We start from the raw sequence: 56,827 nt of genomic DNA, 5'->3' as shown, positions 1-56,827 counted from the left end.
GACGCAGCATGTTGAACATGCTGATGCGGGTATAGCGGGCGAAACGCTCGTTGATCATTTCCAGGGTCGGCATGCGTCCACGGACGATGCGATCCTGGCTGGTCAGGTCATAGCTTTTGACGGTGCCGGGTTCGGCAGCGTTTTCGGTCTCTACCAGACCGTCGTCGACGCCATGCAGCAGCGCGTCGATCTCATCCTGGGACAGCAGGTCCTGCACGGCCATGTCGTGTTCCTACTGCAGTACGAAATTAGTGAAAAGCAACTGTTCGATCACCACTTTGCCGAGCTCTTTCTGCGCCACTTCCTGCACGCTGGCGGTGGCTTTCTGCCGCAGCATTTCCTGACCGACCGGCGACGCGAGGGTCGCAAAGTCCTGCCCGGAGAACAGCATGACCAGGTTATTGCGGATCACCGGCATATGGACCTTGAGTGCATCCAGATCCGCCTGGTTACGGCCGAGCATGGTGATGCTCACTTGCATGTAGCGCTGGCGACCGTTCTGGTTGAAATTGGCCACGAAAGCCGGTGCCATCGACTCGAAAATCGCTGGCTGCTTGCCGACAGGACCGGTTTGCGCCACGTCGGCGGCAGGCTTGCTCTGAGCGCTATGCATGAAGTACCAGGTCGCCCCCACAGACACACCGATCGCCAGCAGCAGGGCCACCACGATCACGATAATCAGCTTGAGTTTGCCTTTGGTTGCGGGGTCTTTTACTGCTGCGTCGCTCTTCGCCATGCCAATAATCCGTCACTATTCGGGTTTTCACAGTCGCACGGCAAGGCAAGAGCAAGTGTTATGCCAGAAATGTCGGGGGAGATGGACGGACCGACTTCGGTCGCAAGATCACCACAAAGCCACTGTGGGAGCGAGCTTGCTCGCGATGGCGGCGTGACAGTCGATGAAAACTTGACTGCCAGGCCCTCATCGCGAGCAAGCTCGCTCCTACAGGGGTTTTGCGTTTGATCAGGCGTAGTAATCGACCGCGCTGGAGCCGATCACGCTGGTGGTATTGGCAGCCACCTCAGCGATGCCCGGGGCCATGTCGTCATCCATTGAATCGAGGCCACCGCCGCTGGCGCTGGTCCGTCCGCTTTGACTTTGCTGGGCTTGTTCCTGCCCCTGTTGCGAACCACGGGACTGGTCCGAAACGTTGACATCGACCTGCCCCATGCCCTGCTGCGCAAACATGTCGCGCAAGCGATGGACCTGCCCATCCAGCGCCTCACGGACACCCGGATGCGCACTCATGAACGTGACTTGGGTCTGTTGATCGGGAACCATGTTCACCCGAATGTCCAGGCGTCCCAGCTCGGCAGGCTGCAACTGGATGTCCGCGGCCTTGAGATTGGCACTGGACAGGTACATGACCCGGTTCACCACCTCTTCGGTCCAGCCGCTCTGGTGCATGGCGATCTGCTGGTTCACCGGCAAGGCATTGGCGGTCTTCGGTGTGGCCGCCTGGGTCAGCGCTGCCAGGCGGTTGGCGAAATCATCGACACGGGTGTCGCTGCTGGCGGACTTGAGATCCTTCAGACCGTCCTCGATCAAGCCGCTAAAAGCCTTGTCGTCGCCCTGGCTGGTGCTGTTCTTGTCGGCCTGAACATCCAGCATGGTCGCCATGCCAGCGGTAAAGTTTTGCGCCGATGTCAGCTCACCGTCTGCCTGGGCTTGCGCCTGTGTCGCAGCAGCCTTGGGCTGCGCCTGACTGGTAGCCGATACGTGACCGCTCTGCTCCATCGCCAGGCGTAACGCCGGCAGGGCGTCGAGTGGATCGGCCTCGGGATCGAAGTCGCCGTCAGCGCTGGTCGGCGCCGGAACGTTTGCAGCCGTGATCGCCGCAGTAACCGGCGCTTCAACCGTTGGCGGCATCGCATCGGCGATGGCAGGCGCTACTGGCGCCGGCACCACTGGCTGTATGGCTTGCTGCGATGCAGGATCAAGCGCCGGATCGACCGGCGCGGCATCGACGACCTGAGCCGGGCCGGCCTCTGACGCATCATCGCCGGCGGTCTTGTCGTCAGCCTGCAGCGATTTGTCGGCAGGCAAGGATTTGCCGCCATCGGCAACCACCGGCTCCCCGGCGGCAGACTTGTCGTCGCCAGCGTCGTTCTTTGCGCCGACACCGCAGGTTTTGTCACGATCAGGCTTGAACGAAGCATCCGCCAACGCATTGGGCTTGTTCTGGGCCTGATTGGCGTAGACATGAGCGAAGCTTGCAGCCTTGTCCCCGGGCTCAGCGGCCAGTGCCGGAGGATTGGCGGACGCCGCTTGAATCTTGGCCTGCCTTGAGGCCTGAAGCAGAATATTGGGGGTAACGGGCATGAAACGGTCTCCGCTGCACGGGGCTCGTAAGTACAGTTGAATGAATTAACTGCAAAGGTCGAGCCAGTTTCACTCGAAGGAGATAAAACGCAGCGAGTACTCAGATTTTCGCCGGGCAACGCTGTCGTTCAGCTTCGTACAGAGGTCGGATTCCGGCGAATTCGCGGTCGATTTCACGGACCAGTTCCTGAACGGCGGCCCATGGCAAATCTTTGGCCTGCTGTTCAAGTTGATGGCATAGCTCGGTCAGCCTGAGTGCGCCCATGTTGCTGCAGCTGCCTTTGAAGCTATGGGCGGTTTCAATGAGCAATGCGGCACTGTCAGCCGCTCTCAGGACTTTCAGGCGCTCTTCGGAATCCGCAAGAAAGACATCCAGCAGATCCGGATAGGCGTCTTCCATCACTTCCTGTAATGCACTCAGTACGTCGCGATCCACATGTGTGTCGTCCACTTGTTCACTCCTTGATCAAGAATGCGCGGATTATGCCTGAGCCTCCCAGACAAACTCCACGCGTGCACTTCGACCATCGTCGGTCCAGCGGGCATTACGCCCGAACTGGCGGATCAGACTGACCCCACGTCCCGACAGGCGGATGTCATCCACAGGCCTTGCCATCACCCGCTCGACATCAAAACCCTTGCCGCTGTCTTCGATGTGAATCGTCAGGCAACCGCCGTCGTCTGTTGGCGTCACCTGAAAATGCAACCGAACATAGCCTTCCTGCAGCTCGTCCAGCCGGGTATTGCGCTCTTGATAATACCGCGCAAACCCCGAGGCATCGCGCTTGAGGCTCGAATCCAGTCCCAGTACGCCATGCTCCAGCGCATTGGAATAGAGTTCCGCCAGCACACTGTAGAGCGCTCCGCTCTGCGCCCGAAGGCCATGGACCTCAAGCAGCAATTGCAACAGGTAGGGTAACGGATTGAATCGCTTGAGCGTGGCGGCGCGAAACTCGAAACTCACCGACCAGTCCAGCGGACAGGACTGGCCGCTGTCGGAGTAGACCAATGCCGGTGGAGTGATCTGCGCCGGCTCCAGCAAGCTGATTTCGACCATGCTGACATCGTCGCGTGCTTCTCCGCCGAAATGACGCAGCGCTTGTTCGATCTCTTCGAACAGCGCAGCCGGCTGGCGATTGGCGGCAAACACCTGCTGCAATCGCTGCACGCCAAACAACTGATCATTGGCGTCGCAGGTGTCGATCACGCCATCGGACAGGAGAAACACCCGATCCCCGAGCGCCATGGGAAACACCTCGGTACGCTCATCGAAGGATTCCGGGCTCAGCACCCCCAAAGGCAGGTGCCGCGCCGGCAGAGGCGTGCGCTCACCACTGGCTATGCGATGCAGGTAACCATCCGGCATTCCGCCGTTCCAGACTTCCACCGAACGACGCTGAAAACTCAGGCACAACAACGTGGCACAACAGAACATGTCCACCGGCAGGATGCGCTTGAGCTTGGCATTCATCTCGCGCAGGGTTTCTGCCAGGCCGTAACCCTTGGCGGTCATCCCGTAAAAGACTTCGGCCAAGGGCATGGCGCCCACCGCCGCCGGCAAGCCGTGGCCGGTGAAGTCGCCCAGTAGCACGTGCATGTCTCCGGCCGGCGTGAACGCGGCCAGCAGCAGGTCGCCGTTGAACAGCGCATAGGGCGATTGCAGATAACGGATATTCGGAGCGGCAGTCAGGCAGCCGGAGTGCGCCACCTTGTCGAAAACAGCCTTGGCCACGCGCTGCTCGTTGAGCAGGTAATCGTGATGCCTGGCGATCTGGTCACGCTGTTGCAGCACGGTATCCTGCAGCCGCCGCAAGCGATCCATGGCCTTGATCTTGGCAGCGAGGATCACCTGGTTATAGGGTTTCGCCAGAAAGTCGTCACCGCCGACCTCCAGACAACGAGCCAGGGCTTCGCTTTCGGACAACGATGTGAGGAAGATGATCGGCACCAGGGTTTCCCCGGCCAGGACCTTGATTTGCCGGGCCGCCTCGAAACCGTCCATGACCGGCATCATCGCATCCATCAACACCATGTGCGGTTGTTGCCGGCGAAACGCGTCGACCGCTTCGGCGCCGTTGGCCGCCGTCAGCACTTCGTGCCCCTGGCGGCGCAGGATGCTCGACAACAGCAGGCGATCGGCGGCGCTGTCCTCGGCAATCAGGATCGTCAGCGGCTCCAGTGGCTGCATGACAATCAACTGATGTCGAACAGTTTGTCGAAGTTGGAGATGGCGAGGATTTTGCGCACATCGGTACTGCTGTTGACGACGCGCACATCGGAGTCGTCGCCACCGGCATGATCGCGCAGCAAGAGCAGCATGCCCAGGGCCGAGCTGTCCAGATAGGTCGCGTCTTTCAAATCGACGACTATCGAACTCGGCAACTTGCCGTCGGGGCGCTCATAAGACTCACGAAACTCCTGATGCTTGGCGAAATCGAAACGCCCCTTGACCGAGATCGTCAGCTTTCGCCCATCGGGTGAGACTTCTGTAACAACTGGCATGTCATGGCTTCCTTGTCATTGGTAAACCTGCTTGTACAAGGTTTAGCAGTTGGTAGAGGTTGGGGCAAGGCTGGAAACATGTGGAGTCAGCGAGATCGCTTTCGCGGGCAAGCCACGCTCCCACAGGATTTGCGCCATTTCAAAGTTGGCGAAAAACCTGTGGGAGCGTGGCTTGCCCGCGATGAACGATAACGCGGTCCACCTGATTCAATTCAATACTGATCCTGCCGCGGCAAGCGCTGGGACAATTCATCCAGCAATTTCTGTTCGCGCCTGTCTTCAAGCGCCCGCGCCTCATCGGCATAGCGCTGAACCAGTTTGCGCAAGCCTTCGACCCGGGCAAACGCCTGTTGCCAGGTTTCCCGGGCCTTGTTCAGGTTGTTCTGATGCCAGGCCAGGCTTTGCCGCTGCTGGTCGATGGCCGTGCCAAGCTGCGCGAGAAAGCCCTGATAACCCAGCAGCCATTGGCCCGAGACGCCGCCACTGCCGCGCACGATCCATTGTTCCTGATAGTCGAGACGAAAGGCTTCGAGGTCAGCGAGCTTGCTTTCCGCCAGGCGAACCTGTCCTTGAAAATGCCCCAGGCGCTGGACTGCGGTTTTCTCTGCCTTTTCGGCCATTTCCACCACCGGCGCCAGCCTTCCTGCCCGACTCTGGGCCATGACCGCTTAACCGCCTGCCGCCGGCGCGAAGATCGAGGCGAGATACGCTTCGCTTTCGCCCAGGCTGATGCTGTCGTTGAGGCCCTGGCGCAGGTACTTGACCAATTGCGGTTGCAGGGAAATCGCCAGGTCGGTCTCACGGTCGCCGCCCGCGACATAGGCGCCAACACTGATCAGGTCGCGGCTTTGCTGATAACGCGACCACAGTTGCTTGAAGTACTGCGCACGGGTCATGTGTTCCGGCGATACCACTGCCGGCATCACCCGGCTGATGGACGCCTCGATATCAATGGCCGGGTAATGCCCTTCCTCGGCCAGGCGCCGGGACAACACGATATGTCCATCGAGTACGCCCCGCGCCGAGTCGGCAATCGGGTCCTGCTGGTCGTCGCCTTCGGACAACACGGTGTAGAACGCGGTGATCGAACCACCGCCCTTCTCCGCGTTGCCGGCCCGCTCCACCAGTTTCGGCAGCTTGGCGAATACCGACGGCGGATAGCCCTTGGTCGCCGGTGGCTCGCCGATGGCCAGGGCGATTTCCCGCTGGGCCTGGGCGAAACGGGTCAGGGAGTCCATGAGCAACAGGACATTCTTGCCCTTATCGCGGAAATATTCGGCGATTCGTGTGCAATACATGGCGGCGCGCAGACGCATCAGCGGCGCATCGTCCGCCGGGGACGCCACCACTACTGAACGCTTGAGGCCTTCTTCACCGAGAATATGCTCGATGAATTCCTTGACCTCACGACCCCGCTCACCGATCAGCCCGACGACGATGATGTCGGCCTCGGTGAAGCGCGTCATCATCCCCAGCAACACCGATTTACCCACGCCGGTACCGGCGAACAGACCAAGGCGCTGACCACGACCGACCGTCAACATGCCATTGATGCAACGAATACCGACGTCCAGCGGCTCGCTGATCGGCTCACGCTTGAGCGGGTTGATGGTCGGGCCGTCCATCGGCACCCAGTCCTCGGCCTTCATCCCGCCCTTGCCGTCCAGTGCACGACCGGCGCCATCGAGCACCCGCCCGAGCATGCTCATACCCATCGGCAAGCGACCGCTATCCGACAGGGGAACGACCCGAGCGCCAGGGGCGATACCGGCGACACTGCCGACCGGCATCAGAAAAACCTTGCTGCCGGAAAAGCCCATGACTTCGGCTTCGACCTGCACCGGGTGATAACTGTCGTCGTTGATGACCATGCAACGGCTGCCCATGGCAGCGCGCAGGCCCTCGGCTTCGAGGGTCAGGCCGACCATGCGTAGCAAGCGGCCCTCAAGGATCGGCGCACCGGCAAGCTCCGTGGCCTCGGCATAACTGCCCAGGCGCTTGGCGAAACTGGTGCGTTCAAGGCGCATCAGGCGCATCCGGTTCTGGCCCGGTAACCGGTTTGCTGTCGATCGGCAGTTCCAGGCTCAAGTCCGGCGTGGCCGGGTGCAATGCTTGTTCGTGCAACTGATCGAACAGCTTGTCCATCACCCGCGCGATGCGGGTTTCAACCGTGGCGTCGATGCGGCTGTGTTCCGTCTCGACCCGGCAACCGCCAGGCAGCAGCGACTCGTCCTCGACAATGCGCCAGGTTTCCTCATGGCGCTCACGCAGGGCTTTGACCTGTTCGAAATCCTGCGGATTGATGTACAGCCGTACATTGCCCACGCCCAGCGGCAGGAGCTTGAGGGCTTCACGCATGACATGCTGGATCTGCGTCGAATCGATTGCCAGTTCGCGCTCAATCACCTGTTTGGTGATGTGCTGCACGAGGTCGACCAATGACTTTTCAATCTGGGTGTCCTGTTCGGCGATGGGCTCGAACAGGTGCGCCATCAGTTGCTCCAGACCGGCGATCTTGGCAGCCAGCGCTACTTCCGCTTCCTGGCGAACCTTGAGCGTGGTGCTGTGGAAACCTTCTTTCTCGCCCACCGCGAAGCCTTCGTTGTAGGCTTCCTGGCGAATGCTTTCGAGTTCTTCGAGGGTCAGTGGCTGGACTTCCTCCAGCGGCACTTCCTCCATCTCCGGCGGCTCGGGCTCAGGCTCCGGTTCCGGCTCGGGTTCCGGCGGGTCGAAACTGGGCAGCGCCCAGGTATCGAAGCCACTGACATCCCTGGCCCGGATCAGGTCAGTGGGTGCGTCATCATTCTTGACCATGGTGTTAGATCATTTCCTCGCCGCCTTTGCCGCCGAGAACGATTTCTCCGGCTTCGGCCATACGGCGGGCGATGGTGAGGATTTCCTTCTGCGCGGTTTCCACGTCGCTGACGCGCACCGGGCCCTTGGCTTCCAGATCGTCGCGCAACAGTTCGGCCGCACGCTTGGACATGTTCTTGAAGATCTTCTCCTTGACGCCTTCGTCCGACCCCTTGAGGGCCAGTACCAGCACGTCGGAAGACACCTCGCGGAGCAGCGCCTGGATCCCGCGGTCGTCGACATCGGCCAGGTTGTTGAAGACGAACATGAGGTCTTCGATCTGACCGGACAGGTCTTCGTCGACTTCGCGGATCGAGTCCATCAACTGGCCTTCGATCGAGCTGTCAAGGAAGTTCATGATGTCCGCCGCACGCTTGATGCCACCCAGGGTGGTGCGCGAGGCATTCGAATTGCCGGAGAACTGTTTCTCGAGAATCTGGTTGAGCTCTTTCAGGGCCGCTGGCTGTACGGTGTTCAGCGAGGAGACCCGCAGGATGATGTCCAGTCGAACCTTGTGGTCGAAGTTGCCAAGCACTTCACCGGCCTGGTCCGGATCAAGATACGCCACCACGATCGCCTGGATCTGCGGGTGCTCATATCGGATCACATCGGCGACGGCGCGCGGTTCCATCCACTTCAGGCTGTCGAGGCCGCTGGTGTTGCCACCGAGCAGGATGCGGTCGATCAGGCCGTTGGCCTTGTCTTCGCCCAAAGCCTGGGTGAGCATTTTGCGCACATAGTCGTCTGAGCCGACACCCAGGCCGGTCTGGTCGCCGACGATATCGACGAACTCGCTCATCACCTGCTGGACCTGCTCGCGGTGCACATTCCCCATCTGGGCCATGGCCACACCCACGCGCTGAACCTCTTTCGGGCCCATGTGGCGCAGCACCTGGGCCGCGTCGGTGGAGCCCAGGGACAGCAACAGGATGGCGGCCTTGTCGACCTTGGACAGTTTGGCGGCAACGGCTCGGTTATCACTCATCTGCGTTAATCCACTCTTTCACGACCTGGGCCACACGACCCGGATCTTCTGCCACCAGACTCTTGATTGCGTTCAACTGAGCGTCATAGCCTTCGCTCGGGCTCGGCAGCAGAATGCTTTGCGGGCCGCCGAGGCTGACGCGGTCGTTGGCCAACTCGCCATCCAGACCGCCCATGCCGCCCAGCTCGACGTCACTACCGATACCAGCCAACTGCTTGCCTTTGCCGCCACCGGTGATGTTGTTGAGCACCGGACGCAGCACGCCGAACACCAGCACCAGGATGAACAGCACACCCAGCACTTGCTTGACGATGTCCCAGAACCACGGCTGGGAGTAGAACGGAATATCGGCAATCACTTCACCACGCTCGGCGGAGAACGGCATGTTGATCACGCTGACACTGTCTCCACGGCTGGCATCGAAGCCGACCGCATCCTGAACCAGACGAGTGAAGCGCGCCAATTCATCGGCGCTCCACGGCGCACGGGTGGTTTCGCCATTGGCCGGGTTGATCTTGACCTGGTCATCAACGACGACCGACACCGACAGGCGATTCAATCGCCCCTGTTGCTGTTTGGTATGGCTGATGGAACGATCGAGCTCGAAGTTCCTGGTCGATTGTTGGCGCTTGTCCGCCGGGTACGGTGCGAGCATTGGCTGACCGGTGGCCGGGTCCATGATTTGCTGGCCGTTCGCATCGATCAGCGGCTGGCCTGGCTGCACCATGCCGGCCGACGCGGTGGCGCCACCGGTGGTTTGTGGCGCGGAGGCCGGCGACGGTGGCTGGTTGCTCAACGCCCCTGGCACACCTTGCGGGCCGTTGCTGGCGGTACGCTGTTCGTTGACCGACTGTTCGCTGCGCAGGGCAGGCTGGTCCGGATTGAACTGCTCGGAAGTCGACTCGACGGCGCTGAAATCCACGTCGGCCGAGACTTCGGCCTTGTAACGATCGTTGCCCAGCACCGGCTGCAGGATGTTGTGCACACGCTGGGTGAGCATGCTTTCCATGCGACGGCTGTAGTCGAACTGCTTGCCGGCCATGGTCAGTTCGGAGTTTTCCGCCTGATCCGAGAGCAGGTTGCCCTTCTGGTCGACGACTGTGATCTGCGACTTGCTGAGTTCGGGAACGCTGGTCGCCACCAGGTTGATGATGGCCACGACCTGGCCTGGTTCGAGGGAGCGACCGGAATAGAGTTCAACCAGGACCGAAGCGCTGGGCTTGCGTTCGTCGCGCACGAATACCGAACTTTTCGGGATCGCCAGGTGCACGCGGGCACCCTTGACGTTGTTCAGGCTGGAAATGGTGCGGGCCAGTTCGCCTTCTAGGCCGCGACGATAACGCGTAGCCTCCATGAACTGACTAGTGCCCAGCCCCTGTTCCTTGTCGAGAATTTCAAAACCGATGTTGCCATCGCTGGGAGTGACACCAGCAGCCGCGAGCTTGAGCCGCGCACGGGACAGGTCATCGGCCTTGACCAGCAAGGCACCGGAATTGGGTTCGACGGTGTACGGAATATCGGCGGAGGCCAGGGTCTCCATGACCTGCTTGGCGTCCATGCCGGCAAGGCTGCCGTACAGAGGCCGGTAGTCCGGCTGTTGAGACCACAACACCACGGCAAAACCAATCGCCACGCTCGCAGCCAGGCCGACCAACAGGCCCACCTGACGCAACATGGTCATCTCGGAAAGGTTTTCCAGGAAGGACAACCCGAACAGCGGCGGCTTACCGTCTATCGGAGTGGCCTTGGCCGGAACGTTATCGGCGACTGCTTCTGCCATGACTCAATCTCGTCCTTTAAACCGGCATCTGCATGATGTCTTGGTAGGCCTGAACCAGCTTGTTGCGCACCTGGGTCAACGCCTGGAATGACACACTGGCCTTCTGCGAGGAAATCATTACGTCTGTCAGGTCGACGCCGCTTTTGCCGATTTCGAAAGCACTGGCCAATTGAGTGGAAGCCTGTTGGGTGTCGTTCACTTTATTGACGGCCTGACCGAGCATGTCGGAAAAGCTGCTGCCCGACACTTCAGGGACGGCAGCCGACTTCGGCGCAGACATGGCATCCATCTGCATGGTGCGCATATCCAGCATCAACCGATTGAATTCAATACCTTGGCTCATGGTTTCTCTCTTTGACGACCCGCAATTTTTTGACACTCACTCGGCGGGTAGTGAGTGTTAGCAACAAGGGTGCCAGCTCCGTGGCTGAGTCATACAAAAGCCCGTCTTGAGCTTCATTCCGATCTATGTAGGAGCGAGCCCTGCTCGCGATGGTCGTTAACGATAACGCGGGATTGCAGGAAAAACGCGGCGCTCTTGAGTCCATCGCGAGCAGAGCTCGCCCCTACAGGAATAGGAACAGGATCAGGTGGAGAACAAGTAAGCTTCCACATCCATTCCGGCATCGCGCATCTGCGCCAGCTTGTAGCGCAGGGTCCGCGGGCTGATACCCAGGCGCTCGGCCGCCTCCTTGCGGCGACCGCGCTCGGCGCGCAGGGTATCGATGATCATCTGGAACTCACGGCGACGCAGGTCATCCCCCAGCGCACCGACCGACTCGGACTCGACTTCCACAGGACGCACCGAAGCCTGCGCCAATGCCGGCAATGGCGCGCAAGTCACCGACCCGGCCAGGCAGAAATCCTGTGGCTGGATCAAGCCACCCTGCTGCAGAATCAGCGCACGCTGAATCGCGTTGTCCAGTTCGCGCACGTTACCCGGCCATGGATAACCGATCAGGCACGCCTGGGCCTCGGGCGACAATCTGGCAGCCGCATGCTTCATTTTATTGACGTGCTTGGCCAGCAGACGCTCGGCCAGCGGCAGGATGTCGGCGGTGCGCTCGCGCAACGGACGCCAGGCCAGGGGAAACACCGACAGGCGATAATAGAGATCTTCGCGGAAGCGCCCCGCCGCCACCTCACCCGCCAGGTCGCGATTGGTGGTTGCGACCACGCGAATATCCAGTGTGATCGGTTTGCGCGCCCCAACCCTTTCGACCTCGCGCTCTTGCAGCACGCGCAGCAATTTGGCCTGGAGCCCCAAGGGCATTTCGGAAATTTCGTCGAGCAGGAGGGTGCCGCCGTCGGCCTGCTCGAACTTGCCGGCTTGCGCGGCAATCGCACCGGTGAAGGAGCCCTTCTCGTGACCGAACAAGGTCGCTTCGAGCATGTTGTCCGGGATCGCCGCGCAGTTGATCGCAATGAACGGCTGGCTGGCGCGAGGAGAATGCTGATGGATGTAACGCGCCAGCACTTCCTTGCCCGTGCCCGACTCGCCCGAGATCAACACCGTGGAATCGCTGCGTGCGACCCGCGCCGCCAGTTCGAGCAACTGCGCGCTCGCCGGCTCGAAGGCTACCGGCCCCTCACCCTCGGCCAGGCCAGGATTGCCCAGGGCATGACGCGCCACCAGATCGAGCAACGCCCTGGGCTCGAATGGCTTGACCAGATAATCCGCGGCGCCCTGGCGCATCGCATCGACCGCACGCTCGACCGCACCGTGAGCCGTCATCAACAACACCGGCAATTGCGGCTGCCGCGCTCGCAGCATGCCCAGCAACTGGTGGCCGTCCATGCCCGGCATGTTGACGTCGCTGACCACCAGGCTGAAGGCTTCGGCGCCGACGGCAGCCAACGCCTCCTCCGCCGACCCCACCGCCTTGTAATCGTGCCCAGCGAGCAACAGCGTATCAGCCAGTGCCTCGCGCAACGCGCGGTCGTCCTCGACCAACAGAACCTTGATACCCATCAGTGTCATTCCGCTCCTTGAGCGTTGCTGAACAGCGGCAGGATCACCTGCGCGCAAGTGCCGCGACCGAGCCGCGAACGCAGCTGCAATTCTCCCTGATGAGCACGCGCCACCGCCTTGACCACGGTCAGGCCAAGACCTGTGCCGGTGGTCTTGGTGGTAAAAAAGGGTTCGCCCAATCGCGCCAGAACGGCCGCATCGATACCCGAGCCACTGTCACTGACGCACAGGCGCAGGTTGTTGCCGCGGGTGTAGAGATGAATCTTGAGGCGCAATTGGCCTGCACTGGCCTGAATGGCGTTTTCGATCAGGTTGAGGATCGCGCCGACCAGCGTATCGCGATTGCACAGCAACTCCCCCGAATGACTGTCGCACTGCCAGCGGATCGGCAGATCCTGCACGTGGGTCAGTGCTGCCGCTTGCAACGACTGCATCAATTGACCGGGTGTCACGCGGTCGGTCAGTGGCAACTCGCCCCGGGCGAACACCAGCATGTCGCGCACCTGGTGTTCCAACTCGTGCAGGCGCTCCTTGAGGCGCCCGGCAAAACGCTGCTGGGTAGCGACCGGCAGCGCTTGCTCGGTCAAATGACTGGCGTACAGCAACGCGGCGGACAATGGCGTACGTATCTGATGAGCCAACGAAGCGACCATGCGCCCCAGCGACGACAGACGCTCATGGCGGGCCAGTTGATCCTGCAGATGGCGGGTTTCAGTCAGGTCGTTGAGCAACACCAACTGGCCGGGCTCGGCGTCCAGCGAGCGCGTGGCGATCGACAGACGCCGACCATCCTTGAGGGAGACTTCATGACCATCGTCTTCGCGAGGCGCAAAACAGCGGGCAATGACGTGACGCCACAATTCACCTTCCAGCGGCAGCCCCAACAACTCGCACGCCGCCGGATTGGCTTCGCGCACGATGCCCTGGGCGTCTATGACGATGACACCACCAGGTAACAGATCGAGGAGGTTTTGCAGGCGGTTGGCCAGGCGTTCTTTTTCCGCCAGCTCCTGCATGCGCTGAGCGCTGACCACCGCCAATTCACCCTTGAGCTCGGTGACCCGGGCTTCAAGCATGCTGTAGGAGTCGGTCAACTGGCTCGACATCTGATTGAACAGCGCGAATGCCTGCTCAAGGCCAAGCCGGCTCGCCTGCTCTACGGACGACGATTGCCGCGAAGCATCCCCAAAAGCATCTGAGGCAGGCGATATCTGGGCGGATGGGGGCATCGTGTTCTCTCGCTTGGCTGACCGTCAGTGAAACGGAACGTTGCGAGGGACGTAGCAATACCCGTGCCTAAAAAAAACTTCTTATAAATGAATGGATTGGAAAACAGGCGTCAATCATCCGCCTGTTCATCTCCATCTCGACGGCTCATGCCGTACTTGCGCATCTTTTCCACCAGCGTGGTACGACGGATACGAAGCCGCTCGGCCGCGCGCGCCACAATGCCATTGGCGTCATCCAGTGCCTGCTGAATCAACCCCTGCTCCAGACCACCGAGGTAGTCCTTCAGGTCCAGGCCTTCCGGAGGCAACAGGGCATTGGCCGTGAAGTCTTGCGCATGACCGTTGATGGCCACGCGCTCTTCCAGATCGCTGCGCAGACTGTCGACCATTTGCTCGTCTTCATCGTCGACGTAGCGGAACTTCTTCGGCAATTCGACCACGCCGATCACGCCGTACGGATGCATGATCGCCATGCGCTCCACCAGGTTGGCCAGTTCGCGGACGTTGCCTGGCCAGCCATGACGGCACAGCGACATGATCGCCGCCGAGTTGAAGCGGATCGAACCGCGCTTCTCGTGCTCCATGCGCGAGATCAGCTCGTTCATCAGCAGCGGAATGTCTTCGACGCGCTCACGCAGCGGCGCCATCTCGATCGGGAACACATTCAGGCGGTAGTACAAGTCTTCGCGGAAGGTGCCGATCTCGATCATGCTTTCGAGATTCTTGTGGGTCGCCGCAATGATGCGCACGTCGACGCTCTGGGTCTTGTTGCTGCCCACGCGCTCGAAGGTGCGCTCCTGCAATACGCGCAGCAACTTGACCTGCATCGGCAGCGGCATGTCGCCGATTTCATCGAGGAACAGGGTGCCACCATTGGCCAGCTCGAATCGACCGGCGCGACTGGTGATCGCACCGGTGAAGGCGCCCTTCTCATGACCGAACAATTCGCTTTCCAGCAACTCCGCCGGGATCGCCCCGCAGTTGACCGGCACGAACGGCGCTTCGCGGCGCTTGGAATGGTAATGCAGGTTGCGCGCAACCACTTCCTTGCCGGTGCCGGACTCCCCGAGGATCAGCACGCTGGCATCGGTATCGGCGACTTGTTGCATCATCTGGCGGACGTGTTGAATCGCCCGGCTGGTGCCGACAAGACTGCGGAAAAGGTTGGGTTCGCGATGACGACCGCGCTCGCGGGCCTGGTCGTACATCTCGCGATAGACCTGGGCACGGTGCAGCGAGTCGAGCAACTTGCTGTAGCTGGGCGGCATTTCGAGGGTCGAAAGCACTCGACGGCGCTGGTCTTCCGGCAGGTCAATGGAAGAATTATCGCCCATCAGCAAAACCGGAAGGAACTCATCCCAGGTCGAGAGTGTCTTTAACAAGCCCAGAAGTGTACCAGGAGCATTGACCGTCCCGATCAGGACACAGATTACTTCACGACTTGACGACAAAGAACCGACAGCCTGCTGCCAGTCATGGCTACCGCAGGGTAAATTTTCTTCGCCGAGAAAATTCAAAATCACCGCCAGGTCGCGGCGGCGGACGCTATCGTCATCAATCAGCAGAATTTTGGTTTCACGCCACATGCAATAGCAACTTCCCTAGTCAACTCAATGCCCAAAATGTTGGGGCAAGCTAGACGCTTGCAGACACGTTATGCCTGAAGACGACTGAAATCTGGAACCAGCCACTAGTTAAGTCAAAAAACCGTGCACAGTCAAATTTATGGCGCACTATGTCTGGATTAACTTGGGGTTAATTAACCAAACAGATGGTAAACCTTTGATGCCTTTTGTGCTTGGTTGATCTGCGACATCTCTTCGACTATCGCCTGACGCTCGCCCATTGTCGCCGTCAGCAACTCTTTGTACACCACCAACAACCCTTCCAGATTGCTCCGCACCGCGTCTTCGTCGATCGGCGCTTCACTGAGCACCTCGTCGACGCACTCACGACAGGCCGCATCCAGTTCGCCGATGGCATCCCAGTTACGCTCCGCCAGGGCGTCGATCAGGGCTTCGCGGGTTTCCTCTATGCGCCGCAGTGCTTGACTCATGACGTCATCCTCAGGCCCTCGGGCCTATTGATTGGCAATTGCATCCCAACCGCTTTTCAGGGTTTCAAGCAAACCCGATACCTCGTCGATGATCGCCGCGTTGTTATCGCGATTGGCTTCCATCAGACGGGTCATCATGTAGGCGTACAAGTTGTCGAGCTGTTGCAGCGAAGCCGGATCTTCAGTCTTTTCCGGGTTCAAGCCATCACGCAGGCCGATGATGATGTCCACGGCCTTACCCACCATCAACCCCTTGAGTGCGATGTCGCCCCGCTCCATCGCGCCTTTGGCCTGGGCCATGCGGTCCAGCCCGCCCTCCATCAGCATCTGCACCAGGCGATGGGGGTTGGCTTCAGAGATCTGGGCATGGGAATTGACCTTCTGATATTGGCGAAGGGCTCTCATGGGGTTCATGTTTCTACCTCGTGACAGACAACAGCTTGAAATTGGGAAGGCTCTGATCTTTATGTCGACTGGTCGACACATAACTTTAACGCAGACCCGCTACCCAAGAAAAAACCCAGGTACTGTCATTACAGACTGCCTGGGTTTTTTATGCCTGATCCAGATCAGTCCGACTTCGGATTGTTCAGCGCATTGAGCGTGGTCATGATGCTGTCGCTCTGAGCGCGCAGCCTGGCTACCAGGGAGTCCATCGCAGTGTACTTGGCGGTCAGACTTGTTTGCAGGCTGGTCATCCGCTCATTGAGGGTGTCCTGCTGCTTCTTCAGGTCGTTCAGGCTATCGCTCAAACTCGCCGAACGCGCGGCAAAAACCCCGGTAGTTTTTTGCGCGAAGCTGTCAGTGGCGGACTTCATGCGCGCAAGCAAACCGGTATCGCCCGAAAAGATCCCGTTGATATCGGCGGCATTGGTCTTTGCCGCAGCACTGAACACTTTATCGTCGATCGACAGCAATCCGGTCTTCTGGTCGGTCTCGACACCAAACTGAGCGAGGGATTTCATCTGACCGGTGCCACCCATGGCGTTCAATTCGGTACGTACCGACGATAGCAACGAACGCAGCGACGCGTCGCCCGTGAGCGCACCTGTCGTCAACGAACCATCGGCATTGGTCGTGACCTGGGTCTCAGTGTTGGCAGCCTTGATCAGCGCGTTATAGGTGTCGACAAACCCCTTGACCGAAGACTTCAGCGTCGTAGTGTCGGCCGACACGGTGATAGTGGTTGGTGTTGCCGCACCGCCGCCAGACGGGACCGGAGAAACCCCTGTCAATTTCAGCGTAATACCGCTCACGGCATCGGCAATGGTGTTGCTCTTCGACTCCATCGCCACGCCGTCAAGCGTGTACTTGGCATTCTGCGGCGTGGCGAGGACCGAGGTGCCGGATTCCAGACCGGAGCTGCCCGACAGGGTCAGGTCCGAACCGACGCCGGTTTTACTGGACGTCAACACCATTCGAGAACCGTTGGCATCGGTCAGGATGTTGGCACTCAAACCCTGGTTCGCATACTGGGAGTTGATCGAGTCGCGCACCTGCTGCAACGTCGCGCCGGCAGGAATGCTGACGTCGAAGGTGTCAGTGCCCTGCTTGATGCTCAGCGTGGACGGCACCGCCCCGGCATTGACCACCGAGGAAGCGCCGTCGGCGTAGACCTTGGTGGAAAGTTTCGATGCCGTTGCCAACTGGGTGACCAACAGCGAAAAATTGCCCGCCGCCGCACCGTTACCGGTGGTCACCGTGGCCACTTTTTCATCGGAGGACGTACCGCTCAACCCGCTGAAGCTAGCGGTGGTTTTCATGTTATCCAACGCGCCACGGAAAGCATCCAGCGCCGCCTGGATTTTGCCGATCGACGACAGCGAGGTGGTCGCTTTCAGCGTCTGATTGTTGATTTGCGTCTGTTTTGGCGCTCTTTCGGAGTCCACCAAAGACTTCACAATCGCCTGGGTATCGATGTTCGAACCAATACCGCTGACCGATGTACCCGCCATCATCTCTCTCCTTATCCAGTGGCTGCCGTTTTCTTGACCGCAAACATCTTAAACAGCGACAGCAACAAAATTCATGCCAGTTCAGACTTTGCTGTCAAACAACAAACTACTGGCGTCCGACAGGCTTTGGGCCAGTTTTAGTGCAGCTTCCGACGGGATCTGACGAATCACCAGCCCCGTTTCGGTGGCGATGACCTTGACCACGACCCGGCCAGTGGAGTCATCAATGGAGAAATCCAGATTGCGCTGGGCAGCCTGGACGAACTCCTGAATATCGGTCACAGCCTTTTCCAGATCTTCGCGCTTGGGCTCGGTGCCCGATGACGCAACGGCTTCAGCCTTGGGCTGATCCTTTTTATCCGTAACAATTGGCGTTGCGCTTTGTGGGGCAACGGCGGGATAAGACAGGTTCAACTTGACGCTCATGTCCATGCCTGATCTCCTCATCATGAAAAAACAAAAGGGCGCGTAAACGCGCCCTTCCGTCAGTTACCAAGCGCCGGAATCAACCCAGCAGCTTCAGCACAGCCGATGGCAGCTGGTTAGCCTGAGACAGGATCGCGGTGGAAGCCTGTTGCAGGGTTTGTTGCTTGGTCAGCTGAGCAGTTTCTGCTGCGAAGTCAACGTCCTGGATCACGCCACGAGCAGAAGTGGAGTTGTCCGAGATGGAGCGCAGGTTGGCCACGGTGCTGTCGAAACGGTTTTGTACCGCACCGAGGTCAGCACGCTGGGAGTCGATGGCCGAGATAGCCTGGCTGATCACGTCGATCGCGTTCTGAGCGTTGGCTGCAGTGGTAACGTCAGTGGCGGCAACAGTGGTTTTAACCGAGCTGGCAGCAGTACCAGCATTGAACAGGCCGGTCACACCCGCACCGCTCATCGAGTAGCTGTTGGCGGAGTTCAGGGAAACCGCACCAGTGATCTGCAGAGGGCCAGCAAGGGCAGCAGCTGGAGTACCATAGACACCGGAACCGTCTTTGGCTGCAACCGAGATACCGGCGATTGCATCTGCGTCACCGTTGTCCAGAGTGATGTTCTCACCGGTATCGGATTTAACCGACAGGGTACCAGCCTTGGCATCGTAGTTAACGCTGATGCCCAGTTTGGCGGCGTTGGATTTCAGTTGGTCAGCCAGTTCACCGGTGTTGGTCACACCCACTATGCTCACCGCGGTACCGCTGCCTACTTTAACGGTGAAGTTGGCGCTAGTAGTGATTGCAGCACTGTTGACAGTGAATTGGGCTTCAGTGCTGGCAGTCGCGGTCACGCCACCCACAGCGGCTTTGTTGATTTGCGAAGCGGTAGTCTTGGCCGAATCACCTGCTGCAATGGTGAAGTTTGCGGTCTGGCCACCACCAACGAGAGTCACGGCGCCACCAGCTACACCGGTTGCGCTCGGCGCGATCGCCAGGCTTTTCAGCTGCTGGGAGCCGATGTTGTTGGCCGATACGTCGCCCAGAGTCATGTTGATGGTCTGGTTGGCGTTGGCGCCCACTTGGAATTGGGTAGTACCGAAGGAGCCGTCCAGCAGGTTACGACCACCGAAGGTAGTGGTGGTAGCAATACGGGTCAGTTCAGCGGTCAATGCAGAGTATTCGGCGTTGTTCGACTTACGGTCGTCATCGCTTGGCGAGCCGTTCGCGGAAGCCAGAGCCAGAGTACGCATTTTTTGCAGGATGTTGGTGGATTCCTGCATCGCGCCTTCAGCCGTTTGCGCGATGGAGATACCGTCACCGGCGTTCTTGATAGCCGCGCCCAGGCCGTTGATCTGGCTGGTCAGACGGTTGGAAATCTGCAGGCCGGCAGCGTCGTCTTTAGCGCTGTTGATACGCAGGCCGGAGGACAGGCGCTGCATCGAAGTTTGCAGATTGCCGGAAGCTTTGTTCAGGTTGTTCTGAACGGTCAAGGAAGCAAGGTTGGTGTTTACGGTTAAAGCCATGACGAAATCCTCGTTGGATGGATACTGCGGCTTCCGGCCCTGGCTACCGCCTGGTGTGGCCTAGAGAACCTACGTAATAGTTATCGTCGTGATGAGGCTTTGCTTGAGGGGTTTTTTTGAATTTTTTAGTGGCAGGGTGCCAGCCCTTTATTTTCAAGGCATTGGAGCCAGAAAGCTGGCGTCAGAAAAACGCAAAACGCCCGGAAATGTAAATTTCCGGGCGTTTTTTATTGCCACTGCGACCGAGCCGGTCAGCCGCGATAAAGAATCGCCGAGCCCCACGACAGGCCTACACCGAAGCCGCTGATGGCCACACGGGTCCACTTGGAATCGAACACGTGGTTCTGCAACAGCAGCGGAATACTCGACGAGACGGTATTACCGGTTTCGAGCATGTCCTTGACGAACTTCTCCGGATCACCTTCTTCAAAGCGGCGCGCCACGGCATCGACGATGGCCGCACTGCCCTGGTGAATGCAGAAGGCATCGATATCCTGCGCTTGCAGATTGGACTCATCCAGCAACTCATGCAGGTGCGCCGGGACTTTCAACAAGGCAAAGTTGAACACCTGACGACCATTCATGAAGAACACACCGTCAGAGACTTTCAGATGCGGCGCACCGGAACCGTCAGTGCCGAACTTCGACTTGCCGAGCTGCCAGACAGCGTTTTCGCCCATCCAGGTGGCGGTAGCGGCATCGCCGAACAGCATCGTGGTGTTGCGGTCTTCCGGGTCGACGATCTTCGAATAAGGATCGGCGGTGATCAGCAGGCCATTTTTCAGCCCTGCCGCTTCCATGAAGCCTTTGATCGCATAGATGCCGTACACGTAACCGGAACAACCGAGGGAAATATCGAAAGCGGCGACATGGGTCGGCAAGCCCAGCTTGTCCTGAACGATTGCGGCGGTGTGCGGCAACCCTTCTTCATCACCGTTCTGGGTGACGACGATCAAGCAGTCAATGGAATCACGCTTGAGTTCTGGACTGGCGGCGAACAGCGCATTGGCTGCTTCGACACACAAATCGGAAGTTTCCTGATCAGCATCCATGCGCGGCAAAAACGCAGAACCGATTTTGCCAAGGATAAAGGTTTCGTCCTTGTCGAACTTTGCACCCTGGGCGTAATTATCAATCCCGGCTGCAGGCACGTAACTCGCTATATTTTTTATGCCAATCATTATGGCTTCCCAATAATAAACAGCTAAACATCGCCGCTCGCTGAATCGAGGGCGTCTACAGTCAGGGCCTGGCCCCAGAGGAGGCAACATCGGGGCTCAAGAAAAACACCTTGAACAGCCCGCCACCTTCACCGCCCGCAGACAGGATACAGTGAAGATGCGCGTTTTGACTGACGGGTCACTCAGAGTTCACCGCTTTATTTGATTTTGTGGTCCAGATCCCGCCCCGCCCCGCCTCGCTCTACCCCCAAAAAAAGCAAAAAAAAAGCCAGCCCCCTGTGACAGGGGCTGGCCGCGAGCCGTCAAGACCGACTCAAAGCTTGTTGAACAGGCTCAACTGGGAAACCTTGGCGAAGGCCAGTTGCGCGGCCTGCAGCATGGTTTGCTGCAAGGTCAGACGCGTCAGCACTTCCGCCGGGTCGGCATTCTTGATCGAGTTACCCGTCGATTCGTTGATCAGGCTGGCGCTGGAGTTCTGGTCCGTCTGCATGTCCATCACATTGCCCCGGGCACCGATCGCGCCACGCGCCAGATCGACCTGATTCTTGCCGTTGTTCAGGTTGGCAATGGCCGAAGCCAGCGTGTCTTCCAGAAAACGCTGCGCGGTCGGGTTGCCCTGGGCCGGCGCGTCGAGCGCCGAACGCAGCTGGCTGATGGTGTCGAGTACGCTCTGAGTCTGGTGCGTATTGACCGCGATATCGAACTGATCACCCGAATTGAGCACGCCGGGAGGCGTGCCGCCACTCAGGGTAAAGTCGACACCGGCCGCTGTCGCCACGCCAGCCACCACGGTCCCTGAGGTTACCGGCGTGCTGCTGCCGGTCAACGGACGGGCGTACAGATCGAAGGTCCCGGGACCGGTGAACTTCAGGACCGCCCCGCCTTCAGGGAAAAAGCTGTTGTAATCAGCGGCGTTGCTCACCGTTGCATTGCTCACGACAACCGTCGATCCGTTGCTCGGGGCACGGTTGCTGACGAAGCTGTCCGGCTTGGCCGACAACTCGAAACTGTGAGTGGCGATGAAGCCATCGATGTTGGTGGCGTTATCGCCAGCCTGGGGAGTGATGTCCAGTTTGAACGTCACGCCACGGAAGTTGATGTCGGAGCCGCCCTTGGCATTCGGGTCGAACACCCCTCCGCCAGTCGCCTCGGCAGTCCTGTCGGCGCCGGTGGCATCGGTGATCACGAACTGGGTGCTGCTGGTGAACTGCAACTTGTAAGGCTCGCCGCCGCGGAAGTTCGCATCGAAGGCCGGACCGGAGCTCACCAGGCCTGGCGACAGACTGACGCGTCCATCATCGACGGGTGGCGTGAGCATGGTGGTCGAACTGCGAGCGGCGTTGATCGCCTGCTGGAAAACGTCCCAACCGGTATCGTTCAGGCCCAGCGACATCGAGTCACCGATCTTCAGCTCCAGCTGAGTCTGGTCACCCTGATAGCTGTAGGTGCCGTCACTGTTGCGCACAAACGGCTGAGTATTGTTGCTGGCGCCGGAGAAGATGTACTTGCCGTTGGCGTCCTTGCTGTTCATCAAGCTCAGCAACTGCTCTTCGGATTGTTTGAGTTCTGCGGCAATGGATTTACGGTCATCGTCATTCAACGAACCGCCACCGGCACGTACCGCCAACTCGCTGACTTTCTGCAGCACGTTGTTGATGCTGTCCAGCACGCTCTCTTCTTGCGCTTGAGCCGTGTTCAACGCGTTGATGTTGGTGGTGTACTGACCCAACATGGCTTTTTGCTGCTCAAGTTGCAGAAGGCGGGCTGCGCCGACCGGATCATCTGCCGCCGTCTCAAGCTTGATGCCGCTGCTGGCCTGCTCGGCCGTCTTCATCACGTTATTGAGGTTACGAGAGTAGTTGGCAGCCGTCGTCGCGTAATACTGTGCTGTAGAAATGCGCATGTTCTACGGCTCCTTAAAGGGCATTGATCAGAGTGCTGAAAATTTCCTGCGCAGTCTTGATGATCTGCGAAGACGCCGTGTAGTACTGCTGAAACTTGGTCAGGTTACCGGCCTCTTCATCGAGATCGACCCCCGACAGCGAGTCACGGGCGTTTCGCGCCCCGGTCAGGATGGTGTCAGTAGCCGTACCGTCCATCTGGGCCTGCTTGGTCTGGGAGCCAACGCTTGACACCAGGCCACCATAAGCTTCGGTAAAACTCACACCCGGGCTAGTGGCAGTGGCACCCACCGTTGCCTTGGTTTGCAGACCGAGCAAGGCAGAAGCGTTGCGGTTGTCGGTGCTGCCGGCCGCGGTCATGGAAATGTTGAAACTGTCGCCCGAAGCCGGGCTGCCGCTGACGGTCATCCCCACACTGAAGGTTTTGGCATTGCCGCCGGCATCGGTGTAAGGCACGGCAATGTTCAGGTCGTTGTTCTGGCCTGGCACGATGTTGCCGGTACCGATGCTGTTGCCCTTGGCGTCGAACACTTCATAGGCCGTGGCGCTGGTCATGAGCATGCGAACCGGCATCGATGCCTTGACCGCCGTCTGCACTTCCAGACGCTGGACCGGATCGTAGATATCCAGGGCAGTGTTCAGTTTCGGCTGACTGACAGCACCGGTGCCGTCATTGCCCGAGGCTTTGGAAGAGCTCAGCGGAGCGGCCGTGGCCAGGGTTTTGGCATCGGTCATGACCGTGGTCATGTCCGCGGCGGAGCTGCGCGTCGGGGTAATCTTGAAGCTGTCGCCGGCGGTTACCGAACCTGCGTTCAGGCTCAGGCTGAAGCCATCGATGACCGGATCAGCAGCAGGAGGTGTTGCGAAAGCGAAGTTGCCCATGTCGGTGTTATCCGACAAGCGACGCACGTTGTAGCCCGTGGCCGTGATGGACACCTGATAGTCACTGGCCTGCAGCTTGCTGGTGTCCGTGATCGTGACGTTCAGGTTGCCGGAGGCCGGGTTGTTGTTCGCACTGGCGATGCTGCGCTGACTGACGGCCGCCGCGCTGTTGATGTTGTTGAACAGCGCCGCGCCGAAGTTGCCATTCTGGTCCAGGCCCTGCCCTAACTGCTTGTTGACCTGATCCGCCACAACCATGGCGATGCGACCCAGGCTATTGACCGCCGGCGTCAGCACTTCAGAGCGATAGCGCAACAGCCCACCCATCTGGCCGCCGCTCATCACGCCCGTGATGTCGATCGACGAACTGCCACGATCCATGATGATCGAGGAACGGGTCGGGTCGGTCGGGTCTGCCGCCATGCGCAATTTATTGACCGTGTCGCCGACAACCAACGGCTGGCCGCTACCCAGGTAGATATCCAGCCGGCCTTCGGTTTCGGTGACCTGAGTGCCGACCAGCTCGTTGAGCTGGCGAATGGTTTCGTTGCGCTGGTCCAGCAGTTCGTTGGGCGTGCCACTCGAACTGCTGACTTCACTGATTCTCTTGTTGTACGCCGCGACAGTCGATGCCAGCTTGTTGACCTGTTCGGCCATCGAGCCCAACTGATCGTTGATGTAGGTGTTCTGTTGCGTCAACTGCTGGGACATGGCGTTGAAGCGGCTGCTCAAGCCCTGGGCATTGGTCAACAGCGCCTGGCGTGCAGCGTTGTCGTTGGAGCTGGCGGACAGCGTCTGCAACGACGAGAAGAACGACTGCAGTGTTTTGGTGATGCCGGTGCCACTGTCGGACAGCAGTTTGTCCACCTGAGTGGCCTGCCCCAGATAAGCCTGCGCATCCCCGTTGAGCGAAGTAGTGGTCTGCAACTGTGCATCGAGGTAGCTGTTGTACACCCGACGCACATCGGCCAGCGTCGTGCCGGTGCCGATGAACACATTGCCGTACTGAATAGAGCCTTTGGTGCCCTGTACAGTTTGTTGGCGCGAGTACCCGACGGTATCGACGTTGGAAATGTTATTACCGGTAGTCACCAACGAAGCGTGGCTGGCGGACAGCCCCGACATCCCGATATTGAGCAAACTCATGGTTCAGACCTTATACCTTGTGCCTATAAAGGCGTGGTGGAAACGCCCGCCGCAGCGTAGTTCTGGTAACTCGTCATCTGCCTGGCTATCTGCGAAATCTTGCTTGCGTAGTCCGGGTCGGTTGCGTAACCGGCCTTCTGCAACTCGCGTACAAACTGTTCTGGGTTATCGGCCGACTTCACGACATCTTGATAGCGATTATTGGTCTGCAGCAAAGTCACAAGGTCGTGGAAGCTGTCCTTGTAAGAGTCGTAGGAACGGAACTGCGCCGTCTCCTTGACCATCTGCCCGTTTCTGAATTCGCTGGTGATCGCCCGCGCCGAATTGCCCTGCCAACTGTTGCCGGCCTTGATGCCGAACAGGTTGTGGCTGCTGCTGCCGTCCTGCTGGCGCATGACCGATTTGCCCCAACCGGTTTCCAGGGCCGCCTGGGCCACCAGGTAACGTGGATCGACACCAATCCGGGCCGCCGCTTCCCTGGCCATCGGCAACATGGTGTTGACGAAATCGTCGGCGGAATTGAAGGCTTTCTTCGCCGGCGCCAGAGGAATCTGCGCCATGGCGCGACCGTAAATCTGCATGCCACCGCCGGCAGCCTGCTGCGCGTTCGCCAGCCAGTCGCCGTTGTACAGAGCCCCCGAGCCGGTGGTCGTCGTACGCTCTGGCAATTGCGTTTTGTTGACCGTCGTAGCCGTGGTCGTCGCCGAAGGCACCAGCCCTGCCAACAACCGATCAGCCAGCTTCGGCGGCAATGCCAGGCGTCGCTGATTGATCAGCGCCATGTCATTGCGATGACCACCCTCACCCGCCTCCTGCGGCGCATGGACCGAGCGCGAAGCCCACAACGGACGCTGCCCGTTGACTCGCGACAGCGGCCCATTGATTGCCACCGTGCCGGCCGCCACCGGCGTTTGCACGGCCGCTTTCGCAGCCTCTTGCTTGGCCAGAGACGCTGCGGCGGCTTCACCCGGGGCCAGCGGTTTGTTCTTCGACATCTGGCGCATCAGCACGTCTGCCAGGCCAATACCACCGCCCTCGCGGGACATGGAAACGGCCAACTGCTGGTCGTACATTTCCTGATACTGCTTGGCCGCCGGGGTGTTCATCGGATTGTCCTGCCCCAGCGCCTCGGTGGCCGAGCGCATCGACTTGAGCATTTCCCCGAGGAACAGCGATTCGAACTCCTGCGCCACCTTGCGCAGGTTGCCGTCGCTGTTCTTGTCGCCGACCTTGAGCTGATTCAGACGATTGAGGTCCGAATAGGAGCCCGAATCGCTGCTGCTGACCAGACCGCTCTTGCGCATATCCACGATGGCCGTCCTCAGATCACGATCAAGTCGGCTTGCAGGGCGCCGGCCTGCTTCAGCGCTTCGAGGATGGCCATCAAGTCACCCGGTGCCGCGCCGACCTGGTTCACCGCACGCACGATCTCGTCGAGGGTGGTGCCAGGGCCGAACTTGAACATCGGCTTGGCTTCCTGCTGGGCGTTGACCTTCGAACGCGGCACGACCGCAGTGGTGCCATTGGACAGCGGGCCGGGCTGACTGACGATCGGGTCTTCGGTAATGGTCACGGTCAGGCTGCCGTGGGTCACGGCGGCCGGGGAAACCTTGACGTTCTGGCCGATCACGATGGTGCCGGTACGGGAGTTGATGATGACTTTCGCCACCGCCTGGCCCGGATCGATTTCGAGGTTCTCCAGGATCGACAGGTAGTCGACCCGCTGGCTTGGATCGAGCGGCGCCGTGACGCGAATCGAACCGCCGTCGATGGCCTGGGCCACGCCAGGGCCGAGCATGTCGTTGATCTTGTCGACGACGCGCTTGGCTGTGGTGAAGTCGGAACGGTTGAGGTTCAGCGTCAGGCTGTTGCCCTGGTTGAAACCGCTCGGTACCGCGCGCTCCACCGATGCACCACCGGGGATGCGGCCGGCCGACGGAACGTTGACGGTGATCTTCGAGCCGTCTCGACCTTCGGCATCGAACCCGCCAACCACCAGGTTGCCCTGGGCCACCGCATAGACGTTACCGTCGATACCTTTGAGTGGCGTCAGCAGCAAGGTGCCGCCGCGCAAACTCTTGGAGTTGCCGATGGACGAAACAGTGATGTCGACCTGCTGCCCCGGCTTGGCGAACGCTGGCAAATCGGCACTGATCGACACCGCCGCGACGTTCTTCAACTGCACGTTGCCCGAACCCGGCGGCACCTTGATGCCGAACTGCGAGAGCATGTTGTTGAAGGTCTGCAGGGTGAACGGGGTTTGCGTTGTCTGGTCACCGGTGCCGTTAAGCCCGACCACCAGGCCGTAACCGATCAGTTGGTTGGAACGCACGCCGGAAATGCTGGCGATGTCCTTCAGGCGCTCGGCTTGAGCGCCAAGCGAAAAGGACATCAACAGCGCAGCTGCGATCAGGTGCTTGAAGTTCAACTTGCTCACCAAAAAAGCCACCTAGAAAGGGAACAGCGGGCTGAGGAAGAAACGGTCGAACCAGCCTGGCTGACTCGCATCGGCAAACGAACCGGTGCCCGAGTAGGTGATGCGCGCGTCGGCGACACGGGTCGACGACACGGTGTTGTCGGTGGCGATGTCATCGGCGCGAACGAGGCCGGCAATCCGTACCAGTTCGTCACCGGTGTTGAGGGTCATCCACTTCTCGCCGCGCACTGCGATGATGCCGTTGGGCAACACATCGGCGACGGTCACGGTGATCGAGCCGGTCAGGGTGTTGCCCTGCGCCGCCTTGCTGTCGCCCTTGGTGGCGCGGTCGCCTTCGTAGCTGGCGTCAATACTCAGATCGCCACTGCCAAACGGGTTATTGGTGTTAGGCGTAGAGCCGAACAGCGAGGTCAAACCGATGCTGGTCTTGCTGTTCTTGCCAATTTGCGAGTTGGCGTTTTTGCTGGCCTGAGTCTTTTCGTTCAAGGTGATGGTGATGATGTCACCGACCCGGAACGCCTTGCGGTCGCTGTAGAGGTTCTGTTCGAAACCGGCCTGGTAGATCGAGCCATTGTTCGCGGCCGCCGGCAACGGCGTGCGCGGCAACACCGGAGCGTAGTAAGGGTCATTGGGCTTGGGCGTCGCAGGCACGCAACCTGCGAGCGCGGCGATCCCACTCAGTGCCAGAACAGATACATAGCGATTCATGACCCTACCTCACGGTATTGCAGGCAGCCTCATGACTGCCTCATAGACTTGATTACAGATTCTGCGTTACGAACGAGAGCATCTGGTCGGCGGTGGAGATCACCTTGGAGTTCATCTCGTAGGCGCGCTGGGTGGTGATCATGTTGACCATCTCCTCAACGGTGCTGACGTTGGACGTTTCCAGGGTGTTCTGCAGCATGGTGCCGAAACCGTTCAGGCCCGGTGTGCCGACTTGCGGCGCGCCACTGGCGGCGGTTTCCAGGAACAGGTTGTTGCCCACCGCCTGCAGGCCGGCCGGGTTGATGAAGTCGGCGGTTTGCAGGTTGCCGATCACCTGGGCTGCCGGGTTGCCGGCAACGGTGATGGACACCGTGCCGTCGCGACCGACCGTGAAGGTCTGCGCGTCGTTCGGGATGACAATGGCCGGCTCCAGGGCAAAGCCGCTGGCGTTGACGATCTGGCCGTTGGAGTCCAGGTGGAACGTACCGTCGCGGGTGTAGGACGTGGTGCCGTCCGGTTGCAGGATCTGGAAGAAACCACGACCGTCGATGGCCATGTCCAGTGGCTGCTCGGTGGTTTGCAGGCTGCCGGCGGTGAAGTTTTTCTGGGTACCGACGATGCGCACACCGGTACCCAGTTGCAGACCCGACGGCAGTTCGCTGTCCTGGGTCGACTGGGCACCTGGCTGGCGCTTGATCTGGTAGAGCAGGTCCTGGAACTCGGCGCGGTCACGTTTGAAACCCGTGGTCGACACGTTGGCCAGGTTGTTGGAAATGGTGGTCAGGTTGGTGTCCTGGGCGGACAGACCTGTTTTGGCAACCCATAGAGCCGGAAGCATTCGATTCTCCTCGTGCGCCTGTTTTACGGCGCGACGTTCTGGTAATTAGCTGATCTGCAAGACCCGAGCCATGGCCTGGTCATCGTCTTTGGCGGTGTTCATCATCTTGATGTGCAGCTCGAACTGCTTGGACAAGGCCAGTACCGAGGTCATCTCTTCCACGGCATTGACGTTGCTCGACTCGAGGAACCCGGACACCAGCTTGACGTTGGCATCGGCCTGCGCCGGCTTGCCGCCCTTGGTGTGGATCGAACCATCCAGGCCCTTGGTCATGTTCTTGAAGTCCGGGTTGACCAGCTTGATGCGGTCGACTTCAGCCATCACCCGCGGCCCTTCGCCCATCGCGCGGATGCTGATGGTGCCATCCTCACCGACTTCGATCTGCTGCTCGGGCGGCACGGCAATCGGCCCGCCATTGCCCATGACCGGCATGCCGTTGCCGGCGCGCAGCACGCCCAGGGCGTCAACGTTCAGGCTGCCGGTGCGCACATAGCTTTCACCGCCATCGGGATTCTGTACGGCAATCCAGCCGTTGCCTTGCACGGCAACGTCGAGGTCGCGACCGGTTTCCACCAGTGAGCCCGGGGAGAAATCGGTGGCCGGGCGCTCGGACATGGCAAACGCACGCGCCGGAAAGCTGTCACCGAACACCGGCATCGAACGGGCCTGCTCCAGGTCTTTCTGGAAACCGTTGGTGGAGATGTTCGCGAGGTTGTTGGCATGAGCCTTTTGCGCCAGTGCATTCTGGCTGGCGCCGGTCATTGCCACATAAAGGTACTTGTCCACACTCTGTCCTCTGCCTGCCGGACGTTTGCCGTCCACTGCTGTACTGCTGAGCCATAAGCAATTTGCAGACCAACTTGTTTTTGGCGGCGCCAGGCCCGGCAAACAGGGGACTTTGAGGATTCAGAGGGGATTTGTGATTTGTATCAGAGACGAAAAACCGGCGGTGTCATGCCGGTGGGTGGCAAGTGCCGGCCTCTTGAGTGACTGATCTGTCGCCTTCGCGGGCAAGCCCGCTCCCACAGTAGTCTGTAGCGTTCACAAAACCTGTGGGAGCGGGCTTGCCCGCGAAGAGGCCGGCACAAACACAGCAAGCTTAAGTCAGGACTCGTTCTTGCCCACCTCATAATCGCGCAATTTGTTGGCAATGGTGGTGTGCGAAACCCCCAGGCGCTTGCCCAGTTGCCGACTGCTCGGATGCTCGGAATACAGCCGCTCCAGCACAGCTTTTTCGAAACGCCCGACGATTTCGTCCAGCCCACCCTCCAGCGAAAAATCGCCAAGGGGCTGACGCACGCCATAATCCGGCAGGCGAATATGCTCGGCCTTGACCGTGCCGCCATCGCACAGGGAAACCGCCTGGAACAGCACGTTCTCCAGTTGCCGCACGTTACCCGGCCAATGGTAATGACTGAGCCGCTCCATGGCCGCCGGAGCGAGCTTGGGCAGCGGACAGCCAATCTGCCGGCTTGCCTGATCGAGGAAGTGCTCCACCAGCGGCGTCAAGCCGTCGAGGCATTCGCGCAACGGCGGGATGTGCAGCGACAACACATTCAAGCGGTGATAGAGGTCCTGGCGGAACTCGCCGCGAGCGCACAATTCGGACAGGTCGACCTGGGTCGCGCAGATCACTCGCACGTCGAGGTAGACCTCTTCATCACTGCCCACACGACGGAAGCAGCCATCTTGCAAAAAGCGCAGCAATTTCACCTGCAAGCGCGGACTCATTTCCCCGACGCCATCGAGAAACAGCGTACCGCCCGCCGTCAGCTCCAGCAGCCCGAGCTTGCCCTCGGCCCGCGCCCCTTCAAAGGCACCCGGGCCGTAACCGAACAACTCCGTCTCGGCCATGGACTCCGGCAGACCGGCGCAATTGAGCGCCATCAATGGCGACTGCCCGCGAGGACTGGCCAGATGGCAGGCCCGCGCCAACAACTCTTTGCCGGTACCGGTTTCGCCTTCTATCAACAGTGGCGCATCCAATGGCGCCATGCGCCGCGCTTCGCGCACCACCGCGGCCATGACTTTCGAGCTTTGGAAGATGCTGTCGAAGCCACGCAACTCCTGCTTGCGCACGTTGTAGATGCGTTCGCCCACCCGGTCGGCGCGGTGCAGCGTCAGCACCGCACCGGCCATGGCCTCGCTGTCGTCGTGTTCCGATTGCAATGGCGCGATGTCGGCCAGGAACACATCGCCCTTGACCTTCACCCGCAGCCCGTTGATCCGCGACTTGTTGGCGCGCACCAGTTCCGGCAGATCGAAATCTTCGGCGTACCGCGACAGGGGAATCCCCGGCACCTCATCGACCCGCACCCCGAGCAACTGCGCCGCCGCACGGTTGGCCGCGACGATGGAACCGCCCATGTCGATCGACAGCACCGGAAACTCCAGCGCACCGAGCAGTGCATTGAGCTCCATGTGCCGACGCTCGCTGGGCATCAGCCCTACACGCTTGACGCCAAAAACACCGGCAATCGCTTCGAATTTCGGACGCAAGGCCTGGAACTGAATGTTGATCAGGTTCGGGCAATGCAAGTAGATGGCGTTGCCATGCTCACCGCCCACCTCGCCGCGGGCCACGTTGATCCCGTACTCCACCAACAGATTGAGAATGTCGCGCAGGATGCCGATGCGGTTCTGGCAATGGACTTTGATACGCATATAAAGGCCCGAAAAAGCAGTGATTGAACCTGTGGGAGCGAGCTTGCTCGCGATAGCGGTGGGTCATGCAAATTCATCTCTTCTGACACACCCTCATCGCGAGCAAGCTCGCTCCCACAAGGGTATTGCAGCGCCTTCGGGCATATTTTTCTGCCGAGGCACTCAGAAAGTCGTCAAGATTATGTGACAGACAAAGCGTTTTTCATACCTGAAAATCTCAGTAGCTACGCGTCAACCACCATAACGTAACGAAAACTTTACGATTATCGAGGGGTTTTCCTGCCCGAGACGCCGAGCACCTGCTGCAACGGTGCAATCCTTGGGGTATTTCTAGGTCCATAGCAGTACATAACAAGAACGAAATTCCCTAGCAGGAGAGCAGTATGAAGCAGACGCAATACGTGGCTCGCGAGCCCGATGCGCAAGGTTTTATCGACTACCCCGCCGAAGAACACGCGGTGTGGAACACGCTGATCACTCGTCAACTGAAAGTGATCGAAGGGCGTGCGTGCCAGGAGTACCTGGACGGTATCGAAAAACTCGGTCTGCCCCACGACCGCATTCCTCAACTCGGCGAAATCAACAAGGTCCTCGGTGAAACCACCGGTTGGCAGGTTGCCCGGGTTCCCGCACTGATTCCCTTCCAGACCTTTTTCGAACTGCTGGCCAGCAAGCAGTTTCCGGTGGCGACCTTTATTCGTACCCGCGAAGAACTGGACTACCTGCAAGAGCCGGACATTTTCCACGAGATCTTTGGTCACTGCCCGCTGCTGACCAACCCCTGGTTCGCCGAATTCACCCACACCTACGGCAAGCTCGGCCTCAAGGCTTCGAAGGAAGAACGCGTGTACCTGGCGCGCCTGTACTGGATGACCATCGAGTTCGGCCTGGTCGATACCCCGCAAGGCCAGCGCATCTACGGCGGCGGCATTCTGTCTTCACCGAAGGAAACCGTTTACTGCCTGTCGAACGAGCCTGAACATCAAGCCTTCGACCCGCTGGAATGCATGCGCACGCCTTACCGCATCGACATCCTGCAGCCCCTGTATTTCGCTCTGCCGAACCTCAAGCGCCTGTTCGACCTGGCCCACGAAGACATCATGGGCATGGTCAAGCAAGCGATGCAGATGGGTCTGCACACACCGAAATTTCCGCCAAAGGCTGCGTGAACCGCGACTTTTGCTGACAAGTGAGTCTGTCAGTCACCGTCGCTTTGGTTTAGCGTGACGGTACTGTCGACCGATATAAAAACACTCGATTTCAGGAAACACACCATGTCCACTTTGAACCAAGCCCATTGCGAAGCCTGCCGCGCCGACGCCCCACAAGTCAGCGATGAAGAACTGCCGATCCTGATCAAGCAGATCCCGGACTGGAACATCGAAGTACGTGACAGCATCATGCAGTTGGAAAAGGTCTTCCTGTTCAAGAACTTCAAGCACGCCCTGGCGTTCACCAACGCCGTCGGTGAAATCTCCGAAGCTGAAGGCCATCACCCGGGCCTGCTGACCGAGTGGGGCAAAGTCACCGTGACCTGGTGGAGCCACTCGATCAAGGGCCTGCACCGCAACGACTTCATCATGGCCGCGCGCACTGACGAAGTGGCCAAGGACGCCGAGGGCCGCAAGTAATGCATTTCGACGCCATCGGTCGAGTGCCTGGCGACCCGATCCTCGGCCTGATGGAGGCCTACGCGCAGGACCCGAACCCGCGCAAGTTCGATTTGGGTGTGGGTGTCTACAAAGACGCCCAGGGCCTGACGCCGATTCTCGAATCGGTGAAGCTTGCCGAACAGCGCCTGGTGGACCGTCAGTCCACCAAGACCTACATCGGTGGGCACGGCGAGCCGGCGTTTGGCAAGGCCATCAATGAGCTGGTGCTGGGCGCCGACTCGAAGCTGATCAGCGCACAACGCGCCGGCGCCACCCAGACTCCGGGCGGCACCGGAGCTTTGCGTCTGAGCGCGGACTTCATCGCCCAGTGCCTGCCGGGGCGTGGCGTATGGTTGAGCAATCCGACCTGGCCAATCCACGAAAGCATTTTCGCGGCCGCCAAGGTCAAGGTCAGCCACTACCCCTACGTTGGCAGTGACAATCGACTGGATGTCGATGGCATGCTGGCGACGCTCAACGAAGCACCCAAGGGTGACGTGGTGTTGCTGCACGCCTGCTGCCACAACCCGACCGGTTTCGACCTGTCCCAGAATGACTGGCAGAGGGTGCTGGAGGTAGTACGCAAGCGCGAACTGCTGCCACTGATCGACTTCGCGTATCAAGGATTCGGCGATGGTCTGGAACAGGATGCCTGGTCGACCCGACTGTTCGCCGCCGAGTTGCCGGAACTGCTGATCACCAGTTCCTGCTCGAAAAACTTCGGCCTGTACCGCGACCGCACCGGCGCGCTGATTGTCTGCGCGAAAACCGCCGACAAGCTGACCGACATTCGCAGCCAACTGGCCAACATCGCCCGCAACCTATGGTCGACGCCGCCGGATCACGGTGCTGCCGTGGTCGCGACCATCCTTGGCGATTCGGAGCTGAAAAACCTCTGGGCTGACGAAGTGGAAGCCATGCGCCTGCGTATCGCCCAACTGCGCAGCGGCCTGGTCGAAGCGCTGGAGCCTCACGGATTGCGCGAGCGCTTTGCACACATTGGCGTGCAACGCGGGATGTTCTCCTACACTGGTTTGACGTCGGATCAGGTCAAGCAACTGCGCGAGCATCACAGCGTGTACATGGTCAACTCCGGCCGGGCCAACGTCGCAGGCATCGATGCCACGCGCCTGGACCTGCTGGCCGAGGCGATTGCCAAGGTCTGCAAGTAACCATCAGGCACTGCAAGCCCCCTGTGGGAGCGAGCTTGCTCGCGATAGCGGTCTATCAGTCAACATCACCGTTGAATGACACTCCGCCATCGCGAGCAAGCTCGCTCCCACAATTGTTTTGCGTCGCTGTTACTGACCTGTCTTTACAACCCCATCCGTCGAAACAAATGGATATAAAAGTCTGTTTGTCATTTTCAGTGCTGTATCCTGCCCAAGCTTTCTTTAAAGCGCGGATCTACCAGATCTATCAACAGACTTAGCGAGGAGCGCGACTATGCACGAGATTCCTAATCTCCCCTTCCCAAGCCTGCACGTACCTGAGCAGACGACCACGCAGCAAGCCGGAGCTCAACAGCCCCAGCCGAAAGAAGCCACTGACAGCCGCCAGGCTGACAGAGAAGACTGAAACACCCGCCGTACAGACCGTGTGGAAAGCGCTAACATGCGCTTCCCACACTGCCTGAAACGCGAGCCTGCACCATGACCGATGAACTCAGCGAAACCTTTGATGAAAAGCAGGCCAGCGTCCTGATCGGCACCGCCGAGAAAATGATCGAGATCTGGAATCGCCTCTCCCCCGAGAAACAAGCCGCCTTGCTCGCCCGTTTCGGCACCCAGGAAAATGCGCTGGCCGCCCTGGTCACCACGCAGCTGGTTGCTCCCGCCAAACCTGAATGACGCCGCCCGGCAAATAGTTTTACTTTTTCACAACCTGTGACCGTCCACACCGCTATCATAAGCAGCCTATCTATCCCGCTTTACCGTGGACCTTTACCCATGCCTGAAAACCAGCGCCCCCTGGCGGTCACGCTGCAAGTTGTTTCCATCGTCCTTTTCACCTTCATCGGCTACCTGAACATCGGCATCCCCCTGGCCGTATTGCCCGGTTACGTCCACAGCGACCTGGGCTTCGGCGCGGTGATCGCGGGGCTGGTGATCAGCGTGCAATACCTGGCCACCCTGCTCAGCCGCCCGTATGCCGGGAAAATCATCGACAACAAAGGCAGCAAGCTGGCGGTCATGTACGGCCTGGCCGGTTGCGGCTTGAGCGGTGTGTTCATGCTGATCTCCGCCTGGACCCAGAGCCTGCCGGCCTTGAGCCTGATCAGCCTGCTAATCGGCCGACTGGTACTCGGCAGCGCGGAAAGCCTGGTGGGCTCGGGCTCGATTGGCTGGGGCATCGGCCGGGTCGGCGCGGCGAATACCGCCAAGGTCATCTCGTGGAACGGGATCGCCAGCTACGGCGCTCTGGCTGTCGGCGCGCCCCTGGGGGTGTTGCTCGTCCATCAACTGGGCTTGTGGAGCATGGGGGTGAGTATTGTGTTGCTTGCCATTCTCGGTCTGCTGCTGGCCTGGCCGAAAACCGCCGCGCCAATCGTTGCCGGTGAGCGCCTGCCGTTCATACACGTGCTCGGACGAGTCTTCCCCCACGGCTGTGGCCTGGCCCTGGGCTCCATTGGATTCGGCACCATCGCCACCTTCATCACCCTGTATTACGCCATGCAACACTGGGACAACGCGGTGCTGTGCCTGAGCCTGTTCGGTGCCTGCTTCATCGGCGCGCGTTTGCTGTTCGGCAACCTGATCAACCGCCTCGGCGGCTTTCGCGTAGCGATTGCCTGCCTGTCGGTGGAAACCCTGGGATTGCTGTTGCTGTGGCTGGCACCCGATGCGCATTGGGCACTGGCGGGGGCTGCGTTGAGCGGCTTCGGCTTTTCGCTGGTGTTTCCGGCGCTGGGAGTAGAGGCGGTCAATCTGGTGCCGGCGTCCAGCCGTGGCGCGGCCGTCGGCGCCTATTCGCTGTTCATCGACTTGTCGCTGGGGATCACCGGGCCGCTGGCCGGGGCGATTGCGGCCGGGTTCGGTTTCGCTTCGATCTTCCTGTTCGCCGCCCTCGCCGCCCTGAGCGGATTGATACTGAGCCTTTACTTGTACCGGCAGGCACCTAAGCAACGCGAGGCGCGGGACGCCCGTTAGAAATCGACCTTGCCGCGCCCGGCCTTGATGTTGCCGCGCTTGCTCTTGGATTCGAGACGACGGGTCTTCGAGCCGAGGGTCGGCTTGGTCGGACGGCGCTTCTTCTCGACCTTGATGGCACTCTGGATCAACTCGGTCAGCCGCAACAGCGCATCGGCGCGGTTCTGCTCCTGCGTCCGGTACTGCTGGGCCTTGATGATCAACACACCGTCGCCGGTGATGCGGCTGTCGCGCAGCGCCAGCAGCCGCTCCTTGTAGAAATCGGGCAAGGACGACGCCGGAATGTCGAAACGCAGGTGCACGGCACTGGAGACCTTGTTGACGTTCTGCCCACCGGCGCCCTGGGCGCGAATGGCCGTCAACTCGATCTCGGCATCCGGCAGATGCACGTTGTTGGAAATGACCAGCATGGAAAAACGTCCATATTCAGAGCGTGCAGGATACCGCGAATCAGATACTGAACACGCCACTAAACCCTGTGGGAGCGAGCCTGCTCGCGATGAGGGCGTGTCAGTCAACATCTGACTAACCTGACACACCGCTATCGCGAGCAGGCTCGCTCCCACAGGGTTTGGTGTCATGCCATGAATTCGATAGCCACAAAAAACCCGGCACATGGCCGGGTTTGTTGTTTCTGCGCGGAGTTACTCCACTGCGACCTGCAAGGCACGCTGTGCACTGCGCTTGTTCTTGATGCCGTAGCAGACCCACATGAACACGAGCCACACCGGAATCGCATACACCGATGTCTGAATCCCCGGAATCAACAGCATCACACCAAGGATGAACAGCACGAACACCAGGCAGATGTAGTTGCCGTACGGGTACCACAGGGCCTTGAACAGCGGCGTCTGTTTGGTCTTGTTCATGTGCTGGCGGAACTTGAAGTGCGAATAGCTGATCATCGCCCAGTTGATCACCAGAGTGGCAACGACCAGCGACATCAACAGTTCCAGAGCATTTTGCGGGATCAGGTAGTTCAGCAGTACCGCGATCAGCGTCACGGCAGCCGAAGCCAGGATCGAACGCACCGGCACGCCGCGCTTGTCGATCTTCGCCAGACCTTTCGGCGCGTCACCCTGCTCGGCCATGCCCAGTAGCATACGGCTGTTGCAGTAGGTGCCGCTGTTGTACACCGACAACGCCGCGGTCAGGACCACAAAGTTGAGGATGTGCGCGGCGGTGTTGCTGCCCAGCATCGAGAACACTTGCACGAACGGGCTGCCGCTGTAGGAGTCACCGGAGGCGTTCAGGGTGGTCAGCAAGCTATCCCACGGGGTCAATGACAGCAGGATCACCAGCGCACCGATGTAGAAAATCAGGATCCGGTAGATCACCTGGTTGATCGCTTTCGGGATCACGGTTTTCGGCTTGTCGGCTTCGGCAGCGGTGAAACCGAGCATTTCCAGACCACCGAAGGAAAACATGATGAAAGCCATGGCCATCACCAGACCGCTGACACCGTTCGGGAAGAAGCCACCGTGGGACCACAGGTTGCTCACCGCCGCTTGCGGGCCGCCATTGCCGCTGACCAGCAGGTAGCTGCCCAGGGCAATCATGCCGACGATCGCCACGACCTTGATGATCGCGAACCAGAACTCGGCCTCACCAAACACTTTGACGTTGGCCAGGTTGATCGCGTTGATCAGCACAAAGAAAGCCGCCGCGGAGGCCCAGGTCGGGATGTCCGGCGCCCAGTAGTGGATGTATTTGCCGACCGCCGTCAGCTCCGACATGCCCACCAGAATGTACAGAATCCAGCAGTTCCAGCCCGACAGGAAACCGGCGAAGCCGCCCCAGTACTTGTGCGCGAAGTGGCTGAAGGAGCCGGCCACCGGATCTTCGACAATCATTTCGCCCAGTTGGCGCATGATCATGAAGGCAATGAAGCCGCAGATGGCGTAGCCGAGGATCATCGACGGACCGGCGGATTTCAGTACCCCGGCCGAGCCGAGGAACAAGCCGGTACCGATCGCGCCACCGAGGGCGATCAATTGAATGTGGCGATTTTTCAGGCCGCGTTTCAGCTCGCCTGATTGCGGGTGTTGTCCACTCATGAAAAGGGTCTCACGCAAGGTTTGATGATGTTCAGTAGACGTTGCTGCTCAGGAAGTCCGTTAAGCGGCACCGATCAAACCCCAGCGCAAGCACCAGGAGTTCAGCGTATTTACAACGGTCATGCGTCACCTGTTTGTTTTTATCTGTGACGAAATCGAACCCGACACGCTCGTGACGCGACGGAGTGAACAAGGCGGATAGCCTTGAGGTTTGCGCAGATGCGCAGGAGGTCACAGGTAAAACGCGGCGCATTGTACACCCGTAACCCCCTGCTGCCAGACCCGCTGGACAAGCGTGTCTATGGCCGGGATTGCCTGTGTCCGCCCCGAGGGGCTCGGGCGGCTGCAAAAAATGGGTCAGACCCTTGCGGATCATTGACGGGAAAGGCAGGAAACCCGCCTCTCGCAGAGCGATGGAGATGGATTGCGGCGTTCATTGCGCCTCCTTTTTGTTATGCACCTGCACGACAGGCATGGCGCGCATAACACCCTGCATGGCGCGGTGAAACAAGCGGGCTAGAGCGCGGGGAGAGGGACAAAAGGCAATAGCGCGTAAGCATTTTCTTACGACATTCGAGAAATGGCGATTTCACGGGGTTAATCCGTGTATTTCGTCAGTATTTCTTTACAGCGCGTAAACCCGGGTTTCCATATTGGAGTGCTCAGTGCGGCGACTGACGCCATCGCGAGCAAGCTCGCTCTCACAGGGAAATGAGTTTGCTCGGAGAATCGCGATCAAAATGTAGGAGCGAGCTTGCTCGCGATGGCGTCCTCAAAAACGATACGGACATAAATCCAGACGAAAAAAAACGCCAACCCGAAGGTTGGCGTTTTTAACTTGTCGCTTGCAGCTTGAAGCTTACCGCTGCCTCACTCCGGCTTACGACGCCCAAAGCCCGGACGCTGGCCGGAACCGGCCGGTGCGCCACGGCGCTTGCCCGATGGCGTTTCGCCGTCGACCAGTTTGATCCCCGGACGCTTCGGCGCCGGCTTGGCCGGGCGCTTGGTGTCGGCCGGGCGATCGGCTACCGGCGTACCACGACCTTCGCCACGCTCGGCACGGCCATTGGTCGGACGTGGTGTGCGTGGACCGCGTTCGCCGTCCTGACGCGCAGCAGGTTTGCGACCTGGACGCTCACCTTCGATCTGCGGCTCGCGGCTGGCACGTGGCGCGGCAGGTGCGGCGGCTGCGCCAGCGGCCGGACGCAGGGTGCGTACACGCTCGGTCTTGGCCATCGGACGCGACGACTTGCGCTGCATCCGGTCAAGCTTGTCTTTGCTCTTGGCGTTCATCTGCGGCATCGCGACCGGCGTCAGGCCGACCTCGGCACTCAGAATGTCGACTTCGTACTGGCTCATTTCGCGCCAGCGGCCCATCGGCAAGTCGGAGTTGAGGAACACCGGACCGAAACGCACGCGTTTCAGACGGCTGACCACCAGGCCCTGGGATTCCCACAGACGACGAACTTCGCGGTTACGCCCTTCCATCACCACGCAGTGGTACCAGTGGTTGAAACCTTCACCACCTGGCGCTTGCTTGATGTCGGTGAACTTGGCCGGACCGTCTTCGAGGACCACGCCGGCTTTCAGACGCTCGATCATCTCGTCGTCAACTTCGCCACGCACACGTACCGCGTATTCACGGTCCATTTCGTAGGAAGGGTGCATCAGACGGTTGGCCAGCTCACCGTCGGTGGTGAACATCAGCAGACCGGTGGTGTTGATGTCCAGACGACCGATGTTGATCCAGCGACCTTCTTTCGGACGCGGCATCTTGTCGAACACGGTCGGGCGGCCTTCCGGATCGACACGGGTGCAGATTTCGCCGTCGGGCTTGTTGTACATGATCACGCGGCGCACCGACTCGGCGGCCTCTTCACGCTTGATCACCTTGCCATCGATGGTGATGGCGTCGTGCATGTCGACACGCTGGCCAAGGGTGGCGTCTTTGCCGTTGACCTTGATGCGGCCGTGGCTGATCCAGGCTTCCACGTCACGGCGCGAGCCGACGCCGATACGGGCGAGGACTTTCTGCAGTTTTTCGCCTGCTGGGCCGATTGGCTGGTCGTCTTGCTGGTCTTTGATACTCATCTGGGCACCTCCCGGTGTGGTCTGAAAACTGGGTACTTGGGCGAAGGGATCGCCGAAGGGTCGCGAATCATACGCGCATGCGGGCGATTGCGCATCAGAGACTAGCTGATCAACGCAAGGTTATTTGTTTTTGCGCCGAACGGTGACCCGCAGCTCTGCTATGAACACAATCCCCTGTGGGAGCGGGCTTGCCCGCGAAGAGGGCGTGTCAGTCGGCATATTTATTGGCTGACCCACCGCATTCGCGGGCAAGCCCGCTCCCACAAGGATCTTTGGTGGTCGCAGACATTGCGATCAGTCTTCGAACTGACGGCGTTCGGCCTCGATGGCTTCGGCCAGAGCCAGGGCTTCGGCCTCTTCGTCCGACAGCTCCGGCTCGGGTTTCGGCTGTTCGAGGGCAGCCACGGCGGCCAGGAGTTTTTCCCGGGCCTCGGCAACGCCGAGGATGTCGTCGGCCTGCTCCGGTTCAATTTCCGGCTCAGGCTCGCCTTCCGGTTCAGGCTCGGGCTGTGCCGCTTCGACTTCTGGCTCGATGACCGACTGTTCCGAATCGAATTCAGGCGATACCCCATCACGCAGCAAGTCGTCAAAGTCGGTCTTGAGCCCCTCCTCCATGCTGTCCAGCTCCAGCAATAGCGTGTGGAAACTGGTTTCTTCTTTCGGCTCCTCCGACTCGGCGCTGACATCGGCCAACTCTTGCAACCCGGCGGGTACGGGGGCGTCGTCGAAATCGAGCACCGGGTCCGGTTCCAGCTCGCGCAGTTCCGCCAGCGGTGGCAAGTCGTCGAGGTTTTTCAGGTTGAAGTGATCGAGGAACGCCTTGGTGGTCGCGAACATCGCCGGTTTTCCGGGTACGTCGCGGTAGCCGACGATACGGATCCACTCGCGCTCCATCAGCGTCTTGACGATGTTGCTGTTGACCGCCACGCCCCGCACGTCTTCGATTTCGCCCCGGGTGATCGGCTGGCGATAGGCAATCAGCGCCATGGTTTCCAACATGGCACGGGAGTAACGCTGCGGGCGCTCTTCCCACAGACGTCCGACCCACGGCGCAAATTTCTCACGAATTTGCAGGCGATACCCCGAGGCCACTTCCTTCAGTTCAAACGCGCGGCCATCGCAGGACTTCGCCAGAATCGCCAGGGCCTTCTTGAAGACTGGCGGCTCCGGCCGCTCGCCTTCTTCGAAGAGTTCGAACAGGCTTTCCAGGGATTGCGGCTTTCCCGAGGCCAACAGAAAGGCTTCAAGCAAGGGTGCCAGATCACGGGGTTCAGTCAGGTTCATGTTTCGACTCGTTATTCGGCTCGGGCTCGCACGTGGATCGCGGCAAATGGCTCATTCTGCACCAGCTCGACCAGGGATTCCTTGACCAATTCAAGGATCGCCATAAAGGTCACCACCACTCCCAGGCGCCCTTCTTCAGCGGTGAACAGCTCGACAAACGGTACGAATCCGCCGCCCTTGAGCCGCTCCAGCACATCGCTCATGCGCTCTCGGGTAGACAGCGCCTCGCGGCTGACCTGATGGCTTTCGAACATGTCGCCACGGCGCAGCACCTCGGCCATGGACAGCAGCAATTCGGATAAACGCACGTCCGGCAACAACTTGCGCGCCCGGGCTTGCGGGGCATCGAGCCTGGGCACCACCACGTCGCGACCGACGCGGCTCAGGCCATCGATGCCTTCGGCGGCGGCCTTGAAACGCTCATATTCCTGCAAGCGACGGATCAGTTCGGCGCGCGGGTCGTCTTCTTCATCTTCGACGGTTTCAGCCCGTGGCAGCAGCATCCGCGACTTGATCTCGGCCAGCATCGCGGCCATCACCAGATACTCGGCAGCCAGCTCCAGGCGCACCGACTGCATCAACTCGACGTAGCCCATGTACTGGCGGGTGATTTCCGCCACCGGGATGTCGAGGATGTTGATGTTCTGCTTTCGGATCAGATAAAGCAGCAGGTCGAGGGGGCCTTCGAACGCCTCGAGAAAGACCTCGAGGGCATCCGGCGGGATGTACAGGTCCAGCGGCATTTCCATGACCGCCTGGCCATAGACCATGGCGAAGGGCAGTTCCTGCTGGGCTCCGGCCTGACTGTCGACGGGTTCTACTGCGGACATCTAGGCCTCGACCATGAACGGCGCAGGGTCGCCGCAACCAACGCGAATGACTTCCGGCTCGCCGTCGGCGAGGCTGATCACGGTGGACGCCTTGATCCCGCCGAAACCGCCGTCGATGATCAGGTCGACCTGGTGTTCGAGCAACTGACGCATTTCATGGGGGTCGCTCAACGGATCTTCATCGCCTGGCATGATCAGGGTCACGCTCATCAACGGTTCGCCCAGTTCAGCCAGCAGCGCCAGGGCAATCGGATGGCTCGGCACGCGCAGGCCGATGGTGCGCTTCTTGGGGTGCAACAACAGCCGTGGCACTTCGCGGGTAGCGTTGAGGATGAAGGTATACGGCCCCGGTAGATGGGCCTTGAGAATGCGGAACGTACCGGTGTCGATCTTGGCGAACAGACCCAGTTGCGACAGGTCGCTGCAAATCAACGCAAAATTGTGTTTCTCATCCAGTTGCCGCAGGCGCCGAACGCGCTCCACGGCCACCTTGTCGCCGATCTGGCAACCTATGGCGTAGGAAGAGTCTGTGGGATATATCACCACCCCGCCCTTGCGGATGATCTCGACCGCCTGTTTGATCAGGCGCGCTTGCGGGTTTTCCGGATGAATCTGGAAAAATTGACTCACGTTCTCTACCTGTTCAGACGGCGGCAATAATTGGGTCATGTTTGAATCGACACCATAGCGGTGGCAGATCCTCCGGGAGTGGTCGGTATTCACCGATCTCCGACCAGCCTCCAGGGCCATGAAAATCACTGCCCGCGCTGACCAGCAGACCGAACTCGCGGGCCAGAATGGCCAGGCTGCCCACTTGCTCGGCAGGTTGATAACCATTGACCACTTCGATGGCGTGGCCCCCCGCTTGAATATAGTCGGCAATCAGACGACGACGCTTGCTTCGAGTGAATTCGTAGTGCCAGGGGTGTGCCAGGCTGACCCAGGCCTTGGCCGCGCGCAGGGTCTCGACAGTTTCGTCCAGGGTTGGCCAGTGTTGCTTGACGTCACCCAGCTTGCCGGCGCCCAGCCATTTGCGGAACGCCTCGGCGCGATCCTTGACGAAACCTTCACGCACCATCCAGTCGGCGAAGTGCGGGCGGGCCGGCGCGTTACCGCTGTCGCCCAACTCCTGCTGGATCTTGCGGGCGCCTTCAAGCGCCCCCGGCATGCCTTTCAACGCCAGTTTGCGGCTGATTTCCTCGGAGCGCAGCCAACGGCCATCACGTAATTTGGCGATGGCCTCGACCAACGGCGCGGCATTCACGTCAAAACCGTAGCCCAATACATGAATGGTCGCGCCACCCCAGGTGCAGGACAATTCGACGCCGTTGACCAGTTGCATCCCCAGCGCGGTGGCCGCGTGCCGGGCCTCGTCGAGGCCTTCAAGGGTATCGTGATCGGTCAAGGCCAGGACTCGCACGCCTTTCTCGAACGCTCGCGCCACCAGAACCGCAGGCGCCAGGGCGCCATCGGAGGCCGTGCTATGGCAGTGCAAATCAACATTCACAGGGCTTTGTAACCTCAAATCAGCTGGCGCTATCGCGCGCCCATATGTTTGTTATTATGCCGCCACATCCTGCTTCTGGCTGCCACTGTGAAACAATTCATCGATTTCATCCCGCTCCTGCTGTTTTTCATCGTCTTCAAAACCGATCCACGGGTCGTCGACATCGCCGGCCATGAGGTCACTGTAGGCGGTATTTACAGCGCCACCGCGATGCTGATCATCAGTTCCCTGGTGGTCTACGGCACGCTGTTCGTCAAACAGCGCAAGCTGGAGAAGAGCCAGTGGCTGACCCTGATCGCCTGCCTGGTCTTCGGTAGCCTGACCCTGGCGTTCCACAGCGAGACGTTCCTGAAGTGGAAAGCGCCGGTGGTCAACTGGCTGTTCGCCCTGGCGTTCATCGGCAGCCACTTCGTCGGTGACAGCCTGCTGATCAAACGCATCATGGGCCACGCGCTGACCTTGCCGGAACCGGTCTGGACGCGCCTGAACATCGCCTGGATCGCCTTCTTCCTGTTTTGCGGTGCCGCCAACCTGTTTGTCGCGTTCACCTTCCAGAGCTACTGGGTCGACTTCAAGGTCTTCGGCAGCCTGGGCATGACTTTGCTGTTCCTGGTCGGCCAGGGCATCTACCTGTCCCGCCACCTGCACGATGCCGACACCACTACGCCAAAAACCGAGGACTGACATGCTTTACGCAATCATTGCCACAGACGTCGCCAACTCCCTGGAAGCCCGCCTGGCCGCACGGCCTGCGCACCTCGAGCGCCTGCAAGCGCTCAAGGGCGAAGGTCGCATCGTATTGGCCGGCCCACACCCGGCGGTCGACAGCAATGATCCGGGCGCAGCGGGTTTCACCGGCAGCCTGATCGTCGCCGAATTCGATTCCCTGAGCGCCGCCCAGGCCTGGGCCGACGCTGATCCGTACATCGCCGCAGGCGTCTACGCCAACGTTCTGGTGAAGCCGTTCAAGCAAGTCCTGCCGTAAAATCCTGCTCCGCGATGAACCTTGTCGGTTCATCGCGTTCTCAATCGCTCATTATTCTCGTTTGCCGGCCGACAACTTGCCCAATACTCGTATTGGAATCAGGAGTCGCGATGCGCAAGGGTCCGTTGTGTCTGATGTTGTTCACGTTGTCGGTCGTGGCGCCCGCCCACGGTGAAGAATACGCCGAGGGTGGCAATTCAACGCCTCTTTCCTTGAGCGCCGGTAGCCAGATCACCGAGTTGCAGCAACGCTTGAAAGAAAGCGAACGGCAACGGGAAGAACTGAACAAACAATTTCAAACCGCCGAAGGCGAACGCGAAAGCCCACTGCTGGCCCGGTTGCGCCAGGAGAACCAGCGATTGAAGCTGCAACTCAAGGAAGCTCAGGCCAGCAGTCCACTGCCGCGCCTGCTGACCGACCAGCAACAATGGTTCGTCACCGGCGCCGGGGTAGCGCTATTGGCTCTGCTCTGCGGTATCTTCGCCAGTGGAGCAAGTCGAAAACGTCGACAATGGCTAAATTGAGTGAGTCATGAGCGAGCTGTTACTTATTGATGATGACCAGGAGCTGTGTGAGCTCCTGAGCAGTTGGCTGAGCCAGGAAGGGTTTCAGGTACGTGCCTGTCACGATGGCCAGAGTGCACGCCGCGCGCTGGCCGAAGCCGCCCCGGCGGCCGTGGTGCTGGATGTGATGTTGCCCGATGGCAGCGGCCTGGAACTGCTCAAGCAGTTGCGCAGCGATCACCCGGATTTGCCGGTGCTGATGCTCTCGGCCCGGGGCGAGCCCCTGGACCGTATCCTCGGCCTGGAACTTGGGGCCGACGACTACCTGGCCAAACCCTGCGACCCACGGGAACTGACCGCCCGCCTGCGCGCAGTACTGCGCCGCAGCCACCCGGCAGCGGTATCCAGCCAGATGGAACTGGGTGACCTGTGTTTCAGCCCGGTGCGCGGAGTGGTCAGCATCGACGAACAGGAATTCACCCTCACCGTTTCCGAAAGCCGCCTGCTGGAAGCCTTGCTCAAGCAACCCGGCGAACCCCTGGACAAACAGGAACTGGCGCAGATCGCCCTCGGCCGCAAGCTGACCCTGTATGACCGCAGCCTGGACATGCACGTCAGCAACCTGCGCAAGAAGATCGGCCCACACCCCGATGGCCGACCGCGCATCGTCGCCCTGCGCAGCCGCGGCTATTACTACAGCCTGTAGGCGCTCGCTCGCGATGGAGTTGAACGATTACGCATACTGTCTGGAAAAACGCGGTGCCTGTGAGTTCATCGCGAGCAAGCTCGCTCCTACAGTCACCCGGACGTTTTGTCAGGATCGCTGAAGACCGTCTTTACCCAAGCTTTACCCTCCGCTGACCGCCGCTGACCTTGATCTGCGTAATCTGTACTCATCCGGAACGTACCGGGAACGAGACAAGGAGATACACCATGCGCAAGACTCTTATCGCTCTGATGTTCGCTGCTGCCCTGCCGACCGTTGCCATGGCCATGCCAGAAGGCGATGGCTCGATGAGTGGGCCAATGGACGGTTCGCACCATGGCGGTCAGATGCACGGCATGCACGGTAAAGGCCCCTACAGTCAACTGGACCTGAGCCGCGAACAGCGCGAGCAAATCCGCAAGATCATGGGCGAGCAGATGCACGAGCGTAAGCAACTGGTCGAGAAGTACCTGGAAAAACTCTCGCCAGCCGACCAGAAAGCCATGAAAGACGAGATGACCGCCAAACACCAGAAAGCCGAAGCCGATGTGCGCGCGGTGCTGAAACCGGATCAACAGAAGAAATTCGACGAGATCCAGAAAAAACAGGCCGAACGTCGCGCCGAGTGGGCCGAGTTCAAAGCCTGGAAAGCGCAACAAGCGCAAAAAGCGCAATAATGAGCTGAACTTGGACCCGACGGCTCAATACCGTTGGGTCTGACACCACACCAATCACTGTGGGAGCGAGCTTGCTCGCGATGGCGTTCTTTCAGTCACATTGATGTTGAATGTGCCGACGCAATCGCGAGCAAGCTCGCTCCCACATTAGTTGTGTTTGCTTGAGGATTTTCCGTGCGTTCATTGTTCTGGCGTATCCTGGCCAGCTTCTGGCTGGCCATTGCTCTGGTTGCAGGGCTTTCCATCCTGCTCGGGCACATGCTCAACCAGGACGCATGGATTCTCAGCCGCCACCCGGGCCTCAACACGCTGGCCGAACAGTGGACGCAAACCTACGAAAGTCAGGGCGAAGACGCCGCTCAGGACATTCTCCAGCAACGCAAACGCCAGTATCACATCGACGTTCAGGTGCTTAACGAAAGCGGCGATCCGGTGGTGCGCGGCACCTTCCCCAGACGTGCGGCGGCCTTTGAGGCGCGTCAGAACAATGATGACCGACGCTTGCCATGGCGGCGTCTGACCGATGAGTTCACCAGCGAAAAAACCGGCGACACCTACCTGTTCATCTACCGCATCCCGCACCCGGAACTGGATGCCTGGCACCGCGAGAGTCTGCTCTGGCCGCTCAGTGCGCTGGGGATCGCCCTGGTGGTGCTGACCCTGTTCAGCCTGCTGGTAACCTTTTCCATCACTCGCCCGCTCAGCCGTCTGCGCGGAGCGGTGCATGACCTGGGACAAACCGCTTATCAACAGAACAGCCTGGTCAAACTGGCCAATCGTCGCGATGAGTTCGGCGTCCTGGCCAACGACTTCAACCGCATGGGCGCGCGCCTGCAAAGCCTGATTGGCAGTCAGCGGCAACTGCTGCGGGATGTGTCCCACGAACTGCGCTCCCCCCTCGCCCGCCTGCGTATCGCGCTGGCGCTGGCCGAACGGGCCACCCCGCAGGAACGGGAGCAGCTCTGGCCGCGCCTGACCCGTGAGTGCGACCGACTGGAAGCGTTGATCAGCGAAATCCTGGTGCTGGCGCGGGTCGACTCCGATAACGCCAGTGCCGAAGAGGTGGACCTGAACGCCTTGCTCAATACCCTGCAAAAGGATGCGCAACTCGGTTCACCCGAGCAGCTCGTCCACCTCGAAGCCGAATCGCAACTGAATCTGAAGGGCTGGCCGACCATGATCGAACGGGCCGTCGACAACTTGCTGCGCAATGCCCAGCGCTTCAACCCGGTGGATGGCCTGCCGATCGAACTGCAGGCGCTGCGTCAGGGTGAGCGGATTGTCGTGACCGTGCGCGATCACGGGCCAGGGGTCAGTGCCGAATATCTGAGCCAGCTCGGTGAGCCGTTCTATCGGGCGCCAGGGCAGACAGCGGCCGGACATGGCCTGGGCCTGGCCATCGCCCGGCGCGCGGCGGAGCGACATGGCGGCAGCCTGGTGCTGGCCAATCACCCCGAGGGCGGTTTCATTGCCAGTCTGGAATTGCCGTTGGTGCCGGGGGCTGTCGTACAACCCTGAGATTATCCTCAAATTATCTGAACGACACAGATCTACCCTGGGAGCGAGCCTGCTCGCGATGGCGGTTTTTCAGTCACTTCAATGTTAAATGTACTGCCGCTATCGCGAGCAAGCTCGCTCCCACAGGGGCTGCGGTGTCAGACCTTCCCGGGCCAGGCGCTGACGAACTCGCTCAGGTCCACCTTCTCGGCCACTCGCGGTTCTTTCTGCGGCGTGCCCAGGTACAGGAAAGCAATCACCTCTTCCCCTTCCGCCAACCCCAGCCCCTTGGCCACATGCGGCGAATAAGCCAGGTCACCGGTACGCCATACCGCACCAATGCCCTGCGCATACGCCGCCAGCAAAATCCCGTGGGCCGCACAACCGGCCGCCAGCAACTGCTCGGACTTCGGATACTTGACGTGATCCTGCAACCGGGCAATTACCACCACCACCAACGGCGCCCGCAGCGGATTATTGCGCGCCTTGTCGATGGCCGCTTCGCTGACTTCGCTGTCCGAAAGCTTCGCCGCCTCGGCCAGCAACTCGCCCATTTGCTCACGCGCCGCGCCTTCCACCGTCAGGAAGCGCCACGGCTGCAAGTGACCGTGATCCGGGGCGCGCATGGCGGCGCCGAACAGCACCTCGCGCTGCTCGGCAGTGGGTGCAGGATCAATCAGTCGTGGAACGGAAACTCGGTTGAGCAAAGCGTCGAGAGCCTGCATCGGCTACCTCCTGAAAAATTCGTGCGGCTATTCTAGCTGCAACTGCCGCAGCAGTGCCGGTTTACATGCCCTGCCTCACGGGTAGAATGGCGCCCTTTCCACCATCAGCCGAGCGGACCTCATGGCGTTGCCGACCTTACGGATCATTGGTTTCATCATCGGCATCTTCCTGATCACGCTGGCGATCTCCATGGTCATACCCATGGCCACGCTGGTCATTTTCGACCGCACCAGTGATCTGCCCTCGTTCCTCTGGGCCAGCATGATCACCTTTGTCGCCGGTTTGGCGCTGGTGATTCCGGGGCGCCCCGAGCACGTTCACTTGCGCCCCCGGGACATGTACCTGCTGACCGTCAGCAGTTGGCTGGTGGTATGCATCTTCGCCGCGCTGCCATTCCTGCTGACCCAACACATCAGCTACACCGATTCATTCTTCGAAAGCATGTCCGGCATCACCGCCACTGGCGCAACCGTACTCAGCGGCCTGGACACCATGTCCCCCGGCATCCTGATGTGGCGCTCCCTGCTGCACTGGCTGGGCGGCATCGGTTTCATCGGCATGGCGGTGGCGATTCTGCCGCTGCTGCGCATCGGTGGCATGCGGCTGTTCCAGACCGAATCGTCGGACCGCTCGGAAAAAGTCATGCCTCGCTCGCACATGGTGGCACGGCTGATCGTGGCGGCCTACGTCGGCATTACCATTGTCGGCAGCCTGGCGTTCTGGTGGGCCGGGATGAGCCCGTTCGATGCGATCAACCATGCGATGTCGGCAATTTCCACCGGTGGTTTCTCTACCTCCGACCAGTCTTTGGCCAAGTGGCCACAACCGGCGGTGCATTGGGTCGCGATCGTCATCATGATTCTCGGTGCCCTGCCGTTCACCCTGTATGTGGCAACATTGCGTGGTAACCGTCGGGCGCTGATCAAGGATGAACAGGTTCAAGGCCTGCTCGGCATGCTGCTGGTGACCTGGCTGGTACTCGGCACCTGGTATTGGTGGACTACCCAGCTGCATTGGCTGGAGGCGTTGCGGCATGTGGCGCTGAACGTGACGTCGGTAGTGACCACAACCGGTTTCGCGCTGGGGGACTACAGCCTGTGGGGCAATTTCTCGCTGATGCTGTTCTTCTATCTGGGGTTTGTCGGCGGTTGCTCCGGCTCGACCGCGGGCGGCATCAAGATTTTCCGCTTCCAGGTGGCCTATATCCTGCTCAAGGCCAACCTTAACCAGCTGATACACCCGCGCGCGGTGATCAAGCAGAAGTACAACGGCCACCGCCTCGACGAAGAAATCGTGCGTTCGATCCTGACCTTTTCGTTCTTCTTTGCGATCACCATCTGCGTGATTGCGCTGCTGCTGTCGCTGCTCGGCGTGGACTGGATGACCGCCCTCACCGGCGCGGCCAGTACCGTGTCCGGTGTCGGCCCGGGGCTCGGTGAGACCATCGGCCCGGCAGGTAACTTCGCGACCCTGCCGGATGCCGCCAAGTGGATTCTGTCATTCGGCATGCTGCTCGGCCGACTGGAGATCATCACTGTGTTTGTGCTGTGTATTCCGGCATTTTGGCGTCATTGACCGCGTCAGGTGCTTGCATCAGCCGCATCCGGTACTCGCCGGGTGTAGCGTCGAACCAGCGGCGGAAAGCTCGGAAGAAGTTGCTCGGATCGGCGAACCCCAGCAAGTAAGCGATTTCCAGCAAGGTCATGTTCGGTTGCGCCAGATACTGCTCGGCCAGTTCGCGCCGGGTATCGTCCAGCAGCGCCTGAAAACTCGTGCCCTCTTCCTGCAAGCGCCGTTGCAAGGTGCGCTGGGAAAGATGCAGTGTCTGCGCCACGGTGTCGCGCTTGGGCTCGCCTTGGGGCAACAGGCGGCACAACACCTGCCGCGCCTTGTGCGTCACGCGGGTTTCGGAAAAGCGCGCCAGGTACTCGCCGGCAAAGCGGTCATGCAGCAACGCCATCGCCTCGTTGGCCGTCGGCAACGGCGCTTCCATGTCCGAACGCTCGAAAATCAGCGCATCGTAAGGTGCGTTGAACAACAGCGGTGCATGAAAGGCTTGCTGATAGGGCTCCAGGTTGGCCGGCTCGGTGCCTTGGAACAACACTTTGCGTGGTTGCAACGTACGCCCGGTCAACCAGCTGCACAACGCCAAGGCACAGGCCAGCGAAGCTTCGGCACTTTGCCGGGTCGGCGGCAGATGGTCGCCATGCACCGTCAGAATCAGCGCATAGTCTTCTTCCAGCAGCTTGAAACTCAGGTCGGCGCTTTCGGCGATGATCCGCTGATAACGCACCAGACGCTGAAAGCCTTCGGCCAGTGTCTGGCTGGACATCAAGGCGTAACCCGTCACATGAAACTGCGCCGGTCGCACCACCTTGCCCATGTTCAGGCCGATGGCCGGATTGCCGGACAGTTCGACCGCGCGTTGCCACAGCCGTGTCATGGAATCTTGCGGGAAGCGTGCATCCGGATCATTCAGTGCCGCGTAGTCGAGCCCCAGCTGTTTGAACAGAACCCGACAATCCAGGCCGTCCATCTCCAGCGCTTTGACAATCCCCATCGCCCAGCTTGCAGAAGTCGTTCGTTCGCTCATGGCGTTTTCTTACATGTTGAGCCGCATGTTACGGCTATTGACCGAAGGATACTAAAGTGGCGCCTATTGTCAGTGGCTGATGCCATTGATCACTCTAGACTCAAATAAGCTACCCGCAGAACAACTTGCAGTCAGAACAATAACCACAGAGATCGCAGTCGTGGAAAACATCAAACGTTTCAGCAGTTTCGCTGAGTTCTACCCGTATTACCTCAGCGAACACAGCAACAGTACCTGTCGCCGACTACATTTTATCGGCACGACGCTGGTTATCCTGATACTGGCGCTGACCATTGGTCGGGGCATCTGGATGCTGTTGTGGGCCCTGCCTTTGGCGGGTTACAGCTTCGCCTGGGTCGGTCACTTCTTCTTCGAGAAAAACCGTCCGGCAACGTTCCAACACCCCTTCTACAGCCTGCTCGGCGACTTTGTCATGTACCGGGACATGGTGCTGGGACGCGTTCCGTTCTAAAGAACATCCGTCACAAGAGAGTTGCCTATGAATGCCAATGCCCGCTTCACCCACATGAAGGACGGCACGCAGGAAGACTGGGCGATCATCGCTGCGGACTTCAGTGCCTACGCACGACAATTGCCGACAAGGATTGCCGCGCACCTGAAGTTACTGGAGGGTGATTTTGGCGGGTTCCCGGTGGATCGCCTGACCCACTCCCTGCAAACCGCCACCCGCGCCTGGCGCGATGGCCGCGACGAAGAATACGTGGTCTGCGCCCTGCTCCACGATATCGGCGACACCCTGGGTTCCTACAATCACCCGGACATCGCGGCGGCGATCCTCAAGCCGTTCGTCAGCGCCGAGAACTTGTGGATGGTGGAAAAGCACGGGATCTTCCAGGGCTACTACTTCTTCCATCACCTGGGCATGGATCGCCATCTGCGCGAGCAATTCCAGGACCATCCGCAGTACCAGGCGACCGTCGAGTTCTGTGCCAGGTACGATGCGGCGGCGTTTGATCCGGCGTACGACACGCTGCCCTTGAGCTTCTTCGAACCGATGATGCAGCGGCTGTTTGCGCACCCCAGGAACTCGATTTACAAGGCGGCGATGCAAGAGCACGCGCCGGCCTGACAGGACCGCTGCGCGGTCCATTCGCGGGCAAGCCCGCTCCCACAGTAGATTTGTTGCGAACACAGAATCTGTGGGAGCGGGCTTGCCCGCGAAGAGGCCAGTACAAACACCGAATGACTGTCAGGCCAACTCTGCGACTTTCGCCGCCTTCAACTGCGCCTCCCGCGCCTGGGCATCCGCAAGGCGATACAACTCGATCGAGCCATCCCAATGCTCGATCAGCGCGGTGCACGACTCCACCCAGTCGCCGCAATTGAGGTAGTCCACCTCGCCGACCTTGCGAATCTCGGCATGGTGAATGTGCCCGCATACCACGCCGTGCAGCTCGCGTTTGACACACTCGTGGGCGATGGCTTCTTCGAAGTCACTGATGAAGCTGACCGCGGTTTTCACTTTGTGCTTGAGGTAGGCCGACAGCGACCAGTAGCCGTAGCCATATCGCGCGCGCCAGTGATTGAGCCAGCGGTTGAGGGTCAGGGTGAATTCGTAGGCCGAGTCGCCGAGAAAGGCCAGCCAGCGATGGTAACGGGTGATCACATCGAACTGGTCGCCGTGAATCACCAGCAGATGCCGGCCGTCGGCGGTGACGTGTACGGCTTCGTCCACCAGCTGGATATTGCCCAGGATCAGCTTCGAATAACGGCGCAGGAATTCGTCATGGTTGCCTGTGACGTAGATCACTTCGGTGCCGCGCTTGCTCATGGTCAACAGGCGACGGATCACGTTGGTATGCGCCTGTGGCCAGTACATGCCGCCACGCAGTTTCCAGCCGTCGATGATGTCGCCGACCAGATAGATCTTGTCTGCGTGATAACCCTTGAGAAACTGCGACAGGTGTTCAGCCTGACAGTCCCTCGTGCCCAAATGCACGTCGGAAATCCATAGCGTCCGCACACGTTGCTTACGAGTGGGCTTGGCGAGCTCGGCGCTGGTCATGGGCAACCCTCTGGACATGTTTTATAAAGTTTGCGCTGGCCGAGTTAATGGTCCATGACAGCACCAAGTCAGTCGTGTGACAGCGCTTATCAGCCTGCCCGGGTGTAGACTGGCGGCCTGATACGGGAGACCTGCGATGAGACCGATCCTCACGCTCCGCCAATACAGCCACGACCTGATCGTCCACAGCCACGACCACGCTCAACTGGTGTTCGGGCTCTCGGGCGCGCTGGATTTCGAGGTCGATGGCCGTGGCAGCCAGGTGGTGCAGCAGAGCTTCGTCGTGGTGCCGTCGGGCGCCCATCATGCTTGCGGCAGTGCCAATGGCAGTCGCTGCCTGGTGCTGGATGTGCCCAGCGAGCAATGGGTGGCTGAGTCCCTGGGTGATCACGCCGAATCCAGCCGACGCTTGCTCGACAACGCCGGCCGCCTGCCCCTGGACGCCGGGCAAAACCAATTGGTCAGTTGGCTGGCGAACAGTCCGGTCGACGATCCGCTGATCGCACAACAAGGCGCAGTGCTGTTACTGGCCAGTCTCAACAACGCCAGGCACGACACGCTCGGCGGTCGGCGCCTGCCCTACGCCGCGCTGAATGCACACATCGATCAGTACGCGGCGTATCCGCTGCAGGTGGCCGACCTGGCCCGTGTGGCAGGCCTCTCCAGTGCCCGTTTGCATGCTCGATTCGTGGCCGAATGCGGGCAGACGCCAATGGACTACATCCGCAGCCGACGCCTGCATATTGCCGTGGGCTTGCTGCGCAACTCGGCGCTGCCCATCGGTGAGATTGCCTGCCGTGTCGGCTACAGCTCCCAGAGTGCCTTTGCGGCGGCGGTGCTGCGCGAGTTCGGGGTATCGCCCGGGAAACTGCGACGCGAGGCTGGCGACAAAGGACAATAGTCTGCCGACAGACTTGATGGGCGATTACGCGCTTCAATGAGGCCTCTGTTCGTTTGTCGTTAAGGATTGCAATGACTCCCCGTACTGCCCTTGGCGCCTTGCATATCGGCGCATTGATGTTCGGCCTGACCGGCGTGTTCGGCAAACTGGCTGCCGCGTCACCGGCGATCATCGTGTTCGGCCGTGCCACTTTCGCCGTGCTCGCGCTGGCGTTTTTTGCACGGTTCGCCAGCCAGACGCGCTGGCAGAAACTCGAGGCCGTGGACTGGCGTCGACTGCTGCTCAGCGGCTTGTTGCTGGCCGGGCACTGGGTGAGTTTCTTCATTGCGGTGAAAGTCGCAGGCGTGGCGATTGCAACGCTCGGCTTCGCCAGTTTCCCGGCATTTACCGTGATCCTTGAAGGGCTGATCTTTCGCGAGCGCATTCGCACCAATGAAATTGTACTGGTGCTGCTGGTGAGTATCGGCCTGGTGCTGGTCACGCCTGATTTTGATCTGGCCAGCGGCGCCACCACCGGCCTGCTGTGGGCCGTGGGTTCCGGGTTGTTGTTCGCCCTGCTGTCGCTGACCAACCGTGCCAGCTCCGGGCGCGTCCCGCCCGTGCAGGCAGCGCTGTGCCAGAACGTGGTGGTTGCCCTGTGCCTGCTGCCGGTGGCGGCGCCGCAATTGAGCGAAGTGCGTGCCATCGACTGGCTGTGGATCGGCCTGCTCGGTGTGTTCTGTACCGGTGTCGCCCACAGCCTGTTCGTCGCCAGCCTTGCGGTAATCAAGGCACGCACTGCCGCCGTGGTGTTCGCCCTGGAGCCGGTCTATGGCATCACGGTCGCCTGGTTGCTGTTCAACGAAAACCCGACCCCGCGCATGTTGCTCGGGGGCGTGCTGATCATTGTGGCAATTGTGGTGTCCAGCAGGTTCTCAGGTGGTTCCAGCAGGAAAGCCGTTGCTGCGGAGGCTGCGTCTCACTGAGTGCGGTCGTTGTGGCCCAGGTCGCGGTCCGGGTCGATCTGGTCACGGACCCGCTGCTTGAGCACTTTGGCCTCAGGGAAGCCACCGTCCGCCTTGCGCTCCCAGATCTGCACGGTGTCACAGTAAATATGAAAGACCCCGCCAGTGCCCGGCACCAGGGAGACTTTGCCCAGGTCATCACCAAAGGTGCTGAGCAGCTCCTGGGCCAGCCAGGCCGCACGCAACAGCCACTGGCATTGCGTGCAATAGGTGATGACGATTTCCGGTTTGCTGACGGTCATGATGGGACGTAACTCCAGAGTTTGACGACGCCGCTATGATAGCCCGGCCGGTGGCTGCCGGGACGGCGAAGCGGGTTGCGCCTCTAACTCGAACGCCGGCTCGATCATGGCCAGAGCAGCCGGCTGCTCGTACTCGTTTGGGCTGATCACATCCCAACTCGACGCCATCGACAGCTCCTCCAGATTGAGCCGGTACTCATCGTCAGTGGCGGATTCGCTGGACATCGCCAAACCCGGAACCACCACCACGGCAGCAGCGACCGGGTTGGAACGACCACTATCGCCCCACTCAAGCCCATCGTTGGCTGGCACCCCGTCGTGATGCACTGTGGCCGACTGCATGACGGGGGGCCACATTACTGGCTCGGTAAAGAGCTCAGCCAACGGCTCATGCTGCGGCGGCAGAGCCACTGGCGTTGTGGCCTGATGCTGCCGGCGCCAGCGGCGAACTAACCAGCCCAGCGCCAGTAACGCCATCAACGCTGACACGCCGGCAATCGGCAGCCAGCCAATCCCGGGGTTTTCAACAATGGCGGGGGCTGGCGCCACTGCGTCAGAAGCCATGGGTTGCGCCTTTACCTTCTTGAGTTCCGCCAGTTGGGTTTGCAACTCAGCCAACTGCTTTTTCTGGCCGGCGATCAGGTCATCCTGGCCTTGAAGCTTCGCGTTGAGCTCATCGACAGTGGTTTGCAACGAGTGGTTTTGCAGGGTGCTGGCAGCCAGTTGCTCGACAGCGGAATCAACCACGGGGACGTCCGTTTCCAGCGTCGCCTTTGCCACGGGTGGCGGCAAGACGACCGGTTGAACACTGGGGAATGCAGACGCCGCAGAACTGGAAACCGGTTCATCGGTGGCGGGAACAACACCTGGCGCACCCGGCGGGTCGATCAGTACCGTGTACTCGCGTAATAGCTGACCGTTGGGCTGATTGAGCTGCACGAGGAAATTCAGGAACGGTTCACTGACCAGTTTGCTGGAGGTCACCTGGATCAAGGAGCGATTACCGCGCAGGACCGGGGTGAACTTCAGGTTGTCGAGGAAAAATA

57 protein-coding genes (2 of these 57 running past the window's edge) are annotated in these 56,827 nt (G+C 60.1%); 16 read left to right on the top strand and 41 right to left on the bottom strand.

Going from position 1 to position 56,827, the window contains the following annotated elements; all coding sequences use genetic code 11:
- From fliM to ACEN8Z_RS10175, 29 genes are all read right to left on the bottom strand, one after another.
- Positions 1-223: the 5' end (the start) of a flagellar motor switch protein FliM gene (gene fliM / locus ACEN8Z_RS10315; protein ID WP_008001753.1), read on the bottom strand. Its footprint begins 746 nt before the window's first position; 223 of the gene's 969 nt are visible here — the first part of the coding sequence; it begins with the start codon at positions 221-223; the stop codon falls past the left edge of the window.
- Positions 224-232: 9 nt separating this feature from the next.
- Complete coding sequence (gene fliL, locus ACEN8Z_RS10310) at positions 233-736, bottom strand: flagellar basal body-associated protein FliL (protein WP_008001755.1); 504 nt, start codon at positions 734-736, stop codon at positions 233-235.
- Positions 737-964: 228 nt separating this feature from the next.
- Positions 965-2,323 carry a flagellar hook-length control protein FliK gene (locus ACEN8Z_RS10305; RefSeq protein WP_495597556.1) on the bottom strand — a complete coding sequence of 453 codons (1,359 nt, stop codon included), beginning with the start codon at positions 2,321-2,323 and terminating at the stop codon, positions 965-967.
- A gap of 100 nt (positions 2,324-2,423) precedes the next feature.
- A complete protein-coding gene (locus ACEN8Z_RS10300) occupies positions 2,424-2,774 on the bottom strand; it encodes an Hpt domain-containing protein (RefSeq protein WP_495597555.1) in 351 nt (116 codons plus the stop codon).
- Positions 2,775-2,804: 30 nt separating this feature from the next.
- Complete coding sequence (locus ACEN8Z_RS10295; protein ID WP_495597554.1) at positions 2,805-4,511, bottom strand: ATP-binding SpoIIE family protein phosphatase; 1,707 nt, start codon at positions 4,509-4,511, stop codon at positions 2,805-2,807.
- A gap of 5 nt (positions 4,512-4,516) precedes the next feature.
- Positions 4,517-4,825: an STAS domain-containing protein gene (locus ACEN8Z_RS10290; protein WP_108231295.1), complete on the bottom strand. Its 309-nt coding sequence runs from the start codon at positions 4,823-4,825 to the stop codon at positions 4,517-4,519.
- A 212-nt stretch (positions 4,826-5,037) separates the two neighbouring features.
- A complete protein-coding gene (gene fliJ / locus ACEN8Z_RS10285) occupies positions 5,038-5,487 on the bottom strand; it encodes a flagellar export protein FliJ (protein WP_102699429.1) in 450 nt (149 codons plus the stop codon).
- 6 nt (positions 5,488-5,493) lie between these two features.
- Positions 5,494-6,852, bottom strand: coding sequence for a flagellar protein export ATPase FliI (gene fliI, locus ACEN8Z_RS10280; RefSeq protein WP_108231385.1), 1,359 nt, complete (start codon positions 6,850-6,852; stop codon positions 5,494-5,496).
- Positions 6,842-7,639, bottom strand: a complete 798-nt coding sequence (fliH, locus tag ACEN8Z_RS10275) for a flagellar assembly protein FliH (protein WP_495597553.1) — start codon at positions 7,637-7,639, stop codon at positions 6,842-6,844. The genes fliI and fliH overlap by 11 nt, the downstream gene beginning before the upstream one ends.
- A 4-nt stretch (positions 7,640-7,643) precedes the next feature.
- The gene (fliG, locus tag ACEN8Z_RS10270) at positions 7,644-8,663 is read right to left on the bottom strand and encodes a flagellar motor switch protein FliG (RefSeq protein WP_008001771.1); all 1,020 of its coding nucleotides are present in this window, start codon (positions 8,661-8,663) and stop codon (positions 7,644-7,646) included.
- Positions 8,656-10,443, bottom strand: coding sequence for a flagellar basal-body MS-ring/collar protein FliF (fliF, locus tag ACEN8Z_RS10265; protein ID WP_495597552.1), 1,788 nt, complete (start codon positions 10,441-10,443; stop codon positions 8,656-8,658). The genes fliG and fliF overlap by 8 nt, the downstream gene beginning before the upstream one ends.
- Positions 10,444-10,459: 16 nt before the next feature.
- Complete coding sequence (fliE, locus tag ACEN8Z_RS10260) at positions 10,460-10,786, bottom strand: flagellar hook-basal body complex protein FliE (RefSeq protein WP_495597551.1); 327 nt, start codon at positions 10,784-10,786, stop codon at positions 10,460-10,462.
- A gap of 243 nt (positions 10,787-11,029) precedes the next feature.
- On the bottom strand, positions 11,030-12,415 hold the full coding sequence (locus tag ACEN8Z_RS10255; protein ID WP_495598112.1) for a sigma-54-dependent transcriptional regulator: 1,386 nt from the start codon (positions 12,413-12,415) through the stop codon (positions 11,030-11,032).
- Between the two features lie 5 nt (positions 12,416-12,420).
- Complete coding sequence (locus ACEN8Z_RS10250; RefSeq protein ID WP_495598111.1) at positions 12,421-13,626, bottom strand: sensor histidine kinase; 1,206 nt, start codon at positions 13,624-13,626, stop codon at positions 12,421-12,423.
- 128 nt (positions 13,627-13,754) lie between these two features.
- Positions 13,755-15,230 carry a sigma-54 dependent transcriptional regulator gene (locus tag ACEN8Z_RS10245; protein WP_495597550.1) on the bottom strand — a complete coding sequence of 492 codons (1,476 nt, stop codon included), beginning with the start codon at positions 15,228-15,230 and terminating at the stop codon, positions 13,755-13,757.
- Positions 15,231-15,403: 173 nt separating this feature from the next.
- Positions 15,404-15,700, bottom strand: coding sequence for a flagellar protein FliT (gene fliT, locus ACEN8Z_RS10240; RefSeq protein ID WP_442096843.1), 297 nt, complete (start codon positions 15,698-15,700; stop codon positions 15,404-15,406).
- Between the two features lie 24 nt (positions 15,701-15,724).
- Positions 15,725-16,114, bottom strand: a complete 390-nt coding sequence (gene fliS / locus ACEN8Z_RS10235) for a flagellar export chaperone FliS (RefSeq protein WP_495597549.1) — start codon at positions 16,112-16,114, stop codon at positions 15,725-15,727.
- A gap of 155 nt (positions 16,115-16,269) precedes the next feature.
- A complete protein-coding gene (gene fliD / locus ACEN8Z_RS10230; protein ID WP_495598110.1) occupies positions 16,270-17,655 on the bottom strand; it encodes a flagellar filament capping protein FliD in 1,386 nt (461 codons plus the stop codon).
- An 81-nt stretch (positions 17,656-17,736) separates the two neighbouring features.
- Positions 17,737-18,087, bottom strand: coding sequence for a flagellar protein FlaG (locus tag ACEN8Z_RS10225; protein ID WP_495597548.1), 351 nt, complete (start codon positions 18,085-18,087; stop codon positions 17,737-17,739).
- Positions 18,088-18,160: 73 nt separating this feature from the next.
- Positions 18,161-19,594, bottom strand: coding sequence for a flagellin N-terminal helical domain-containing protein (locus ACEN8Z_RS10220; protein WP_495597547.1), 1,434 nt, complete (start codon positions 19,592-19,594; stop codon positions 18,161-18,163).
- A gap of 251 nt (positions 19,595-19,845) precedes the next feature.
- Positions 19,846-20,775, bottom strand: a complete 930-nt coding sequence (locus ACEN8Z_RS10215; RefSeq protein ID WP_008001793.1) for a ketoacyl-ACP synthase III — start codon at positions 20,773-20,775, stop codon at positions 19,846-19,848.
- A 313-nt stretch (positions 20,776-21,088) separates the two neighbouring features.
- Entirely contained in the window at positions 21,089-22,678 is a 1,590-nt protein-coding gene (locus tag ACEN8Z_RS10210; protein WP_495597546.1) for a flagellar hook-associated protein 3, read from the bottom strand.
- Positions 22,679-22,691: 13 nt separating this feature from the next.
- Positions 22,692-24,704, bottom strand: a complete 2,013-nt coding sequence (gene flgK, locus ACEN8Z_RS10205) for a flagellar hook-associated protein FlgK (RefSeq protein ID WP_495597545.1) — start codon at positions 24,702-24,704, stop codon at positions 22,692-22,694.
- Between the two features lie 23 nt (positions 24,705-24,727).
- Positions 24,728-26,014: a flagellar assembly peptidoglycan hydrolase FlgJ gene (gene flgJ, locus ACEN8Z_RS10200; protein ID WP_495597544.1), complete on the bottom strand. Its 1,287-nt coding sequence runs from the start codon at positions 26,012-26,014 to the stop codon at positions 24,728-24,730.
- Between the two features lie 11 nt (positions 26,015-26,025).
- Positions 26,026-27,096 carry a flagellar basal body P-ring protein FlgI gene (locus ACEN8Z_RS10195; protein ID WP_495598109.1) on the bottom strand — a complete coding sequence of 357 codons (1,071 nt, stop codon included), beginning with the start codon at positions 27,094-27,096 and terminating at the stop codon, positions 26,026-26,028.
- 57 nt (positions 27,097-27,153) lie between these two features.
- Positions 27,154-27,849, bottom strand: a complete 696-nt coding sequence (gene flgH, locus ACEN8Z_RS10190; RefSeq protein WP_007983440.1) for a flagellar basal body L-ring protein FlgH — start codon at positions 27,847-27,849, stop codon at positions 27,154-27,156.
- A 52-nt stretch (positions 27,850-27,901) separates the two neighbouring features.
- Positions 27,902-28,687, bottom strand: coding sequence for a flagellar basal-body rod protein FlgG (gene flgG / locus ACEN8Z_RS10185; RefSeq protein ID WP_046037724.1), 786 nt, complete (start codon positions 28,685-28,687; stop codon positions 27,902-27,904).
- 45 nt (positions 28,688-28,732) lie between these two features.
- Positions 28,733-29,473 (bottom strand): flagellar basal body rod protein FlgF, encoded by a 741-nt coding sequence (locus tag ACEN8Z_RS10180; protein ID WP_495597543.1) that lies wholly within the window; start codon positions 29,471-29,473, stop codon positions 28,733-28,735.
- A 318-nt stretch (positions 29,474-29,791) separates the two neighbouring features.
- Positions 29,792-31,351, bottom strand: a complete 1,560-nt coding sequence (locus ACEN8Z_RS10175; RefSeq protein ID WP_008001805.1) for a sigma-54-dependent phenylalanine hydroxylase transcriptional regulator PhhR — start codon at positions 31,349-31,351, stop codon at positions 29,792-29,794.
- Between the two features lie 383 nt (positions 31,352-31,734).
- Between ACEN8Z_RS10175 and phhA the strand changes: the two genes are divergently transcribed.
- From phhA to ACEN8Z_RS10150, 5 genes are all read left to right on the top strand, one after another.
- Positions 31,735-32,520 carry a phenylalanine 4-monooxygenase gene (gene phhA / locus ACEN8Z_RS10170; RefSeq protein WP_495597542.1) on the top strand — a complete coding sequence of 262 codons (786 nt, stop codon included), beginning with the start codon at positions 31,735-31,737 and terminating at the stop codon, positions 32,518-32,520.
- Between the two features lie 105 nt (positions 32,521-32,625).
- The gene (locus tag ACEN8Z_RS10165; RefSeq protein WP_007975310.1) at positions 32,626-32,982 is read left to right on the top strand and encodes a 4a-hydroxytetrahydrobiopterin dehydratase; all 357 of its coding nucleotides are present in this window, start codon (positions 32,626-32,628) and stop codon (positions 32,980-32,982) included.
- Positions 32,982-34,175: an amino acid aminotransferase gene (locus ACEN8Z_RS10160; RefSeq protein WP_495597541.1), complete on the top strand. Its 1,194-nt coding sequence runs from the start codon at positions 32,982-32,984 to the stop codon at positions 34,173-34,175. The genes ACEN8Z_RS10165 and ACEN8Z_RS10160 overlap by 1 nt, the downstream gene beginning before the upstream one ends.
- Before the next feature lie 480 nt (positions 34,176-34,655).
- Complete coding sequence (locus ACEN8Z_RS10155; protein ID WP_429487517.1) at positions 34,656-34,853, top strand: hypothetical protein; 198 nt, start codon at positions 34,656-34,658, stop codon at positions 34,851-34,853.
- Between the two features lie 99 nt (positions 34,854-34,952).
- Positions 34,953-36,152, top strand: a complete 1,200-nt coding sequence (locus ACEN8Z_RS10150; RefSeq protein ID WP_108231272.1) for an MFS transporter — start codon at positions 34,953-34,955, stop codon at positions 36,150-36,152.
- On the opposite strand, the gene arfB is transcribed toward ACEN8Z_RS10150, so the two are convergent.
- The 7 genes from arfB to ACEN8Z_RS10115 form a co-directional block, all read right to left on the bottom strand.
- Positions 36,149-36,562 carry an alternative ribosome rescue aminoacyl-tRNA hydrolase ArfB gene (arfB, locus tag ACEN8Z_RS10145; RefSeq protein ID WP_495597540.1) on the bottom strand — a complete coding sequence of 138 codons (414 nt, stop codon included), beginning with the start codon at positions 36,560-36,562 and terminating at the stop codon, positions 36,149-36,151. The two genes, ACEN8Z_RS10150 and arfB, sit on opposite strands and share 4 nt — an antisense overlap.
- Positions 36,563-36,796: 234 nt before the next feature.
- A complete protein-coding gene (locus ACEN8Z_RS10140; RefSeq protein ID WP_495597539.1) occupies positions 36,797-38,209 on the bottom strand; it encodes an amino acid permease in 1,413 nt (470 codons plus the stop codon).
- An 870-nt stretch (positions 38,210-39,079) separates the two neighbouring features.
- The gene (rluB, locus tag ACEN8Z_RS10135) at positions 39,080-40,300 is read right to left on the bottom strand and encodes a 23S rRNA pseudouridine(2605) synthase RluB (protein ID WP_495597538.1); all 1,221 of its coding nucleotides are present in this window, start codon (positions 40,298-40,300) and stop codon (positions 39,080-39,082) included.
- 294 nt (positions 40,301-40,594) lie between these two features.
- Complete coding sequence (scpB, locus tag ACEN8Z_RS10130) at positions 40,595-41,584, bottom strand: SMC-Scp complex subunit ScpB (protein WP_495597537.1); 990 nt, start codon at positions 41,582-41,584, stop codon at positions 40,595-40,597.
- Between the two features lie 11 nt (positions 41,585-41,595).
- Complete coding sequence (locus tag ACEN8Z_RS10125) at positions 41,596-42,414, bottom strand: segregation and condensation protein A (RefSeq protein ID WP_008002825.1); 819 nt, start codon at positions 42,412-42,414, stop codon at positions 41,596-41,598.
- Positions 42,415-43,044, bottom strand: a complete 630-nt coding sequence (locus ACEN8Z_RS10120) for an L-threonylcarbamoyladenylate synthase (RefSeq protein WP_032829738.1) — start codon at positions 43,042-43,044, stop codon at positions 42,415-42,417.
- Positions 43,045-43,057: 13 nt separating this feature from the next.
- Entirely contained in the window at positions 43,058-43,921 is an 864-nt protein-coding gene (locus tag ACEN8Z_RS10115) for a PHP domain-containing protein (protein ID WP_495597536.1), read from the bottom strand.
- Between the two features lie 87 nt (positions 43,922-44,008).
- On the opposite strand from ACEN8Z_RS10115, the gene ACEN8Z_RS10110 reads away from it, so the two are divergent.
- The 6 genes from ACEN8Z_RS10110 to ACEN8Z_RS10085 all read left to right on the top strand — a co-directional run bounded on the left by ACEN8Z_RS10110 (position 44,009) and on the right by ACEN8Z_RS10085 (position 48,310).
- Positions 44,009-44,605, top strand: coding sequence for a septation protein A (locus ACEN8Z_RS10110; protein WP_008002819.1), 597 nt, complete (start codon positions 44,009-44,011; stop codon positions 44,603-44,605).
- 1 nt (position 44,606) lies between these two features.
- Positions 44,607-44,906, top strand: a complete 300-nt coding sequence (locus ACEN8Z_RS10105; RefSeq protein WP_008021382.1) for a YciI family protein — start codon at positions 44,607-44,609, stop codon at positions 44,904-44,906.
- 110 nt (positions 44,907-45,016) lie between these two features.
- Entirely contained in the window at positions 45,017-45,430 is a 414-nt protein-coding gene (locus ACEN8Z_RS10100; protein WP_008002815.1) for an SH3 domain-containing protein, read from the top strand.
- A 7-nt stretch (positions 45,431-45,437) separates the two neighbouring features.
- Positions 45,438-46,115, top strand: a complete 678-nt coding sequence (locus ACEN8Z_RS10095) for a response regulator transcription factor (protein WP_495597535.1) — start codon at positions 45,438-45,440, stop codon at positions 46,113-46,115.
- Positions 46,116-46,342: 227 nt separating this feature from the next.
- Positions 46,343-46,792: a Spy/CpxP family protein refolding chaperone gene (locus ACEN8Z_RS10090; RefSeq protein WP_495597534.1), complete on the top strand. Its 450-nt coding sequence runs from the start codon at positions 46,343-46,345 to the stop codon at positions 46,790-46,792.
- 174 nt (positions 46,793-46,966) lie between these two features.
- Positions 46,967-48,310 carry a sensor histidine kinase gene (locus tag ACEN8Z_RS10085; protein WP_008002811.1) on the top strand — a complete coding sequence of 448 codons (1,344 nt, stop codon included), beginning with the start codon at positions 46,967-46,969 and terminating at the stop codon, positions 48,308-48,310.
- Positions 48,311-48,447: 137 nt separating this feature from the next.
- Here ACEN8Z_RS10085 and ACEN8Z_RS10080 read toward each other — a convergent pair whose 3' ends face one another.
- Positions 48,448-49,014, bottom strand: a complete 567-nt coding sequence (locus tag ACEN8Z_RS10080) for an NAD(P)H nitroreductase (protein WP_495597533.1) — start codon at positions 49,012-49,014, stop codon at positions 48,448-48,450.
- A 121-nt stretch (positions 49,015-49,135) separates the two neighbouring features.
- Between ACEN8Z_RS10080 and ACEN8Z_RS10075 the strand changes: the two genes are divergently transcribed.
- Positions 49,136-50,590, top strand: a complete 1,455-nt coding sequence (locus tag ACEN8Z_RS10075) for a TrkH family potassium uptake protein (RefSeq protein WP_495597532.1) — start codon at positions 49,136-49,138, stop codon at positions 50,588-50,590.
- On the opposite strand, the gene ACEN8Z_RS10070 is transcribed toward ACEN8Z_RS10075, so the two are convergent.
- On the bottom strand, positions 50,547-51,608 hold the full coding sequence (locus ACEN8Z_RS10070; RefSeq protein WP_495597531.1) for an AraC family transcriptional regulator: 1,062 nt from the start codon (positions 51,606-51,608) through the stop codon (positions 50,547-50,549). The genes ACEN8Z_RS10075 and ACEN8Z_RS10070 overlap by 44 nt on opposite strands.
- A gap of 160 nt (positions 51,609-51,768) precedes the next feature.
- On the opposite strand from ACEN8Z_RS10070, the gene ACEN8Z_RS10065 reads away from it, so the two are divergent.
- Positions 51,769-52,080, top strand: coding sequence for an Mpo1-like protein (locus ACEN8Z_RS10065; RefSeq protein WP_495597530.1), 312 nt, complete (start codon positions 51,769-51,771; stop codon positions 52,078-52,080).
- A gap of 27 nt (positions 52,081-52,107) precedes the next feature.
- Positions 52,108-52,698, top strand: coding sequence for an HD domain-containing protein (locus tag ACEN8Z_RS10060; RefSeq protein ID WP_495597529.1), 591 nt, complete (start codon positions 52,108-52,110; stop codon positions 52,696-52,698).
- Between the two features lie 120 nt (positions 52,699-52,818).
- Here ACEN8Z_RS10060 and ACEN8Z_RS10055 read toward each other — a convergent pair whose 3' ends face one another.
- Entirely contained in the window at positions 52,819-53,634 is an 816-nt protein-coding gene (locus ACEN8Z_RS10055) for a UDP-2,3-diacylglucosamine diphosphatase (RefSeq protein WP_008002799.1), read from the bottom strand.
- 136 nt (positions 53,635-53,770) lie between these two features.
- Here ACEN8Z_RS10055 and ACEN8Z_RS10050 point away from each other — a divergent pair, with 136 nt between their 5' ends.
- Together ACEN8Z_RS10050 and ACEN8Z_RS10045 are read left to right on the top strand one after the other, a co-directional pair.
- The gene (locus ACEN8Z_RS10050; RefSeq protein WP_495597528.1) at positions 53,771-54,535 is read left to right on the top strand and encodes a helix-turn-helix transcriptional regulator; all 765 of its coding nucleotides are present in this window, start codon (positions 53,771-53,773) and stop codon (positions 54,533-54,535) included.
- Between the two features lie 71 nt (positions 54,536-54,606).
- Positions 54,607-55,500, top strand: coding sequence for a DMT family transporter (locus ACEN8Z_RS10045; protein WP_495597527.1), 894 nt, complete (start codon positions 54,607-54,609; stop codon positions 55,498-55,500).
- Here ACEN8Z_RS10045 and ACEN8Z_RS10040 read toward each other — a convergent pair.
- Positions 55,494-55,781, bottom strand: a complete 288-nt coding sequence (locus ACEN8Z_RS10040; protein WP_008002795.1) for an Rdx family protein — start codon at positions 55,779-55,781, stop codon at positions 55,494-55,496. The two genes, ACEN8Z_RS10045 and ACEN8Z_RS10040, sit on opposite strands and share 7 nt — an antisense overlap.
- A 33-nt stretch (positions 55,782-55,814) precedes the next feature.
- A protein-coding gene (locus tag ACEN8Z_RS10035; RefSeq protein ID WP_495597526.1) for a type IV pilus assembly protein FimV crosses the window boundary here: on the bottom strand, positions 55,815-56,827 show its 3' portion. The gene runs 241 nt beyond the window's last position; the window shows 1,013 of its 1,254 coding nt (coding positions 242-1,254); its start codon lies beyond the right edge, outside the window; it ends in the stop codon at positions 55,815-55,817.

Source organism: Pseudomonas sp. Pseusp10 (genome assembly GCF_059492225.1).
This window is presented reverse-complemented; position numbering and strand designations above follow the sequence as displayed.

Excerpts from the sequence above, each read along its gene's own strand:
- ACEN8Z_RS10245 (WP_495597550.1), bottom strand. The coding sequence starts at position 15,230 with ATGTGGCGTGAAACCAAAATTCTGCTGATTGATGACGATAGCGTCCGC.
- ACEN8Z_RS10160 (WP_495597541.1), top strand. The coding sequence starts at position 32,982 with ATGCATTTCGACGCCATCGGTCGAGTGCCTGGCGACCCGATCCTCGGC.
- ACEN8Z_RS10255 (WP_495598112.1), bottom strand. The coding sequence starts at position 12,415 with ATGGGTATCAAGGTTCTGTTGGTCGAGGACGACCGCGCGTTGCGCGAG.
- rluB (WP_495597538.1), bottom strand. The coding sequence starts at position 40,300 with ATGAGTATCAAAGACCAGCAAGACGACCAGCCAATCGGCCCAGCAGGC.
- ACEN8Z_RS10080 (WP_495597533.1), bottom strand. The coding sequence starts at position 49,014 with ATGCAGGCTCTCGACGCTTTGCTCAACCGAGTTTCCGTTCCACGACTG.
- ACEN8Z_RS10215 (WP_008001793.1), bottom strand. The coding sequence starts at position 20,775 with ATGATTGGCATAAAAAATATAGCGAGTTACGTGCCTGCAGCCGGGATT.
- ACEN8Z_RS10165 (WP_007975310.1), top strand. The coding sequence starts at position 32,626 with ATGTCCACTTTGAACCAAGCCCATTGCGAAGCCTGCCGCGCCGACGCC.
- ACEN8Z_RS10040 (WP_008002795.1), bottom strand. The coding sequence starts at position 55,781 with ATGACCGTCAGCAAACCGGAAATCGTCATCACCTATTGCACGCAATGC.
- fliF (WP_495597552.1), bottom strand. The coding sequence starts at position 10,443 with ATGGCAGAAGCAGTCGCCGATAACGTTCCGGCCAAGGCCACTCCGATA.
- ACEN8Z_RS10210 (WP_495597546.1), bottom strand. The coding sequence starts at position 22,678 with ATGCGCATTTCTACAGCACAGTATTACGCGACGACGGCTGCCAACTAC.
- ACEN8Z_RS10060 (WP_495597529.1), top strand. The coding sequence starts at position 52,108 with ATGAATGCCAATGCCCGCTTCACCCACATGAAGGACGGCACGCAGGAA.
- fliS (WP_495597549.1), bottom strand. The coding sequence starts at position 16,114 with ATGAACCCCATGAGAGCCCTTCGCCAATATCAGAAGGTCAATTCCCAT.
- ACEN8Z_RS10140 (WP_495597539.1), bottom strand. The coding sequence starts at position 38,209 with ATGAGTGGACAACACCCGCAATCAGGCGAGCTGAAACGCGGCCTGAAA.
- ACEN8Z_RS10295 (WP_495597554.1), bottom strand. The coding sequence starts at position 4,511 with ATGCAGCCACTGGAGCCGCTGACGATCCTGATTGCCGAGGACAGCGCC.
- fliE (WP_495597551.1), bottom strand. The coding sequence starts at position 10,786 with ATGAGCCAAGGTATTGAATTCAATCGGTTGATGCTGGATATGCGCACC.
- fliL (WP_008001755.1), bottom strand. The coding sequence starts at position 736 with ATGGCGAAGAGCGACGCAGCAGTAAAAGACCCCGCAACCAAAGGCAAA.
- ACEN8Z_RS10095 (WP_495597535.1), top strand. The coding sequence starts at position 45,438 with ATGAGCGAGCTGTTACTTATTGATGATGACCAGGAGCTGTGTGAGCTC.
- arfB (WP_495597540.1), bottom strand. The coding sequence starts at position 36,562 with ATGCTGGTCATTTCCAACAACGTGCATCTGCCGGATGCCGAGATCGAG.
- ACEN8Z_RS10050 (WP_495597528.1), top strand. The coding sequence starts at position 53,771 with ATGAGACCGATCCTCACGCTCCGCCAATACAGCCACGACCTGATCGTC.
- flgH (WP_007983440.1), bottom strand. The coding sequence starts at position 27,849 with ATGAATCGCTATGTATCTGTTCTGGCACTGAGTGGGATCGCCGCGCTC.
- ACEN8Z_RS10305 (WP_495597556.1), bottom strand. The coding sequence starts at position 2,323 with ATGCCCGTTACCCCCAATATTCTGCTTCAGGCCTCAAGGCAGGCCAAG.
- fliG (WP_008001771.1), bottom strand. The coding sequence starts at position 8,663 with ATGAGTGATAACCGAGCCGTTGCCGCCAAACTGTCCAAGGTCGACAAG.
- ACEN8Z_RS10055 (WP_008002799.1), bottom strand. The coding sequence starts at position 53,634 with ATGACCAGCGCCGAGCTCGCCAAGCCCACTCGTAAGCAACGTGTGCGG.
- phhA (WP_495597542.1), top strand. The coding sequence starts at position 31,735 with ATGAAGCAGACGCAATACGTGGCTCGCGAGCCCGATGCGCAAGGTTTT.
- ACEN8Z_RS10150 (WP_108231272.1), top strand. The coding sequence starts at position 34,953 with ATGCCTGAAAACCAGCGCCCCCTGGCGGTCACGCTGCAAGTTGTTTCC.
- scpB (WP_495597537.1), bottom strand. The coding sequence starts at position 41,584 with ATGAACCTGACTGAACCCCGTGATCTGGCACCCTTGCTTGAAGCCTTT.
- flgG (WP_046037724.1), bottom strand. The coding sequence starts at position 28,687 with ATGCTTCCGGCTCTATGGGTTGCCAAAACAGGTCTGTCCGCCCAGGAC.
- fliJ (WP_102699429.1), bottom strand. The coding sequence starts at position 5,487 with ATGGCCCAGAGTCGGGCAGGAAGGCTGGCGCCGGTGGTGGAAATGGCC.
- ACEN8Z_RS10045 (WP_495597527.1), top strand. The coding sequence starts at position 54,607 with ATGACTCCCCGTACTGCCCTTGGCGCCTTGCATATCGGCGCATTGATG.
- ACEN8Z_RS10195 (WP_495598109.1), bottom strand. The coding sequence starts at position 27,096 with ATGTCCTTTTCGCTTGGCGCTCAAGCCGAGCGCCTGAAGGACATCGCC.
- ACEN8Z_RS10225 (WP_495597548.1), bottom strand. The coding sequence starts at position 18,087 with ATGGACATGAGCGTCAAGTTGAACCTGTCTTATCCCGCCGTTGCCCCA.
- ACEN8Z_RS10105 (WP_008021382.1), top strand. The coding sequence starts at position 44,607 with ATGCTTTACGCAATCATTGCCACAGACGTCGCCAACTCCCTGGAAGCC.
- ACEN8Z_RS10075 (WP_495597532.1), top strand. The coding sequence starts at position 49,136 with ATGGCGTTGCCGACCTTACGGATCATTGGTTTCATCATCGGCATCTTC.
- ACEN8Z_RS10155 (WP_429487517.1), top strand. The coding sequence starts at position 34,656 with ATGACCGATGAACTCAGCGAAACCTTTGATGAAAAGCAGGCCAGCGTC.
- flgK (WP_495597545.1), bottom strand. The coding sequence starts at position 24,704 with ATGAGTTTGCTCAATATCGGGATGTCGGGGCTGTCCGCCAGCCACGCT.
- ACEN8Z_RS10070 (WP_495597531.1), bottom strand. The coding sequence starts at position 51,608 with ATGAGCGAACGAACGACTTCTGCAAGCTGGGCGATGGGGATTGTCAAA.
- fliD (WP_495598110.1), bottom strand. The coding sequence starts at position 17,655 with ATGGCGGGTACATCGGTCAGCGGTATTGGTTCGAACATCGATACCCAG.
- fliH (WP_495597553.1), bottom strand. The coding sequence starts at position 7,639 with ATGGTCAAGAATGATGACGCACCCACTGACCTGATCCGGGCCAGGGAT.
- ACEN8Z_RS10175 (WP_008001805.1), bottom strand. The coding sequence starts at position 31,351 with ATGCGTATCAAAGTCCATTGCCAGAACCGCATCGGCATCCTGCGCGAC.
- fliT (WP_442096843.1), bottom strand. The coding sequence starts at position 15,700 with ATGAGTCAAGCACTGCGGCGCATAGAGGAAACCCGCGAAGCCCTGATC.
- ACEN8Z_RS10125 (WP_008002825.1), bottom strand. The coding sequence starts at position 42,414 with ATGTCCGCAGTAGAACCCGTCGACAGTCAGGCCGGAGCCCAGCAGGAA.
- ACEN8Z_RS10290 (WP_108231295.1), bottom strand. The coding sequence starts at position 4,825 with ATGCCAGTTGTTACAGAAGTCTCACCCGATGGGCGAAAGCTGACGATC.
- ACEN8Z_RS10100 (WP_008002815.1), top strand. The coding sequence starts at position 45,017 with ATGCGCAAGGGTCCGTTGTGTCTGATGTTGTTCACGTTGTCGGTCGTG.
- ACEN8Z_RS10090 (WP_495597534.1), top strand. The coding sequence starts at position 46,343 with ATGCGCAAGACTCTTATCGCTCTGATGTTCGCTGCTGCCCTGCCGACC.
- ACEN8Z_RS10220 (WP_495597547.1), bottom strand. The coding sequence starts at position 19,594 with ATGGCTTTAACCGTAAACACCAACCTTGCTTCCTTGACCGTTCAGAAC.
- fliI (WP_108231385.1), bottom strand. The coding sequence starts at position 6,852 with ATGCGCCTTGAACGCACCAGTTTCGCCAAGCGCCTGGGCAGTTATGCC.